Source organism: Capnocytophaga bilenii (assembly GCF_017565765.1).
In the GTDB taxonomy this organism is placed as follows: domain Bacteria; phylum Bacteroidota; class Bacteroidia; order Flavobacteriales; family Flavobacteriaceae; genus Capnocytophaga; species Capnocytophaga bilenii.
On sequence record NZ_JAGDYP010000001.1, the window covers coordinates 28,358 to 86,028 of the forward strand.

Below are 57,671 nucleotides of genomic sequence, written 5' to 3' on the forward strand. Positions count from 1 at the left end.
CAACCCTCTATTTTCTTCAAAATAAACCAAGTATATAAAGATTTTGATAGTAGATACACAGAAATTCATACCTTGCGAAATATCATTGAACGTATCTTAAAAAATGGCTATACTCCTAATGCTGAAAATACTCAAAATTCTATAATTAACGAGCAATACACTACAGTATCTGCACTTGATTTTGCTCTGAAACTAAAGAAAAATAGTGTTTCAGAAAATAGTTTTATAGACTATAATTATCGTGTTAAGCAATTTCAAAAATACTTGATAGATAAAAACTTAGATAAATCTCCTATAAGCAGTTTAACAAAGAGACATATTAATGACTTCTTGAATGAAATACTACTGAGAACAAGCCCTCGTAACCGAAATAATACACTTACAGTCATCAATGCCATATTTGCTACATTAGAAGAAAATGAGATTGTACAACAAAATGTAGTTGCAAAAATTAAGAAGCTGCAAGCTAAACCAGAACGCAATAAAACCTACACACAGAAGCAACAAGACGATATTTTTACTCTTATGACACAAAAGGATAAGGAGTTACTTTTGTTTGTTAAGTTTGTTTCTTATAACTTTTTACGCCCTATAGAGGTATGCAGATTGCAAATTAAAGATATTGATTTTGAAGGTGCTAAAGTAAATGTACGCGCTAAAAATAAACTGGTAAAGATTAAGATAATACCAGAAATACTTCTTAAAGAAATTCAACATTTAAAAGGGGCTAATCCTGATTACTTCTTATTTGCTCCCAATGGTGTTGATGATTGGCAGACAAGCGAGGTAAATAAACGTGATTATTGGACTAAACGCTTTGGAAAATTAAAGAAAGAACTCAATTTAGGAGAAGATTACGGACTTTATTCTTTTAGACATACCTTTATTACTAAGTTATACAGAGAGTTACGTTCTAAATACTCACAATATGAAACCTATGATAGGTTAATGCTTATTACAGGACATTCTACGCTTTCTGCTTTACAGCAATATCTAAGAGATATTGACGCTGAACTTCCTGAAGATTATTCACATTTATTATAACCCTACACAAGGGGGGTGGGGAAAATACACCTACCCTATGCAAGGGGGGTGCGGAAAATACACCTACCCTACGCAAGGGGGGTGCGGAAAATACACCTACCCTACACAAGGGGGGTGCGGAAAATACACCTACCCTATGCAAGGGGGGTGCGGAAAATACACCTACCCTATGCAAGGGGGGAGCGGAAAATACACCTACCCTATCCAAGGGGGGTGCGGAAAATACACCTCCCCTACAAGGGTGCGGGAAAATACACCCCCATGCAAGGGGTTGCGGAAAATACACCTACCCTATGCAAGGGGTGCGGGAAAACACCTACCCTATGCAAGGGGTGCGGAAAATACACCTACCCTACACAAGGGGTGCGGAAAATACACCTACCCTACACAAGGGGGTGCGGAAATACACCTACCCTATGCGGGGTGCGGGAAATACACTACCCTACACAAGGGGGGTGCGGAAAATACACCTACCCTATGCAAGGGGGGTGCGGAAAATACACCTACCCTATGCAAGGGGGGTGCGGAAAATACACCTACCCTTCACAAGGGGGGTGCGGAAAATACACCTACCCTATTTTCAATAATAATTTGATAATCAATCAATTAAAAATAAAATCTAATTTTTAAGCTCTTTTCTTCCTAATTATATATTATTATATATATAAATAAAAATAAGCACACACATTTTTTCTTTCTGCATTTTTACCCAATCTGAGAGTATGATTTACCTTATTTTTACTAACTATTTGTAAATCAGATTTTTGTGGAGCTCTTAAATAATCTCGTTTTTTAGGGGCAAGATGTGCCTTTGTATATACACAGTTTTTGCAAAACGGTATACAAAGGCGCATCTTGCTTTTTAGTCTTCTATCTCAAAAACTTGCCTGCGGCTGCATTTTTGTGAAAGAAAACTAAAAAGGGGAAAAAACTTCGGAACTCGTTTTTTCTTTCTATAGGAAATTTAGTTTTAGTTTTTGAGTTCTTTTGGGAACTCAAAAAAGCAAATAGGCTGATAAAAAACAGAAAAAAGCACTGTACTATATCGTTCAAATTTGTTCAATATAGTACACTACTTGCAAATATGCTTTACTATATCGTTCAAATATGTTCAGTATAATAAACCCCTATTGCACAGCAAAAAAAACCTTTTTTACTTTGCCTCGAAAAACAGATAAAACCTTGAAAGAAAACTACTCTACACATAAGAACAAACATATTATTCTCCGAGTGAGTGAATCCCAAAAACAACACTGGAAAAAACTATGTGCAGAAAGAAAGATTACCCTTACTGATTTGCTAACAAGTGCTGTCGAGGGTAAGATGAGTTCTCAGGAACAACGCGAGGTTTTAAAGTTCATTGAAAAACAGGATAATATCTTTGCTAAGATTGAAAACAACATCAACCAGTTTGCCCATTTGGCTAATGCCAAAAAAGAAGTCTACCGAGATGAACTGATAGCCTTCACAGAACGTTTAGACCAGATTGTTAAACTTAAAGCAGAGCAAAACAAAATCTTTATACAGATTTATAAACTCATAGCTGCCAATGATAGTCAAAATACTAAACTCAGCAAGCAAAGACTTTCACGGGGTGAAGTACAACGACAAGAAGATTAACAACGAAAAGGGCGAGTTGATGCTAATGAAAAACTTTCCGTCTTTCATCAATGCCCAAAGCTCACAAGAGGAGGTTCGTAATTATCTTAAAAGTATTTCACAAAGCAACCGAAGCAAAAAACCTCAGTTTCACGCTGTCATTTCTACTAAATACCAGGAACACTCTAAAGAGCAGCTTACAGCTATAGCCGATGAGTTTATGAAAAATATGGGATATGAAAGTCAGCCTTATATAGTGGTTTTTCACAAGGATACCGAAAATAATCACGTGCATATTGTCTCCTCAAGGGTAGATAAAGAGACGGGTAAAAAGATTAATGATAGCTTTGAGAAACTTAAATCACAGCAAGCATTAACATTAGCTATTGAAAAAGTTTTAGGTCTCAACCGTATTGCTAAACTAGATAAACTACTACAGTATCGCTTTAGCAACTTACAGCAGCTTGATAAATTATTAGAACGACACGGTTTTAAACTTTCACAAAGTGAACAGAATTCTAATCAATTACAAATACTACATAACGGAGTAGTACAAAAAATTTTATTAGCAGACCAACTGCCAATGCAAGATACACCTAAAGCTGATAAGCGAGCTCAACAGATAAAGTCCTTTATTGAAAAGTATCAACAGATGTACAGCAATAAAGTTTTTAAAGTAGTAGATGATAGAGCTGAAAAAGGACTATATCCCAAAGAACATCAAGGAGTACCTAAGATAGAATTTACTAGTGAGCTCCAAGAAAAATTAAAAAACATATTTGGAATAGATATAATATTCCATTATAAAGATGATAAATTACCTTTTGGATATACACTTATTGATAATAAAACACAGCAAGTGTATAAAGGTAGCGAAATTATGAAGCTCAAAGAAGCTTTTGAATTAACCAATAGTAATATTGATAAAAAGAGCTTTGAACGATTAAAAGATTATAATTTAAGTTCTTACAGAGAAAAGCAAATCTTATCACAACATTTGAATAAAAAAGGAGTACAAGCTGAACCTTTTATGCTCTTTGAAAATAAGCGACTTAAAAACAATAAATCCGATTTTCAACAGATTAAAACAGATGTAATCCAACATCTTAAGGCTCTTAAAAACGACAGCTTTGTAGTCTTAGAAAAAGATAAAAATGGTGATTTCTATGCTATTCATCAACGATTTCATCAAATACATAGCTTACAAAGCCTTATAGGCAGTGAAGCCTACCAAAATTTTATAAGTCAACAAGAGAAATCAACCAATGAAGCAAAAGTTATAACTATTAATGATAATACCTCTGGAACAGGAAGCGATACTGACATCAATCACAGAGAAAGTGTAAATGTTTCAGAGGTTTTAAAAGTCGCTTTAAAAAGCACTGAAAATGCTCTTAAAACGCTATTAAGCTCTAGTGCCCCCGTAGGGCGAGATAATACCGAAAACGAACTGAAAAAACGCCGTAAAAAAAGATAATAAAATGATCATCACATTTGCAACCCAAAAAGGAGGGGTGGGAAAAACAACTTTAGCAGTTGCTTTTGCTAACTACCTAACAATAACAAAAAAAGAAAAAGTAAAAGTTTTTGATTTTGATTATCAAAAATCCTTTTACCAAAAATGGGAAGAAGATAAATTCTTACAATTTCCTGAACTCTATGAAGTAGAAATTATAGATGGAGAACAAAATACCATTGACGGACAAGATATTGCCGATATGAAGCAAAGCGAAACATACTATATATTTGACCTCGCAGGTACATTAGACGGAAGATATATGGAGTTACTTATCTATAGCGACTTTATAGTTATCCCTTTTGAATATTCTGATGTATCAACTAAATCTACAATGGTATTTATCAATTTATTAGGAATGATAGAAAGCCAAGCTAATAGAGTGTTTTTACGTTCTAAATACGACAAAGGCTATACATACAAAAACCAACCAGCAATGGACGAAGAAATAAGTCAATACGGATACCTATTACCAACTCCTGTGTATAAACGCAATGATTTACAAAGTATCAATACCCGTAGGCTCTCTTACGAGCAACGCTCAGCCGTAAAGCAAACATTTGAAGAACTAATACAATACATCAATGACAACAACATCTAAAGCTAATAACAAACCTATTAAACTACCTTTTGAAATTCAATTGAATAGAAAGTACAACGAAATAAATGCTGATTATTTTATCAGTGATTGGACAGAACACCAGGACGAAAGAAGAGAGCGAACTATAAGTATGTGTAATGACCTACATATTGAGCTCGGAAAATTTAGCACTTTTGAAATTAAACTTGATGAAATTATAGATTTAGGATTGCGTTACGCACTTTCTAAACGCGAATTTCGTAGTATGATAGCTAAAGTTATCATTTCAAAAGGTAATTGTTTAAATATATAAATCAGAACAAAAATGGTAACACGTTTCTTTATCATAACATTTTTTGTCTATGTAATTTATTACTTGGCAATGTTAATTTATGATGTGTATTTGCGAAAAGAAAAATCAGTGCCTGATGAAGAGGATAAACAAGAGTTTTCTTTGGCAGAAATGGCAGATAATACTATTACTAATGTTGATTTTGACGAAGTAGAACAAATGACTACTAGTTCAAAGGTAGAAGTAAATGAAAATGACATTTTTCCTTCTGCAACTGATAGTGAAAATACAGATGAACCTTCATCTAAAAATTTAGAAGCCTTAAAAAGAAAGTTTGAGGAAGAAGAACACTTAGATGATAATGAGGGAGGGCAAACAGAAGTATTCACTCCTATCAATAAGGAAGAAATCTTAAAAAGAGATAATGAACGTTTTAAAAATTTACTGAGCTTAGCTGAAACTAATGTACAAGTGATATTTAATGAAAGTGAAAATGGAGGGTATAAAACCTTTAAAGCTCAGCCTAAAACTAATGTGTAATTTTAATTTTTTTTCAATATGATTAATATTAATACTAATCGACCGTTAGTAACAAGAAAACGGCTACTACTCTTGTTACTATTAACATTGTTTGTAGCCAACACCGATATGTATGCGCAAGGTGCAAGTGCTATCACACAAGCCACGAATACAATCAAAAGCTATTGGACTCCTTTAAAGACACTTATTTGGATGATTGGTGCCATAGTAGGACTCATAGGTGGTTTACGTATCTACAATAAGTGGACTAATGGAGACCAAGATATCAACAAAGAAATTCTTGGTTGGGGTGGGGCTTGTTTATTCCTCATTTTAGTACCTGTGTTTGTAGGAGCATTCTTTGGTTTATAAACTAATTACCTAACCTATGGAATTTTACCTGTACAAGGGGCTTAAAAAACCCCTTGTCCTTTTTGGACTGAAAGATAAGTATATTTATCAAGCTTTAGCTTGTGCAGCATTTGGTATTATTTGTTTAGCAGCTTTACCAAGCCTTATAGGATGGATAGGTTTTCTAATAGGAGTCGCCATTGCAGGTGGAGGTGTATGGTACATTTTCTATCGTCAAGATAATGTAGGGCTCTATACTAAGCAGAAAAACAATGAGGAATTACATATTTTTCCTAAACGCTTTAAAGTAAAAAGAAATGAAAACAAAAACGTTTAATTTTCCCTTTATTGGTTATGATTACGGGCAAGAACACGGCTGGAAGTTCGATTGCCTTATAGGGCAATATGGCAATCCTGTAATAGGTATTCGCATCAAAAATATTGTAGAACAATATTCTGCCGACCCCGATCGTTACGAGCAGTTTCATACAGTTTTAAACCAAGTCATTGCTATTATAGGTGAGAATCACATCGTACAGAAGACTGATATTTTTGCTAAAAAGATATATGTAGCCGAAAAAGAAAATACCTATCTGCAACAAAAATATTCTGAGCATTTTAGCGGGCGCACTTACAAAACTATTGATACCATTTTGTTATTTACGGACTTGCTTGATGACAAAAAAAGCAAATATAAGTTTTCTGAAAAAAACTATAAAGAGCTTCGTGATAAATGTGAGAAAGTATTTATGCTTTTAGAGCAAAATGAATGTACTCCTGAATGGTTGTTAGAAAAAGATTTTGAGTATTACATCGGGGGAATGCTCACTATGCAATTTTCCTCTATGCCTGTATTTGACAATATTAAGTCTACTAATGAGTATTTACGTATCGGTAACTCTTTTGTAAAGACTATTAGCTTTGTCGATGTAGAGAATATAGAGTTACCTTCTCAAATAGGCACCTATACAGCAATGGGAGGAAATGGTACTGTATCTGATTTAGCTGTAGATAATTTTTCATTCTTAAATGAGTTAGAAAACTATCAAAGTATTGTTTATAACCAAGTTATTGCAATACCACCCCAAGTACAACGCCAACGAGAGCTTGAAAAGAAAAAGAAAAAACACGAGGGGGTAGCTAAAAGTGCTCCTTCTAATGCTATAGTAGCCGAAGAAATAGACACTCTATTACAAAACATAGCTGTAGATGGACAATTGATAGTAGACGCCCATTTTTCTTTAGTAGTAGCTTGTGAAACTTTAGAAAAAATGGAAAAAACACAATCTACTATTGAAAATAAACTGTTTACTAAAGGTATCATTATATCTAAAAATGCCTACAACCAAATGGAACTTTTTCGTGCTGCTATTATAGGTAATGCTGTAGAACTTAAAGATTACGATTTATTCACCACTACTAGCGAAGCAGGCTTGTGTTTTTTTTTTAAAGAGAGTTACCCCGTAAGTGAGAAGTCTAATTTCTATTTGCGTTTTGCAGATCGTCAAGGGGTTCCTTTAAAAGTAGATACTGCTGACTTACCTTATCAAACAGGACGTATCAATAACCGTAATAAGTTTGTTTTAGGTCCCTCTGGAAGTGGTAAATCATTCCTGATGAATAATATTGTAGAACAATATCTCACTTATAATTACGATGTAGTAATTGTTGATACTGGCGACTCCTATTCGGGAACTTGTTCTTACAAAGGAGGACGATACATACAATATACTGAAGAAAAACCAATTACTATGAACCCCTTTGCGGTAAGTAAAGAAGAGTTTAATATTGAAAAAACTGAATTTCTTACCAATCTTATATTCCTAATATGGCAAGGAGCGGATGCGACAGTGTCCCCTACACAAAAATCTGTTTTAGATAATGCCCTCCTTGCCTATTACCAACAACACTTTGAAGGACATACAGACTGGCATAAAGATAAAAATGATGAAGATTTATTGCTTTATCTAAATAAGTATAACATATATGACGAAGATTTAAATTACGATGAAGAACAAACTTATTATGATGTATTAGGGCTTCCTTACAATGCTACTACTGATGAAATAAAAAAACGAGCACGTAAATTAATACAAGAATACCATCCTGATAAAAATCGTAATAAAAAAGATTATAATCCTGAAAACTATTTTAAAATATATGAAGCTTATGATACGCTTGCCGATGAGGAAAGGCGCAAAGCTTATAATGAAAGTGCCGCACTTATTATGGTACGCAACGAAAGAGAAGTAGCTATTATAGAAGAAGACGAATTAGGTAATGGTGATAGCCATAGGAGGCAGATTATTAAACGAATAAAAAAGATTGAAGATGATTTTAATGTACCTGCATTATCCTTTAATTCCTTTTATGAGTTTTGCGAAAAGTTCCTACCCGTGTATCTAAACAATCGACATCATAAAATCACAGAAGAAGAGTTTAATCTTCGTACATTTTTATTTGTGCTAAAAGACTTTTATAAAGGTGGACGTTATGGTACTACACTCAATCAAAATGCTGATAACTCATTGTTTTATGAGCCTTTTATTGTTTTTGAGATTGATAATGTTAAGGATAACCCTAAACTATTTCCTATCGTTACCCTTATTATTATGGATACATTCATTCAGAAAATGAGATTAAGGAGTGATAGGCGTAAAGCACTAATTATTGAGGAAGCCTGGAAAGCAATTGCTTCTAAGCTAATGGGAGGATACATTTTGTATTTGTACAAAACAGTACGTAAGTTTTGGGGCGAAGCGGTAGTAGTTACCCAAGAGTTAGATGATATAATTGGTAATGCCGTAGTTAAAGACTCTATCATCAACAATTCTGATACCTTTATTCTGCTCGACCAAACCAAGTTTAAAGATAATTTTGACCGCATAGCAGCTTTGCTATCTCTTAACAAAGTAGAACAAAATAAGATATTTACTATCAATAATTTAGATAATAAAACAGGCAGAGGGCGCTTCAAAGAGTTTTATCTAAAACGTGGCCCACGAGGCGAAGTTTATGGTAATGAGGTATCAATGGAGCAGTATCTTACTTATACCACCGAAAAACCCGAAAAGTCAGCTATACTACACTATGTAAATGCTTTAGGTTCTTATGATAAAGCCTTAGATGCTTTTGTAGCCGATGTAAAAAAATATAAGGAAAAAACAGACGCTATATACGCACTGGTAAACCTTTATAAAAAACCATTAGACGACAAAGTTGTAAAATTCTTTAAGGACTTTAAAAAAGAAAATCCTAAAGACACTTTGAAGAAATTCGACCTATACGTGAAAGAGCAAAACAAACCTCTTGCGGAAATAATTCCATAAATAAAACCATATACTATGAAAAATAAAATATTACTCTCAACCCTTGCTATATTACCTTTTACAACTATAGCTCAAAATCTTTATTTTGATGCTGCTACATCACTTACACTAAAAAATTACGCTAATAGTATAGAAAAAGGACAAGAAAAAATTGAAAAAGAGCAAAATAAGCTACAAAAAGCCCAAGCTTTTATTGCTACTCAGTTAGCTGCTGCTAACAAAATTCAAGATAAAATATATCACGGGCTCTCTGAAGTATCTGGTACACTCCAAAATGGTATGCAAATTAAGCGAATAATAGAAGAAACAAAAGAATGCTTAGAATACCATAAAGAGGTAAATGATATGATACGTAAACACCCCCAATATGCTCCTTTTGCCCATAAAGCAATAAAAGGGGCTTATGAGCAAGCTTTACAATTAGGAGCTGAAATAGCAAGTGTAAAAACAGGAGGAAAAGAACATTTAGCTACTGCAGGAGATAGGTATATGTTACTAAGTCGTATAGAAAGTAAAGTTATAGGACTAAAACTATGGTTTCTTTCTATAAAATTAGCAATGGAAAATGTAATCAGAATAGGTGTTATCAGAGCATTAAACCCTTTTCAAAGTTATATAGATACTGATAAGGATATTATACAAAATATTTTAGAGAGATATAAAAACTTCTAATTTCAAAACAATGAGAAAATATAGTTATATCATAGGAATTTTTCTTTTAGCTTGTGGTGTCTCTTCATTTGGGGGTAAAAAAAAACCAAAACCTGAAACCCGTTATGTTCAAAAAGAAGGAACTTCTATAAACAATATAAGTCAAGAAGTTAAAGCTACAATGGACGAACACGAGCGGCAAAAGCGAATGAATAATAAACAATCTGCCAATACCACTTCCGAAGCTGTAAATAACAAACAATGGAAAAAACTCAAAGAGACGACTACTAAAATACAAGACCGATTACGAATTGTTGACTTTGCTCTACAAGCTATCCCTACAGGCTATGTAGTGGGGATTAAGTCTAAAGAAATAAAGGAGACCCAACAGCGCATTTTGCAAGAGTTACAAACCACACCTCAAGCTATTAAAAAAGTATTCAGTAACCAAATTCAATTTGCAGACGACCTACAAATGGTTATGCGTTACCTTACAGGGCTTGTAGTGTCTTATGGGATTATTAACCAAATGGAACGTAAAGAACGGCAAATACTGCTCAATTATGCACTTGATGAGGTAAATAGACTAGCTAATGAATCATTTTATACTCTTATGCTTATTCGCGACTACAAAGCACGTTTAGAATACCGAAAAAATATGTTTAAATACTATATAGAACGAGATAAGAACTTAGTAGAAGACTTGATGAAAAATATTAAATCGCTTAACTTATGAGAATATTTGTTTTATTAATTATTTTTCTTTCTGCAGTACAGATAAAGGCACAAGATATCGCTGTAGCTATTAATCCTACATTAATGATAGAATTAGGTAAAAATCAGTACGTAAGGGAGAGTGCAGTGAATAATGTTAAAGATATGTATGAAAAACAAAATGATTGGTATAAAAAAGCTGAAATTAAAATGGCTCAAGTTCTTTTAGTACACGAGCAAATATACCAAGCTCTATATAATGTCAATTCTTTATTTAAAAATGCCAAACAATTGCAGCAAATATCTAGAGATTTGATGATTTGCAAACAAAATACACTTAAAGCTGTAAGCTTAGGAATTAAAAAAACACCGTATTCCGTTTGGATGAAAAAATACTTTTTATATGACTTATCTTTAAGAATTGATGAACTTAGAAAGATATTCAGTGATGCTTTAAATAAAGAACTACTTATGGATGCTTACGATAGGGAGATGTTATTAGATAATGTCAATTTTAAAATACAAATGATTAATATGTCAGCTTTAAATATTATAAGCATTATTAAATACAATGAAAGTCGTGCATATATATACTCTATTCCAATCTTTGGCGACTATATAGAGCAAGATAAAATGATTGTAGAACAAATTATGCAACAATATGATAACCTTTATAAATAAATTTGCTTATGAAACTCTATATACTTTGTTTTTTCATCTTTTTTACTGCTACTACCTTAGCACAAATAAAACGTATTACCATACTCAAGGATGAAGGCTTAAATTATCAAGAAAAACGAATGGTAACAGGCATAGGTTGGGACGCTGACGATTTTAAACCTGATCCTAAATACCCTAAATTATTTGGTTACAAAATAGGGAATACTAATATCAGTGCTGCACACGCTGCTGTGTGGGGTGATATTTTAGGATTGGACTTAGGTACATTGTCCGGCGATATACGAAGAAATCAAAGATATAAAAATGGGCGTGATATTCGCCCCTTAGGTCCCTACGGACAAGAAACACAACGACACGCTAAATTACTTCTTATGAAAAAAGAAGCCGAGTTAGCTAAAAAACATATAGATAGTATTTATAGTCGCAGTATGGCTGATTTAGCTCATTATACCTATCGTACTGCTAAGGCAGACCCTATGTATTTATTGTATTACAAACGTATGCTTACACCATTGGCTAACTTTCCTGATAACCCTCAAAGCTATCAAGATTGGGGCTTTAAAAATCCTAAAGCCTTTGCTAATGCAAAAGCTACAGGGCAAATAAAATCTTTAGAAAAAAAATTATATACGATAAAAACTATATATGAAAAAGCATTAAAGTTAGATATGCCTCGTGGTAAAAGGTTCTTAATGTATCATAAGGCTATGATAGGATGGAAAGAATTTTTAACAATGTTAGAAATTTGTGATAAAAGTAATAATATTTTGATTGAAGGTAATAGAAAACGACAAGAAGCCCAACGTGCTTTAGACGGGTTAAATAAACACTATGACGATGTACAGATAATGCAAGAAATATTACGAGAATATAAAAACAAATATGGTTTATAAAATTAAAATTACAGCTATGAATAAAACACTTTTATTTACACTACTTTTGGCTTTGACCTCTTTATTTAGCTATGGTCAGCTCCCCCCTTATAATCCTGGGAATCCTCCTATGATTGGCCCTCAGTTGCCTCCTCCAAATCTACAACAGGGTGCACAAATGGCTAAATACCAAAAAGGAAATGGAGCATTTGAAGAATGGTTTATGGAGGTATTTGTAAACTTAGAAAAAGATGTTGAAAATATGGCATTTCAGGGGGGGCGCTTAGGTTTGGCTATCGGAGTTCTCGGAGGGCTTATCTATTTTTCTGTAATAGGTTTTAGAATGCTCAGCGGTAGTGCCGAATGGGATGTAGAGCCTATGATTAGACCTACTATTATTCTCATAATACTTACTAATTGGTATCCTTTCACTCAATTGATAGAAGCTCCTTTTAATAAGCTCTCCGAAATGCCCGCAAATTATTTCAAACAAATTGAAAAAGATGCTGAAGACAAAAGAGAATTACGTTATACCAAACAAATGCAGGTATTAGACGCTACTATTAAATACAAAACTCAAAATCAAAATACATTAGTTAAACTCACTAAAAATTTGCCAGGCCCCATAGGTACAATAGCTAGTACCATAGAATTTACAGATATGCTTCTTCCTATCCAAGAAACAATAGAGCGGCTTAACTATAGAGAGCAAAAATTATTTGGCGAAACAATCGAACTTATATCGCTATTTATCCTTAGAGTTTGTGTGTATTTAATTTTCTTTATCCAAAAAATTTGGACTTATATGCTTATCGTACTAGGCCCTGTTGCTGTAGGTATGTCTCTTTTCCCTGGTTTTGAAAGTTCTTTCAATAATTGGATTGCCAAGTTTATAAATATAAACCTATATACTTTTATAGCATATACCATTATTAATTTAGGACAGAAAATCATAATGGCAGGCTATGAAATGGATATAAACCGGCTTTCAGCCATAGTAAACGCTCAAGGAAATGTAATCAATTATGGGCTGTTAGAAAATTATCTTACTTATAGTGGTATGCTCAACTCAGTAATTTTTCCTTGTGTAGGCTATATAGTAACTGGTATAGCTGTACTAATGACACCCACTATTGCCGATGCCATTGTATCTGCTGGAGGAGCGGGTGTAATGACTAAAGGGAAACAAGCCGCTGCCAAAATAGGAGGTGCTGGAAAAGAAGTGGCTACCAAAGTAGCTCCAAAAGTAGCTACTACAGCAGCTTCAGCTGGTGTAGGAGCAGTTTCAACAGCTATTGGAGCAGGTAAATCTGCTATAAACAAACTCGTAAAATAAAGTAAAATAAAGTAATATGATAGTAAAAAACATAGAAAAACGTATCAAAATCAATAAGACTATGGCTATAGCCACTGTTATATTTGCTATGGTTATCGTCATCGTAGGTTTTACTTACTCCTACAAAATAGTGCAAGACTCCCGTCGCTCTATTTATATACTCGATAATGGCATACCTGTATTGGTAAAACAAACAGATGAACTATTAAACCGCCCTGTAGAGTATAAAGCGCAAATAGACCTTTTTCACAAGTTATTCTTTACTCTTATGCCCGATGATGAGTATATAAAAAAGAATGTAGATAAGTCTCTATATCTAATTGATGATACAGCTAAAAGAGAACGTGAGAATCTACTCGAAAAAGGATTTTACAATCAAATAATATCATCAAATGCTACCGTATCTATACAAACGGACTCTATTAACCTCGATCTTAATACTAAAAAGTTTGTCTACTATGGTACCCAAATGATTAACCGTAAAACAAGCCTTATTATACGAAAACTCATTACACAAGGATATTTTAAAGACATAGCGCGTACTCCTAATAATGCACACGGAGTACTACTTGAAAACTGGAATATTGTTGATAATAGTGAGGTAGCCGTAAAACAAAAATTCAATTAATATTAAATATGGAAACAACAAAAAATACAACAGAAGAAACAGTTGTAACAGAAGAAATAGTACAGAATACAGAAGTAGTTGTCCCCCCCGATAACCCCAAAAAAGCTCTCAAAGAGAAACTAAAACAGAGCTTTAAAAACTCTGCTGCAGGCAAGTGGATGTATGCTAACCCTAAGAAGTTCTATTTTTATGCAGCTGCATTTATTCTCCTATCGCTTATTATCAACTCTTTTTTAGCTTATTACAATTATGATAGTAAGTCTAAATCGAATACAAACATACCTGTAATGTATCAAAATAGTGAGCAATACATAAACCAAGACCAAAATAGACGCGAACAATTAGACAATATCCGAAAGGAAATAGAGACTTTTCGGCAAAAGCGAAACGCAGGCATAGCTTTCACACAAGCCGATAGCCTACGCATTGAATACTTGTATAACCAATATCAAACACTCGAAAATGCAAAAAAATAAAGTCAATTTTAAGCAACCTAAGTACATTATACCTCTTATTGCACTACCCTTTGTACTCTTTATGGGATACCAAATAGTGAGTATTTTTGATGATGATGGAAAACAAACACAAGAACAAAAAGATCTCAATACTTCTATGGGTAATATCGAGTCTGATGTACTTTCTAAAAATGATGCCTATGACCAGCTGTTTGAAAGCACCTCCGATAACCGCTCTATGATTCAAAGTTTCGATAAAGAGAACGACAGCCTCTTTAATTATACCGATAACCTCGATGATAAACAAAAACGTTATATAGACTCATTGGAGTATGCCCAACACCAAAACCTTGGTAAAAATGATAATAGAAGTATATATGAACAAAAAAACTATTACAATCCCAATGAAGCTAAACAACAGCAACAAAGGCAACAGCAATTATTGCAACAAGAGCAAGACGATGATAGAGACTATCAGCGCTCTAAAGAAATAATGCGTATGCTCAATGAAACACAACAACCACAGCAAGACACTGCACCCAAACAAAAAGAAGACGATAAAGAGAATTACGATCCAGTAAAAACCTTGCGTCAGCAAATGTTTTTCTTAGACTCACTCGAAAAAGCCAAAGACCCCGAAGCGCAGCGTCAAATGGCAGCCTCCGAACGTATAAGAACTAACAAAGAAAAACGAGAAAAGTTCCTAAATCGCAGCCTACAAGTTACAAAAGCTAATAACCTTGGTAACTTCAATCACATAGCCAAAGAGCAAGAAAACAACACTATTAAAGCCGTGATTGATGAGAATATAAAAGGATTCTTAGGCAGCCGCATACGTATACGCTTGTTAGAAAACATCTATGTAGGTAAAGGAAAAAATAAAAAGCTAGTACCAAAAGGCACCTTCCTATATGCTGAAATAGCAGGCTTTTCGCAGCAGCGCGTCTATTTAGGTATTGTCTCTGTTTTAACTAAAAACGAAATACTACCTATCAACCTATCTATATTCGATACCGATGGAGGTAAAGGTCTCTATGTACCTTCAAGTACCTTCCGTGAAATGACACGCGAATTAGGAGCAAACTCAGTACAGGGTGTAAATGTAGAATCAGGACAAGGCTTCTTTACAAGTTTAGCCTCCAACCTATTCCGCTCCACATCCGAAGCCGTAGCCGCTATTATTCGTAAGAATAAAGTCAAACTAAAATACAACTCATATATCTTTTTAATAAACGAAGAAGAACTAAAAAACAATAACGATGAACAATAAAACCATATCCCAACTAACAGCCGCTTTGCTCACTTGCCTTTCTTTTCTGCAATTACAAGCGCAAACACTTATTCATAAAACCGAAGTAGATGACCTACCCATCATATTTATGGGTAAAGAAGTCAATATACATATTGTGTCACCCGAACCCATCCAGTTTGTCGACCTATCTACCAACGACCTCGTAGGCGACTTGCCAGCCGAAAACATAGCAAGAATAAAAATACAACAAGAAAACCCCGATGAAGAAACTACCGAAACCGACCAAACCAATGCAACCCCAAAAAAAGAGTTGCGTTCAGGAAACGATGTCGGTATTATTACAGTAGTAGGGCAGTCATTCATAGCTCAGTACCGCGTTATCTATCAAGAAGAGCAGCACACTTGGCTTATATCACACTTACACATAAAGCCCGATGATATGCAACCCTTAGAATACCCCAAATATAAGTATTCTAATTATGAACTAAAACGTTTCGCCTTAGATATTCAAGCAAAGAAAATTAAAAAACCTATACGAAATACTAACCCTAATTGGTGGCAAAGAGCATTTGGTAAAGAAGATTTAAAATTACGTATGCAACTCAACAATGTTTATGTAATGGACGATTATATTTTTCTTGACATTAGTATTAATAACCTTACCAATCTCCCTTGCAATATTGATGCTATTAATTTTAGTATTGAAGACAAGAAAATATACAAAGCTACCAATAACCAAAGTATCTTACTCACACCACTATTTAAGCTGAATAATCAAACCAAGATACGAAAAAGCTATCGCAACATCTTTGTATTTGAAAGATTCTCATTCCCCAATAGCAAAGTACTAATGATACGCCTCATCGAAGAACAAATATCAGGACGCGTAATTGATATGAAAGTCAATTACTCCGATGTACTCGAAGCCGATACTTTCTAAATTTACTAATATACTAATTTGCCTATTATGAGTATGCAAGAACAACAAAACCAGATTAAAATATACGACTTCTTCCAAAAAATGGTCTACGGAGTCGTTACATTAGACTGTCTTACGCTTTTCTTTGTCAATGCCAAAGTACCTGTAATATCCAATATACTGCAAAGTTTCTCAAAAATGGGAGTGTTTTATCCCCCTATCAATGCCAAGCTTACTACCTTAGTACTTATTGCCTTGGTAGCCATAGGCACAAAAGCAAAGAAAAAACGAGACCTCAATCCCACCAAAGAAATATTTGTACCCATAGCTATAGGGCTAATAATGATCATTCTTTCATTAGTCTTAGCCACAGGGGCTGCCGATACTTCTTTACCTACACCTATACCCTATTTCAATACCTATCAAATAGGCTATATGATACTTTCCTATGCAGGAGCAATGATTACCCAAAAAGGAGCCGACAGCATATCAAAACTAATGCAAACCAAAATGGATAAAGACCGCTGGAATACCGAAGAAGAAAGCTTTGATCAAAATCGCGAATTGATAGAAACCCCAACTTCTGTTAATATCCCCTACAAGTTTCGTTATAAAAAACAAACACACCAAGGCTGGATGAATATTGATCCTTTTAGAGGTACAATGGTCATTGGTGTCCCTGGTTCGGGTAAAACCTGGGGAGTGATTAACCCAGCTATTCGCCAGTTGATAGGGAAAGGATTTTGCTTGTGTATATACGATTTTAAGTTTCCTAGCTTAGGCGAAATAGCCTATTACCATCACCTACTAAAGAAGAAAAATGACCCTAACTACAAGCACAAGTTTCACGTGGTAAACCTCGACCAAGTAGAATATTCCCGTCGCGTTAATCCATTCAAAAAAGAATACATAAACACCTTGGCGCAAGCACAAGAGATGGCAGAGTCTATGGTAACTGCCTTACAAAAGGGGGGAGGTAGCGGAGGAGGTGGCTCTGAAGCATTCTTTACTCAATCAGCAGTAAACTTCCTTGCCTCTACTATCTATTATTTTGGTACCTATGAGGACGGCAAGTACTCAGACCTCCCACATATACTATCATTTATGAATCGTAGTTACCAAGAGATATTCGATACCCTCTTTACCAATGAAGAGCTTACATCGCTGATGTCGCCTTTTAAGTCTGCTTATGAGAATAAAGCATTCGACCAGCTTGAAGGACAAGTAGGTACTGTTAAAATATTCCTATCACGCTTAGCTACCAAAGAGAGCTTTTGGGTATTTAGTGGTGACGAAGTGCAACTTAAAATATCTGACCGCACCGACCCTTCAATCCTTATCTTAGCATCAAATCCACGTACGCAGGATATTAACTCCGCTTTATATTCAGCCGTACTCAATAGGGTAATAAGCCAAATTAATGACAAAGGGAACCTATACAGCGGACTTATAGCTGATGAGTTCCCTACTATCTACATTCATAAAGTAGATAACCTAGTAGCTACAGCCCGAAGCAACAAAGTAGCCGTAATGCTCGGTCTACAAGAGCAACCACAGCTCCGTCAGTTCTATAAGAAAGAAGTAGCCGATACCATTTCAGCAATTATGGGGAATATCCTATCAGGAGCCGTGCGCGATAAAGGCACCCTCGATTGGCTCGAAAAGATGTTCGGTAAAATCAAACAAAAAAGCTACTCGGAGTCTATCTCCAATCAAGGTAGTAATATGACCATAAGCGAAAGAATGGATGTAATGATACCAGCAGGTAAAATAGCAGGCTTACGCACAGGAGAAATGGCAGGAATGGTAGTACAAGGCAACGACAATGCAACCGAAGAATTTAAAACATCAGCCATTTTCGGCAAAATAAACCTCGATATGAAAGCTATTAAAGAAGAAGAAGATAATTACGTGAAAATGCCTCTGTATTACTCATTCAAAGACAGTGCAGGCAACGACCGCAAAAACGAAATACTAATGGCAAACTTCCGCCGTATCAATAAGGAAGTAGAAATGATGATTAACGAAATAAAAGAAGCTGTAGCCTAATGCAACCTAAAAACACATATACCCTTCCGCTCCTCCTATTGCTTTTTCTTTCTGCAATAAAAACTGCACACGCGCAGTTTAATACACTTACCCAAAAGGTAACCCCCGAAAAAGAGTACCAAAAATTCAGAGTAGTAGAAAACGCACCTACGGTTACCAATGCAGAAAAAAAAGGCAGTGGCGTGTGGTGGCGCAAGCTCTTTCGCAATGAGAAAGCAGCGCTTCGCCGTGAGGTAGACTCCCTAAAAAGCCTTCTTACAAAACAACAAATGCCCACCTCCACCCCCAATACCCTAAAGCAGCTGCAAGACTCTATTATACTTTCCTTAGCTAAAAAAGCTGTATTAGAAAATTATAATACGAAAGTCAAAACCGAAGAACCAAAAAGTAAAACTCAAAATCCAAAATTTACAATGCCTATAAAGGGTCATTTACAAGTTACATCACACTTTGGCGAGCGTTTCCACCCAATTCTAAAGCAAGAGCGTATGCATAACGGCATAGACCTCAGAGCCTATTACCAACCTGTATATGCAGTTTTAGACGGAGTGATTAGCGGGGTAGGTTGGGATACCAAAGGAGGAGGTATATATATCAAAGTCAAACATCAAAACTTTGAAACCACCTACTGCCACCTCTCCGAAGTGTATTATAGACAAGGCGAAGCAGTCAAAGCAGGCTATGCTATCGGAAAAAGCGGAAATACAGGGCTATCCACTGCCCCACACTTGCACTTCTCTGTGAAACAGTATAACCAATACATCAACCCAGTAGCTTTCCTGAACGACCTAACAATCTTAAGTCAATAACTATTGAATTAACAAATTAGCAACGTTTTTACAAAATCATTAAATATTCGTTAGTAATAGCTTAGTCGGATAATACTCGGACACTAGTCGGAGCTATGTCGGAGCTATACAACAAAAAATCAATTATCATATTAGCAATAAAAGCTAAAAAATATTACGAATAATGCAAAAGACTCTAATTTTAGCCGAAAAGCCTTCTCAGCTACGTGAATACGTAAAAGCATTGGGAGGGTTCACCCAAAAGGGTGATTATTACGAAAGCGACCGTTATATTGCCTCATCAGCACTTGGTCACCTCATTGAGCTAGCAGAAGATACCGCTTACCGCCCCGAAGGCAAGTGGGATAAATCTTATCTACCTCTTGTGCCACCGCTCAATAGCTATGTCTATGAACCCAAACGCAACGATGAAGGCAGGCAAGCGCACCTTAAAAAGCTCGCACAGCTCTTCAATAATCCTAATATAGCAATGATATATGTAGCCACCGACTCCGACCGTGAGGGCGAACTCATATTCCGCTACATCTACCATTACTTCAACTGCAAGCTGCCCTACAAGCGCGTATGGCTATCAGCCTTAGATGACAGCGAAATACGACAAGCCTTTGCTGCACCCAAATATACACAAGGCGACCCTTTCTTAGAAAATCTTTCCGAAAGTGCCTACGCTCGTGCCATTACCGACTGGCTTATAGGGGCTAATGCTACCCAAGCAGCTACACTACAGCTTGGAGGAGGGAAACTCCTATCCATAGGGCGCGTACAAACGGCTATTTTGAAGATTGTAGCAGAACGTTATCTAAAGAATAAAAGCCACCAAAAAAGCTATACCTACAAGCTCCTTACCCACCATAGTTATAACGGAGTAGCTTATACAGCCGAGAGCCCTATTTATGAAAGCAAAGCACAAGCCGAACAACTGCTTAGTAGCCTTGCCTCTGCACATAACTTTGTATCATATCAGAAGAAAACAGAACGTAAAAACCCACCACTATTACACACCCTCGATAGCCTTACTATCGTAGCTAATAAACTCTATAAGTACACAGCTGCCGAAGTATTAGCTTCTGCTCAGCGGCTGTATGAAGGAAAACTAACCTCCTACCCACGCACCGAAGACGCTTATATCACCGAAGAAGGCTATAACAAGCTAAAAGGCATCCTGCCTAACCTGGTCAATCAGTGCCTTAATATTACCGATTTTGTCTTTCCTACAAGCCTGCCTGCTTCTGTCAATGGAGCTAAAATAACAGGCTCTCACGATGCCTTGGTACCTACAGGACAGACTAATGGCATAGAAAATCTTAATCAGCAAGACCAACGCATATATGCCCTAATCCTGCATCGTTGTTTAGAGAGCTTTTCAGAGGCTGCTGTATATGAGAAAGGAGTGTATGAGTTCGAAAATCAAGGTACCCCTTTCAAAACATATACAAGCAACCTGGTACAAGAGGGGTGGAAGAAATACAGCCCTAAAGTAAAGGTAGCAACAGCAGACGAAGACGATAGTGAAGAGGATACTAACTTTATACTGCAACTACCTTATAAGCAAGGTGATAAGGTAACTATTGAAAAGAAGAACTTAAAGGAGATAGAAAGCAAGCCGCCAGCCATATATACCCCTGCCTCCCTTACTGCCGACTTGTGCAACCTTAGCAAGTTCCTACAAGAACAATCTCCTGAAGTATATGCTGAATTGCAAAAAGAGTTTGACCTCAAAGGACTTGAAATAGGCACTAAAGGCACTCGACCTGGTATCATTGAAATATTAGTAAATACCCGTAAGTACATCGCTTTCGAGAAGAATAAATATATTCCTACCGAACTCGGTTTGCAGTTCTACAACGCTATCAAAAACCTCGAAGTAGTCAATGTAGCCCAAACCGCACGCCTTGAATATCAGTTAAAGCAAGTTGCTGACGGGAAGGTATCTATAACTGAGTATTACAATCGCCTTAGCGACTATGTTAAGAGCACAGTAACGCAAATTTTCTCTCTGCAATCAGCTATTACTGCCAGCACCCACAAGGGCTTAGGTACTTGTCCCCTATGTAAGAAAGGACAAATCGTAGAGTATCCTAAAAGTTATGGTTGTACCGAATTTAAGAACGGCTGCAAGTACACTATTTGGAAAGAGATAGCCCATAAGAAGCTCACCCCAAAAAATGTAGAAGACTTATTGCAGAAAGGAAAAACCTCACTCATCAAAGGCTTTAAGAGTAAAACAGGCAGCGACTTTGAAGCTCATCTGGTACTCGATAAAGAGCTAAAAATTGTTTTTGAATTTAACAACAAAAAGAAATAATATGAAAAAGAGTATACAAATACAACATACTATCTTATTGATAGTTATAATATCAACGTTTATAATCGTTATAGGAGCTTCATACGTTACAAATAAACAAATGATAACAGAACTATGCAACATTGATGATTCACCACTTATTACCCCCCTCCAAACAGGTGGAGAGCTAATAAAGCTACTTAAAATTAACACAATATTTAACTTAGTAGTAGGTTTTATATTAGGAATTACAATCACACAAACAGCTATTTATTTAAAAGAAGTAGCTAAAAACAATAATAACCATAAAAATAAAGCAAAAACAATCGTATGAATGAAAATTTACCCACATCCGAACTAAAAGAGTACGGTATTATGAGTGATGATAATACTTTCTCTAAGAAATTGTCAGAAAAGGATATAGAAAACTTCCTTAAAGGACACGCTATGATTGCCGATAATGGCAAAGACCGACTTATTTTCCTCCTAACGGACAATAATACACGCCTGAATGTCAATGTCTACCAACGCGACCGCACTATAGACGAGTTGGTAAAGCAAAGTCAAAAAGAAATTGTATATAGCAATCTTACAGAACTTACTAATAGCAAAGCGTTAGATATAGAGAAAAAAGCCTTTATATACGACCAAAAAACAAAGCAAGTTACCGAACTCGACCTGCTCAAAGATACCGAAAAAATAGCGGCTATAGTTGCAGAAAAAAAAGATATACAAGAGAGCAACCGCTTCAAAAATGAGCTGCTAAAACTCAAAGGTTATCTGCAAGACAAGATTGACAAGTTCCCTGAAATTGGCAAAGAGATTACTAATAATCTAAACATCGTTTCAAAAACCATTAGCACCGTAGACGATGCAACCCCCAACGAAAGCCAATCGCAAAAACAACAGCAATCCAAACTCCGCTTAGATGTTAATGATGATGACCTCTACCAAGATGCCAATCGTCACCGCGAAGAACAAGCCCAAGAGCAAGAACAAGAACAACAACGCCATCGAAGCTTCCGTAGGTAAGAGGATAACCGAAAGATTAATAACTTTTAAAACATACAACAATGAGTACAACAGAACAAGAAGTAGCTACTGAAGCTACAATCGAACAGAAATTAAAGGAAATGCCTAAAGAACAGTATCCTTTAGCAAAAGCCTATGCCCTTTCTGAAGGACAAGAATTTGATAATTATAATGCCGATTGGGGAAATAGCAAGTATGACAAGATAAAGGCATACAAGGATTTAAAACAGAACTTCTCAGAAGAGGTTATTAAAGCCGTTGAAAAAATGGTAGATGACAATACTTACACACAAAGTAAGGATGAAAATAAAGTGTATGTAACGAATATTGCAGCTATTATTGACAAGATTGAACAGCAACGAAGTCAAAACAATGATGTAAAAGTAGGTCAAAAATTTCAATTCAAAGAAAATAATTCAGTATTAGAAATTGTTCGAATAAACAAAAATGCCCACCGAGATGGAAGTGATGAACTAACAATGAAACCAGTAGGAGTGAATGTAGGTAACCAAGAGTTCAACTGGAGCAAGTTAGCTTTAGATAGTGCTATCAAAGAGGGTAGAGTAACCAATGTTACTAATGAACAACAACTTTCTGAAAAGCAAATTACACAGCTAAACTACCTCAAAAACCAAGTGAAATATCTCGGTTTAGGCGAAGACCCCAAGTTGCATAAAGACTTAGAAAACGCTATACTATCACCAGTGGATAAAACTACTGTACGTGTTGAGTATAACCACCCCGACAAGCTGATGAAAGGCAATACCGCTACCTTCGACCTCAATATCGCTAAAACCGAACAAGGAGGGGTATTCCTAAACTCTTATCGAGCTAACCTCACCACCAAAAATGGTGAAGAACGTTCTCAGACTTTCAAAGTACAGAAAGAAAATAGCATCACTGCCAAAGAGGCTATCAATCTGCTCGAAGGTCGCTCAGTAAAAATAGAGCACGATATGGTCAATAAGGAAACAGGAGAACTATCACGTACCGAAAGTTTTATCAAGCTCAATTTGAAAGAACCTAAAACTGAGTATGGTAACTACAAATACGAATGGTATAACAAAGGCTATGGTGTAGATGTAGATAATATTATGCAAAAGTCTAACTTGGTATTTGCTGATGATATTCAGCGAGAGCGTACAAAGAAACACTTAGAAAAAGGCAATATCACACAAGCTACCTTTATGCACGAAAACCGCCAAGTGCAAGGCTTTGCTGTACTAAATCCTCAATGGAAAAATCTTAACCTTTACGACAGTTCAATGAATAGACTCACCACGCAAAATCAGTTGATAAAACCAGAAGTAAGAGAGGATATTCAGAAAAACAACGTGCCCCAACAGAGTATTTCACGATAATACCCATTTCTAACACTATGAAAAAAGCCATTTTTCTCTTTTCTGCACTTGTTTTCTTTTCTTGTGGTAAAAAAGAAAAGGTAAAAGTAAAAGCCGAAAAAGGAGGTATTGATATAGTCTCTAATGTCTATTTCAATGCCTCTAAAGGCTTAAATGATGTGAAAACAGTAGTAGTATCTAAATTGAACTACAAGGGTGATACTATTGTAGAGCTTGTTCCTAATATAGATGTTTCAGATTTTATCGACCATATCTATATCATCAAAGACAGTCTTGCCTTTAGCATTAACGAAGAAAATACACAACAAATTATGTTCTCAAATTTACCTAATATGCCCTCTATACCCGTTAATAAAAAAGAACAAGGAGCTATATTTAGGCTAAATTATATACCTCATTTTAATGAAAGATACGACATCAACGATACTATCTTATTTAAAAAAGAATACAAAAGGTTTAGTGTAACTGATAATGAAAATCTTACAATGTATTACGTACACCCTACTGATACCATACTACCTTATTCCATATACCCCTATGCTGGTGATATATATGGAGGAAGAGTTGAAAGAGTAGATATGTACAATCGTAAGAAAGATATATTTATATCCGTACAATTACTTATGCGTAATACGTGGGATAAAGAAGCCCAAGACATCTTTGATTTTAATAATTTCCTTGAAAAACGAAAATAAACCTTACCATTATGGCAAAACAACAATTATTATCCCCACAAGATATTGAAAATATAGTTAATAATACCTCCATAGTCGAGTACTTTCACTACCTTGCCCAAAAAGGACACTTAAAATTTGACCGACAGCGAGGGCACGATTACTATTTTCTTAGTAACAACGAAAAATATTCAGTAAGCGATACCCCTAGAAAAGGTTATTACGACTTTAAAGCGGGGGAAGGCGGACAAATTATTAAAGCAGTAATGAAATTTGAGAACAAGTCTTGGAAAGAAGCAGTAGATTTTCTTAAAGATTTTTCTAACACCTATATTCCTGAAAAACAAAACACTCAAAATAAAATATCTACACCTGTACAAGAAGCCGATTTCACTCCTAAAAACGTTCTTGTTCGTACATCTGTACCCAATAATGACAAACTATTAGCTTATTTTGCTAGTCGTGGTATTTCAAAAGAGATACTACAACAATATGCCCAACAAGTGCAGTATCATAATAAAACATCAGGTAAAGATTATTTCGGTATAGGTATACCTAATCAATCAGGAGGCTATGATGTCAAAAGTCTTCTAGACAAGCCTTATGATAAAGCTAAGGTAGGAGTAAGTGATATATCTATTATTCCTGGTACTCGCAACGAAGCCGTAGTCTTTGAAGGAATGACCGATATGTTTTCTTATTTACAAATGGCTAAAGACAATGGGAAACCTAATGATCGTACATTAGTCGTACTAAACTCTGTAACCAATACAGGCACTTTCATTCAGCAATTTCAGAACTACACAGGTAAAATACATCTTTTTTTAGACGGCGATAAAGCAGGCAATAACGCAACCCAATCTATACTTAACAATCTGAAAAATAGTATAGACCAACGAGGGGCTTATGGTATAGGTAAAGGGGAAGTAAATGACCTTAATGACTTTCATATAAAAGTGTTCAAGCCCTTGCAAAATCAAAATAAAAGTCGTACATTTGCCAATGAAAATAACGTACAAATTAACTCACAAAATGGAAGCTTTACAACTGAATCCAATAGAGTATCCTCACCTAAGTCAGTGGGAGAACAAACACCTGAACCAAACCTTAGAGAAACTATCACAACAAGCCAACCCCAGCAAGACGGAAATAACACAAGCCGACAAGCTATGGGCAGCAACAATGTTGGAAATGGACTTAGCAGCACAAAGCGGAGCGATTTTGGAGGACGAGGAGGAAACTCCGAAATGGGCAGCGATAACGGAACACAACAGGAAGTACTATCAGGAGTTGGAAGTACAAGGAAGGACCCTAATGCCAGCCGAACCCGAAGTGCCGGAGGAAGTACTTCAGGAAGCCCTCAGACAACAAGAGAAGGGAAGGAAAATGAAAGAGATATTCAATCTTCACAAGCAGAAGGACGAAGCGAAACTCAGCAGAATACTTCTCAAGGAGACAGACCCCGAAGTGAAAGAGATAGTAAGACAGCTATTACTGGATTTGAACGATTTACCCTTATAAACAAAGTCGCTTCCCTCTCCAAAATAGCAAAAGGCAACAAAGTCAGCAATGAACAAATAAAAGATTTGGTAAATTTGCTGACTTTTGTCGATAAAGACAATACTATAAAAATCAAGGAGGGGGTAACCATTACTGACAATATCAAAGATATAATCAATCATTACAAAAGTGGGGGTATTACCAAAGATAATCGAGGGGTATTAGACGAGTATTACACTGATAAAAAGTTGGTAAATGCCGTTCACAATCTTATCAAAGATAATTTTAAAGGCAAAACTGCTATCAATATATTAGAACCCAGCGTAGGTATGGGCAATTTCCTACACGCTACCACCGATTTAGGAGTAAAAACGAATGTAACCGCCTTTGAAATCAATGATACTACTGCTAAAATAACCAAACTTCTACATCCTGATACACAAGTAAACCTACGTTCGTTTGAAACAGAATTTGTTACTGATAATGGTACCAAAAAAGATTTTACCCCCCAATATGATTTGGTAGTGGGTAACCCTCCTTATGGTAGCCACAGAGGGCTTTATTTAGGTTTAGGTGAAGAAACAAAACTAACTCGCTATGAAGATTATTTTGTAAAACGTTCCCTCGATGTAATGAATGAAGGAGGTACCTTGGCAATGGTACTCCCTTCTAGTTGGCTTAATAGAGCCGACAAGCTTTCAGGTGCAGAGCTAACAGATGCCTACCGATTGCCAAATGGAGCTTTTAAAGCTACTGATATAGGCACTGATATTATTATTCTTAAAAAGGACAGCCAACGGCAATCACACGATATAACAACCTATTTCCAACAGAACCCCGAAAAGGTATTGGGTGAGACTGTGTTGAAAAAAAATAGATTTGGGCGTGAAGAAGACTATATCAAAGGAAATCTGGACGAAGCCCTCAATCGCTTGCAAGAATTTACTTCACAGAAAACACAACAAGTTCCACAGAAAGCACAACAAGTTTCACAAGGTGTACAACTTGATATGTTTGCAGCGTTTGATAATGCCCCCACGCTTCCAGCGACTAAAGTTTCTATTGCAGAAAAAAAAGAAAAAGTTCCTAATGATGAATACAATACTTTGCTTACAGAAGCTCAAGAAAAAGTAAAACAGACAATTATTGTTTTTCAAAATATTAAATTCAAATCATTAGCTATTCTTACTGAATGGGATAATTATGCTGCTTTATTGAAGAAACTTGAAAGAAAAGGTGCAAAATTTACTAAGGAAGAGCTTACTGATATAACCAAAAAAGCTAATAATATAATAAAGTCATACAGCCCTAAACCTGAGAAGGTAGAAGAAAAATCACAAGATGTTACAATCCCTACTAAAAGTGCCAGGCACAAACAATCTGAAGAAAATACAGGTGAATACAAGGTACAATCAACCCCTGATATTAGTAAAAAAGTACTTAAATACCAATTTGTTAAGAATGATACAGTGGTTGATACGGCTTTACAAAACAATCATAATCTCACTACAGGGCAAGTAAAAGCCTTTGCTGATACTAATTATGATGGTGAGTTAAATAACTACCAAGAGCACCAGCAATATGCAAATTATTATAAGGGTAAATATATACACGACTTTTACTATGCTGAGGGGAATATATACGAAAAATTAGAACGTTTGACTATTGATTTTGCAGGCAGATTAGACAATGAGGAAGTGAAATCACAGTATAACAAGCAAAAGGCTTTACTTGAAAGCGTTTTACCGACTAAAAAACAGTTAGAAGATATTGTTATATCACCTAACCACGAATTTGTGCATAACTTTGGCTTGGAAAAAGTTGAAAAAGAGGTTTATAACCAATATATGAGGCGTTATGATATGGTTAAAGTAGATTATAATTTAGCCGAAAGTTTTAAAGACTTTGTTTCAAAGCTACCTTCACAAGCTCTTGAACCTTCTTCTTCTTGGGAAGTGAAAGAATTTGTAGACAATCAAACTGTAACAGGGAGTGATAAAGAGCGTAATGCCCTAATACGTGAACGCCGTAAAGAGGTAGCCAATAACCTCTTTCAGAAGTTCCTTCGTGAGGAACTCCCAAATGATATTAAAGAACGTTTTGTAAATGAGTTCAACCGTAAGTATAATAACCTCCACATTCCTGACTACTCACAGTTTCCTTTATTTTCTAAGATAAACCAAAACTTTAAAGGCAAACCTTTAGAGTTGACAGAAGTACAGCGTGCAGGTATTGGACGATTGACAACAAAAGGGGTAGGGTTATTAGCTCACGAAGTTGGATTTGGTAAAACCCTATCAGGAATACTTGCTATGCACGAAGCTATGGAGCGGGGCAATGCCAAACGCCCCCTTATAGTTGTACCTAATGACAGCATTTTAAAGCAATGGGTAGAGACTATCTACGAGGCTATTCCTAATGCTAAAGTGAATGTATTAGGTAACCTTGGTAAAGATTATGACCTATCTCATTTTGATAATAAAGACGGTGAAATAACCTTAGTTACTTACGAAGGTTTTCAGAACATTGGTTTTAGAGATGAAATTACGCAAAAATTAGCTGAGAAATTCTCTTATATAAACAAAAAAGATGTGGATAGCTTAGAAAATCCTATTACAGGAGGTGTTTCTGATGAAACAATGCGTGAAATAGAAATAGCCATTGCAAAAGAAAAGAAAATACAAGGAATAATGAAAAGAGGTAAAGTCTATGACTGGGAAGATTTTGGGTTTGACCACCTCACTTTTGACGAAGCACATAATGCCAACCATATTGTAGACAAAGTACGTATCGAAGACAGGCGTTTTAACTCTGATTTTCGCAGCCAAAACCAACGCCCCTCAAAATTAGGACTCAATACGTGGGTAGCCTCGCAATATATACAAGATAAGTACGATGGGCGCAATGTTACTTTACTTTCTGCAACCCCTTTTACTAATAAACCATTGGAGTATTATTCTGTATTATCTCTAATTGCTAATCAGCGATTAGAAAAATCAGGCTATTTCAATGTAAACAATTTCTTTGAAACCTTTATGGAGGCTGACAACGATATGGAGATTGACGCTAAAGGTGATATCAAGTTTAAAACCAATGTACGCAGATTTAAGAATAACGCCCTATTTCAGCAGCTCCTATCCGAGTTTATCGACATCAAAGGCGAAGAGGATAATCCTAAGTTAGTACGCCCTAATCGTATCAATAAAGAATATAAGATAGAGCAGAATAAATTAACTGAAAGTATGTACAACACTCTTAACCTACTTTTAGATGACACTAAAGATGGTGCTATCTTAACTCATATTCTTAATGCCCGCAAAATTGCTATTTCACCCTATCTGTATGAAGAATATGAAGGAGAAAAACCTTCTACTAAAGAATTTGTAGAAAACTCGCCTAAAATTAAACTCACTATGGACTTAATACGGCAGAATAAAGCTGATAAACCCGAAGCAGGACAAATTATTTATTCAGAATTGGGTGTTTCAGAGTTTCCAAGACTCAAAGAATACTTAATAAATGAAGTAGGCTATAAAGCTGATGAAATAGGTATTATTACGGGGGGTATAAGCAAAAATCAACGTTTGGATATACAAGAGAAGTTTAATGCAGGAAAAGTAAAGGTAATCATTGGTTCAGAGGCTATACAAGAGGGTATGAATTTGCAGGAAAAAACCTCTGATATGTATCTTTTAACTGTTCCTTATAACTTCACCTCATTACGGCAAATAGAAGGACGTTATTGGCGACAAGGTAATCAATGGGAAAATGTACGTGTGAACTATATGCTTACTAATGATAGTATAGATGTATTTATGCTACAAAAGCTGCAAGCTAAACAGTCACGCTATATGGAGGCAATGAAAAAAGGGGCTAATGTTATTGATGTATCAGATATAGATACACAAGAGCTTAAAACAGCTATTATTACCGACCCTGAAACACGTGCTAATATTGAAATAGAGTTATTGAAGAAACGCTATGAAAATGAGAAAACCAAACACGCTGCCGATTTAGGTTTTATCTCTCGTAAGTTTGAAGATTATACCAAAGTATATGCTGAATATTTAAAAGAGAAAAAAGACTATGAAAATATGGAAAAATGGGCTGAAAAAGATGATTATTGGAAAAAAAATCTACCTTTTAGAGCGCAGCAAGTAGAAAAGGCTCAAAAATCAGTTGAGCAGGTAATTGAAAAACTGGCAAAGAAAGGTGTTAATATAGCCGATTTTCAGCACCAACAAGAGACTGCAGAAAGAAAAATAGCTGCTTTAGATAAAACTATCGAAGAGGAGCTGCCTATTATCCGAGAAAGGCTCATAACTCAGTACAAACAAGAGAAGCAGGAACGGCTAAACGCTCCGCAGATAGACTATGTACAAGAGCGTGCTGAAGAGAATAAAACGTTTTTTAAAATACGCCCTCCAAAAAATGAAGTATCAAAAGAGGCTGCAAAAACAATTGAAAATACTGCAGAAAAGAAAATACCCCAAGAGCAGGAAAAGCACGTTTATAAAGCGTTTAAACGCTAAAAAAATACCCCTAATAGGCTTGTGCTTATCAGGGGTGCTTTTATTATTTATTGACGAGTAAGGTTATATTTATACTTATATCTTAAAGAGACATTATATTTTAGCTGTAGTGCTGTAATTTTTTCTCCATATTCAACTTGTTTCTCTATACTAAGAGAAGGTAAATTAGGATATTCTTTGTTTAATTTTTCAAGTTCTTTTTCATATTCACTATTATTTCCAATAGCATCACTATCTACTAAGAGATAGAAAAAATCAGTGTTTTCAGCTAATAATTTATTGTTATTTTCAAAAGAATAAGTAGCTAAATTTTGCTTTTTATCCTCATCAGTTATTTTATTTCCATTTACAGCGTATGTTATATCTTGGAAAGTTAATGCTCCATTCTTATCTGTTATTTTTAGCTTTTTCTTACCATCTACATTGCTAAAAACAACTTTAACTGAATAGACTTCGTAATTAGTCTCAGGACTTCCTAAGATTGCAGCATATAGTTGTTTGAAAATTTCATCTACTTTAGCCTTTTTTTCAGGCTTTTCAGCAATAACTTGAACTGTACCTACCCAAGTTCCTAAAAGTTTGTCGTTACTCCCGTTTCCGTTGTCTACAGGAGCGTCTTTGTCTGATTTTGAACAAGCAACAAATGATACAGCAGCGATAGTGAGTAATAAGATTTTCTTTATCATAGCGTTATATGTTTAGTTATTAATTGATTGCAAAAGTATGCATTTTATTGATAAATTCCAAAACATTTGCTTCTGAATATTCATCAAAATATTTGCTACCTTCTATAACACTTTTGAATTCGTGTTCTATAGAAAATTTAGTCGTAGTATTAACTATGTTTTTAAAGGAGTAGTTGTATTCGCTCATATATTCCTCCACTATACAAATAGGTATGTCATCAGAGGTATATGTATCTATTTTTTTTAAGAGGTATACATCTGTATTTTTATAAGATATTTTTTTCTGTTGACCCCCCATACTTTTTTCTCTCTTATAAAAATCATAAGACATTGAGAAAGAATTAATTTTTCTCATCATTTTTGCAGGTAATGAAAAAGAAATAAAAGTTACAATTATAATAATTGCAAACATTATAGGACTATTGAAAAAAATAATAGAAAAATAAAACAAAGTTGTAAAAATGGTTATCATAATTAGGACAATAACAATCACAATTATATTCATTTTATTAACCGTTTTAATACATTCTTCTACATTATAGTCGGTTATTTCTAAATCTTGCTTTAGGAAGCGTGAAATTTCGTCAAATATTTTCATTTTCTGTTTATATTTTTAATTATTTTTTGAGTTTCTAATAACATTGGGATCCTCATTATGTATTCTTTCTTCTATTTCTATACACTGATATCCTATACCACTTATTGCTTCAGAGTTATAATACAAGCAAGGTTCATCAAAACCTATTTCTTTGAGTTCTTTCGCGATGTCGAGCGGGACAAGCCAAGTGGGGTAATTTTCGGTGTTCATTGGTTTGCGGTTTTATAAAGGTCTATCAGTTTAAGGAAAAGGGCTTCACGAGCTTCTTCATAGCAATTAAACTTATCAGTACTATTCTTTTCAGAGCTGTATATGAGTTTGCGATCAATTTTTCTAATCTCAAAAGAAAAAGTTTCACTTACTGAATTAGGATAAGTGTTATCAAAAGTAATGAAACCATATAACCCCCTTTTTCTAAACCAAGTAAATACTTCTGTCCAAACAGGAAGAGAAGTCTGATGAGAAAGTAAGTTTCGATTCTCATATGATAAATTTTCTTCTTCAAAATTAGGTGTTACAACAACAGGTGATGTTGTATTATTCTCATCGTGATAAAACACACAAGGCTCTTCAAAACCTATTTCTTTGAGTTTTTTGCCCACCTCTAATGGTACAAGCCAAGTGGGGTAGTTGTTATTTCTCATCTTTATTCTCTTCTATATTTTTTAAATATCTTAATACTTCTTCTTCTGTCATTGAATCAAAACATTCATCTGCTTCTTCCTCTTTTATATAACCAAAAGAAAAACAGCTTAATATTTCTCCATTAAAGGTAGATACTTTAATTTTGTAACAATCTTCCTCACAATAATCTTTTCGAATAAGAATTTGCTTATCCTCAAGGTCTAATATTTTGCAAAAGGTGTATTTTTTATTTTTCATCTTTGATAAATTTACGGTTAATAATTCTTCCTTTTCTGTCTTTGATTTCGTTGTAGGCGATATTCAGACAATCTGCTAAGGTTGTCCCTTTAAGTAGTTTAGTAAAACCATTGAGATGTTTAACAAAGTAGATCATAGCTTCATAAACAAAGTCCACATTGCCATTATACTTTGGCTTTTGACCCTCAAATTTGAAAAGATCAATGAGCGTACTATTTACTGCTAATGATTGTTTTAAACAAGTATCCTCTATAATAGGTCGTAATGATAATCCATTTAGAAATACATTGTTAAAATTCTCATTCTTAAAATAGCAGTAGTTGATGAGTGTTACCATTACATCGCCTATGGCGTCCTGAATAGCGGGGCGGTCATCGTCATAACAGGCTTTGATAAGTTCGCCGACTTCTTCGTGGGTTTTCAGAAGCTGGTCAAAGGGGGTGAGGTTATCAAATATGCCTCTTTCTTTTGCCCACTGATGAATAAGGGGCACGAGTTCTTGGATTGTTTTATTGCCTAAAAATATATTAGTGGGCACGAGTTCTTGGATTGTTTTATTGCCTAAAAATATATTAGTATTTATTTTTCCCATATCACAGAAATCAATAGTCTTAAATTCTAATTTAAAATTCAAGTTCTTAAACGCTGTCTCTCTTTTCTCAATAAGAGATACAGTTACATCATAAGTTTCTCTAAATTCATACTTTACTCCCTCAAAAACGAAGCAATCTCTTATCAATTTCAAAAATATGTTTAGCCCATCTTCTGTAATAACTCCTATGAGTTTATATGGCATATTATCCTTAGAGCAATAAATAAACGCTCCCTCGATTACCTTTTCTAATTCTTTAATTATTTCTTGTTTATCCATTGTTTAAATAGTGTTTAAAAGGTTATTCTAAATATAGACCTGTGGTTACTTGTTGTGTGTATTTGCCGCCCTCAACTCCGTGAAGGATAGTTCGTCTTTTTATTTCTTCCTCACTAAGGCGACAAGAGCTATTTTGTGATGGGTGATAAATACCTGAACGAATTATGTATAACGAAAAAAAACTTGCTTGCATTTCCTGACGGCGTTTGTTTTTGGTTTTGGTAGTTCGGCAACGATTGACTATTGGCAAGCCGTGTTTGCGCCATTGTTGGTTTAGATGTGCTTTGAAATAGCCGTAGGCACTATCTAATGTTACCCAATCTAAGTAGAGCATCTGTATTGAAAATTCTTTTACGCCACTACCTTTAATACGGTAAACTTTGTAGCTTTTATCCTTAAAGAAATAGTTAATGAGTTGCATAAATAGCCATTGGTCTAAATCAGAGGAGTACTTAAAGTAATACTCTTTTTCTGTGATATTATTAAGCTCTTCTTCTGAAATGTTGTATTTCTCAAGCAGTTTGTTTAGCATTTTCTCGGCTGATTTCTGCTCTCCTGCTACGCCTCGTTTTACGAGTTCATAGACTTTTGCGATTTTTTCCTTTACTTTGTCGTTCATATTGTAATTGCTTTTAGTAATTTACTTGTTTATGCTTCCCATTGCTCTTTGGTGAGTTGCTTGCCGCAGTCTTTGCAGAATATTGCGGTTACTTCTATAGTGCAGTAGTGGGCAAGGGTGCGGCGTTCGGTATGCTTGTGAGAACAAGTGCGAGCCGCACTGGCTATTAATTTGCTAATTTTCTCATTTACTAATTTCCTAACTTTTTTCATAGCGTTGGGTGAGCATTTTCTCAAAAATGTTATTTACATTTGGTGGGGTTTTATTGCGGTTGTCATACATTATTATTATTTAAAAAGTTCTTCGTATTTAGAAGTTGTTACTTCGGTACAATCGTTAGGAATGACTATATCAGTCAAATCATTTTCAATAATAAAACCAAAGTATTCGTTATTATTCTTACAAAAACCAATATGCTCGCTAAATCTTTCTTTCCAACCTATACAGGCATTGAGTTCTGCTTTGCTAATGGTTACGGCTTGGTCAAAGTCGGCTTGTATGGCTTTACCTTGCTTGATGTTGAGTCGGGGCATATATTCACCATATCTGACTTCCTTCCATACTTTGGTGTCTACAGTAGTGCCTTGAGGAAATATTACTGATGATATTCCTCCTGCTGCTACCCAATATTCTTTTCGCCACGAGGTGAAGCCGTATTTTTCGGCTAATGCTTTTTGGTTTTCAAAGCAAACATCTAATTTGTCGGCTATCTTTTGAAACTTTTTACCAGTTTCACTGTTTTTTGGTGTAATAAAATACATAGTCATTTTTTTAATTATTTTTATAGTTTAATCAATAGAAAATTTACCTAAAACTTGTTTTTTTGTTCTCATTTTCTCATTTGTTGATATTTTTAGTGTTAAATTATTTGTTAAAAGGTACATACGCAGCCGTCTTCGTACTCAAATGAGAGGCTTAGCTGATTGGACTGGGCTGCCATACGTACTAAATCGTCAATACTTAAGTGGTTACGAAACATTGTGCCTTGATAGGTGCTTTCTTGTGTTTTACACCAGTCTATAAAGCGGGTACCGTGTTTGATATTCTCAATTAGATTGGTAGTGCTTTTTTTCCAACATAATTCACAATTACCAAGTTTGTTATGTATACCAAGCTTGAAAGGTTGGGCACTCCAAAAAGCATTGAGTTCTTGTTGTCCTATAGGTGCTTCAAAGTCTGTTAGCAAAGGAAATATACGCTTAGTATCAGCTTTTATCTCTGCCCAGCTTATGCGCTTAGGCATATCCTCTTTGCGGTATCCTATCGCTATTTGATAGTTACCCTTTTCAAAGACTTCATCAGCAAACTTCTTACTGGGGAGGCTCTTAAGGTTTTCGGAGCAGTAAGGGGCTTTCATATTAGGCAGCCCGCTGAATATACCTTTGTTTTTGTGAGCTATCATATTAGCAAAGGTTTGAGCCTGCATATCCATTGTTTCAAAATCTACTATCTTATACCCTACCCCTACTCCTTTCTCAGTGGAATACACACCCTCGATAATGGTGAGGGGGATTTGCCAATGTTTTACGACATCTTTAAGAAAGGTAATAGTTTCGGGACGTTCCATACCTGTATTGCAGAAAACAAAAACTTTGTTATAGTCTGCATACTTAGGGTGGATTTGAATATGCCGTGCCATACGTGCCGAACTACGCCCTCCTGATACGGTTACAAGTAGGTTTTTCATTCATTTTCATCTTTAAATATTATTCGTTCGCCTTTTAGTTTTCTGTCATAAGAGCAGAGAATTTTAGCTAATGTAATTTCGGTACCTTCTACCAAATTAGAAAATCTTTCCCCGTGTTCCCCTTTATACCCTTGACACAATATATCTGTTAGCACATCTATTTGTGCGTTATTTAATCCTGATGTTATCTCAAGACTATATATATTATTTCCTTTCTCGATTAACTCAATAGAAAATTTACCTAAAACTTGTTTTTTTGTTCTCATTATGATAGTATTTTTTAATTTTTGCCTTATATTTCAATAGTTCATATATATTAATTGCTCTCAAAAGAATTAAAACCACTATTGTTAATTTAAATATTATAAATAATATAGAATAAAAAATTCCATATTCATCTCCATATTCATCAATGTCACTAAAAATATCTTTCACAAACCTAAAATAATAAAAAACAATCCCTATAAGATGTGATTGAAAGATTATTTCTCTTATTAGAAAGATTTTTGCTTCTTTGTACTTTTTTTCAATTTCTTGAACATTTATTTTATTTATTTCTACAACAAATGCTCTACTTAAAAAATCAATTATTTCTTTTTTATTTATTTCTACAACAAATACTCTACTTAAAAAATCAATTATTTCTTTTCTTTTCTTCATATCTAAATTTTAATCGTTTTGCTATCATTGTTACTATAAGCATTACCCATTACTTATTTTACTTTAAATTTGGTTATTTTTCTCTTTTCCTATAAAACCAATATTTCAGGTAACCAATCCTAAATATTTTGTTCAACTTTTCCTCATCAATAGGCGTTGCTGACTTGTTATCTATGGCTTTTTTGTATATTTTTAGTTGCCAATGGTCAGATAGTTCAGCATTATATTCAGCGACTAACATCCCCGCTTGTTCAGGTACTAAATCTTTTATCTTATCTAAGATATAGTAAGGGACGGCATAATAAAACTGCTTGATATTACCCTCATGATTATGTTTCTTCTTGAAATCGGCTTTAAAATCACTCACTGATATTTTTATTTCAATTTCTCTAAGGAAATAGTTCTTAGTAACCATTAACATATCACACTCGTGGGTAACGATATTTTCACTTCTATATCCTAAACGTTTCGTGTCATCATCGTATCTTACAGCATTAAGTCGTGAGAATTTAGGAACTATTACAAGGGTTGACTTTTCAAAGTACTCATATATCAATAACTCCATTTGCGGGGTGGTTATAGTTTCTTTGTTCATTTTAAGTAAGGTTTCGCGGGCTTTTACACTTTAAAAGGTTATTAAATTAGTAAATTTTGAGGTTGCCATATTGACACTACAACGCTCGGAGAGTATGCCTCCGTGTCGGTTCTTAGATATGATAATCTCTACTTCATTATTGGTATTTTCGTTGTTGTATTCTTTACCCCATTGCTCAATGCCATAGTATTCTGGACGATATAAAAAAATTACCTCATCTGCGTCTTGCTCTATGGCTCCTGAGTCTCGCAAATCAGAGAGCACAGGACGCTTATCATTGCGTTGCTCTACATTACGTGATAACTGTGAAAGAGCTATAATAGGGATATTGAGTTCTTTAGCTAAACCTTTTAAAGAACGTGAAATAAATGATATTTCTTGTTCACGATTACCTGCTTTAGGATGGCTAATAAGCTGGAGGTAATCTATAAATAGAATACCAATATTATGGCGTAGTTTCATTGCTTTAGCTTTGATTTTGAGGTTATCAATAGATAAGCTCGATGTTTCGTCTATGTGTATATTCATCTTTATTAGATTATCTTTGAGGGATAAGTATGTCATTATTTGTTCATCATTAAGTCCTTTACGAAGTATTGCTGAGTTGGGTATATTAGTATAGTTGGTAATGATTTTAGAGGTAATTTGTTCAGCAGACATTTCCAATGAGAATATACCTACTGAATAACCTTGTTTTACCATATCAATGATTTGTTGTACTAAAAAAGTAGTTTTGCCCATACCAGGACGACCTGCCACAATAGTAAGGTTTGAATTTTGCCAGCCTCCTAATACTTTATTAATTATATTCAGGGAGCTTTGCAACCCTGTAGGTTTACCCTTAAGAATGCTTTCAAAATTTTCTTGTACAGCATTAACTAATTCAGGAAATTTACGTGTTTGACGATTATTTTCAATAAATTTATCTATAAATAGGTTATTAAAATAGTCAAAAGCTTTATCACGTATATCAAATATATCATTCTCTATTCCGTGTGCCATATTTAATAAAGTTGTAAATTTCAGCACAAAATCACGCCTTACAGAAGCCTGAACTAATAGCATTATGTGGAACTCTACATTAGCAGATGACACAGCAAAAACGGACAAATCAATACAATACTGTAAAAGCTCAGGTACATTTCTTTTTTCAAGTGCTTTTCCAAGTAAAATTAAGTCCATTGTATTATACTTTTTCCATACTTCTACAATGCTATTATATATTATCTGATGTTCAGGAGCAGTGAACAAATTAGCACTTAGCATATTGTAATACTGGGCTATTACTTGAGGTTCAGAAACAAGATTGCCAAGTACATATTTTTCTATATCTATATCGATTAAACTATTCATCGTAAGTAGCTTTAGGGCGTGTTATATTAGGAATGTTAAATATATTATTGTTCTGTGACTTTAAATAAGGTAAGGTATTTTTTAGGGTTTGCTTCCAATTAGTAATAGGTTTATCATATCCGTTTACCCAACCATTAGAGTACCAAGTGTCGTATTTGTTTTTTATGTGTTCATCAAGTGAAGGATTATATATAGGAATTGTTTTTGCAAATTCCAAAAATTCATCGTAGGTAGGAATATCTTTAACTTTAGATTGTACTGTTTTAGTTTTCTTCTGTATAGAAGTTTTTTCTACCTCATTTTGAGTGTTTATTGGAATATTTTCGGATAAATTCACTTTAGGAATTTCGGGTGCCTTCACTAATACTTCAATATTTGAGACTGATGGGACAAGTTCTTGCTGCACTACTTTTGCAGGTGTTTTTTCTTTTTCTGCAGTAGATGTTACTTCTTTACCTTTACGATTACGAATAACATAATCAGGAATTATTTTATAGACAGTAGGAAATCCCATTGTAACTTGGTAACTAATTAGTCCTAAGTTTCGTAATATCTCTTTATTTATTTTGATAGTTTTTCTATCTATTCTTATTTTTTTTTGAATAAGCTTATCTGGGTATTCAAAGTCAGTTTTACCCGATTTATCCCACCTTTCTAATAAGAGAAAATAAGTAGATATGACAGAGCTATTAATAGGAATTTCATCGGTAAGTTGCCAAAATTTTTCTATTAAATCAAGATAGTCCATTGTCTTTATTATTTTTGTTACTATTATTATTGTTAAACAATTCGAGGGCTTTTTCTTTATCGATAATAATAGTTTTACCTACTTGAAATATAGCCTCATCTAACACACCCGAACTTTTAATTTTACTTGCAGTAGTACGAGAGCATCCAAGCAATTTAGCTAGACCATTAATACCATATTCGTATTTTTTGTTTTTTGCAGCGAACATAAGAGATAACTCTTTTATAAGTTCAGTTTTTTGAAACTCTAAAAATTCTCCAATTGTAAGTTGCCATATAGGGGTATTGTTGTTACATTCCATAATCTATTCATACTTTTATTCCATTGTAGTATCCGTCCCAGTTTTTGGGTGGAAAGATTTGCTTTCGTTTTAGTAACTCTCTTAATACGGCTACTTCTTTTAATAGTTCATCAGGAACTTTTTTCAATTCTTCTTGAGCTTGTTTTAATTCTTGTTCTTGTTTAGTACCTTGTAACATATCAATAAGTACTTGTTTGTCTGTATCTGACAAACCAAACTGCTTAATGGTGTTATATGCTATTTGTACTAAAGGGGTCATTACAAGAATTATTTTTTCAGTTCATTAATCATTATTTGTAGTTCACTACGAAGTTTATTTTTATTAGACAAAGCTCTTTCATATAAGGCTTTAACTATCTCATCATTGTAATTACCATAGTAAAGGACACTTTTCAAGGTGTTTTTATTTAGTCCTTTCTCTTTGGCTATATCTACTATATCACCTTTAACGAGGTTGTTACGAATGAGTTCAAAAAGTTCAGCTTGTAGTTCTTTATTTTTATTGAATGGTAAAGTCTTTGCTTGAGTAGCAATTTTTTCCATTTCAATAAAGTATCTACGGGCTTGTTTTCCTTTTTCGGTTTTCTCTACCATAGAGAGTTCTTTTGCCATATCAAGGGTAAGAATATATTCTATTTTATTGTGTCCTCCTCTACTTGTTTGCTCGCCAAAATTGGCGAGCAAAGAATAGTCTTGGTTTTCTATAAAACCATATTCTTCTATCCTTCCTTTTATCCAATTAGAAAAATCTCTACCTACTTCTAAAAATTGATGTAATTCGCGAGCTAATACGGCTCTTTGTCCATTTTGTTCTGTTATTTTTACTAATTCGCTCATAGGTTATTATTGTTTGTTAAATACATATTCAGCCAATATATTAAGGTTATCTGTATCAAGACTACAGATGAAATTTATCCAGCTAAGTTCATTGTTATTGTACTGTGAATGGTATCTTTGTACTCTATCAGCTAAATGAGCTACTATAATATTAGGTACTTTATTCATATAAATTTCAGCTACAATATTTACATTATTCCTACGCAAGAACTTAATAATCCTAAGTAATTCTTGAGCTTCTTTTTTCATTGTAATTCCTCTGTAAATTCAAACTTTAACTGGTTTGGATCTTCTTGGATAATAGTATTAGTGTTTTTTTCGAAGATTTGCTCTTCAGTAAAACCTTTTTCTTTGTAAAACATAACCGCCTCCCATAAGGTAAGATTACGGCTGTTTCGTCTTGCCAATCCCAACACTGATTGCTGCTGATTTCCGAGCCTCTTAGCAAGCTCTATACTGAATTCGTTGTCGTTCAGTATTTTTTCAATGATAATTTTGCTAACTTTCATTTTAATTTTATATATTTGCAGATTATTTTACATTTGTATTTTAAATATGATTACATATGTATTTTAAATATGAATACATTTACATTTCGGTTGCAAATGTATAGATAAATATCTAAATTACAAAATAAAATTAGAAATATTTCTCAATTATGAAGCAAAGAATTTTACAATTTATTGAGTATAAAGGGATTAGTAAAAATAAATTTTATATTGAAACAGGGTTGTCTAATGGTATTTTAGATAAAAATTCTGGTTTTTCAATGGATACTGTTGAGAAAATATACTATAAATATCCTGAAATAAATCTGGAGTGGTTAGTTACAGGAAAAGGAGAGATGCTAAAGCCTAATATAAAACAAGTACAGAGAGATATTGGAAATAATAATACTTTGAGTAATATTAATGGTAAAGTTGATGGTGATATTACCATATCACACAATGAAATATCTGATTTTATTGAATTGCACAAAGAAATGAACTCTATAATAAAAACCACACAAAACCAATTATCAGAAAGTCAGAAACAAGTAAATATCTTATTAGAAATTTTAAAAAACAGTCAGAAATGAAAAAAATGATTTTATTTTTAGTACTATTTTGTGCTACACTGAGTTATGGACAGACGGATTGTAATGATTTAAAAAAGGAAATTCTATCTGTTAGAGAAGAATTAGTAACTGTAAAAGCAGAAAGTAGCTCTTTAAAAGCTCAGAGAGTAGCTTTAGAAGAGCAAATAGAGTATCTCAAAAAGGTTTTAGAAGTAAATAAACCTGTAAAGGAGGTAGATGTAGATGGTATTAATGCAAAAATAACTAAAATAGAGGGTATTTTAGAAGAAAAAACCATTTATATAACCTTTTTGTTTGAGGCTAAAGTTAATGATAGAAATTTTTATATTAATGATGTAAATATTGTTGATTTAGAGGGAAATACTATTAATAGAAACTATGATAAATCTGAGTCACAAAAAGAACTCACATTTGAAGTGCCAACTAAAATGAAAATGGCTTTCACTTATAATGAGAACTTTGAAAATGGTACTCCTAGTACTATTAAGCTAATACGTATAAATGCTGATAATAGTGATAAAAATTATAAACAATTTAGGAGTGAAATGTTTTTCAGAAACTTAGATGTAAACTGGAGGTAATATTTTAAAAATACAAGCATATAAACTAATAGAACAATAGAATTAAATTAAAAATAAGTACATTATATTTTTTGTTAATATTCTAATAATTTTTGAGTTAATTACGAGTATATAATTGAGTATTTTTATTAGGTTTTACAATATTAGATACTATATAAAAACTATTGTATATATAATATTTTATCTGCAAAGGGAATTCATAACCCAAAGGTCACGGGTTCAAATCCCGTCTTCGCTACAAAATCGGTGTAACTAATTGTTTGGCAATTAATTACGCCGTTTTTATTTTAATGCTGGGGCAAAATTGGGACAATTATACTTACAAGAGATACTAATAAAACTAGAAAACTTCTTACTATTTTTGGTACTCCGAAAATTAAATTATACTTTTGCTGCTATAATTTTCACTTAATTATCAGATAAACGACAGTTAAATATATGGCAAAATACGATGTTCTTATTATTGGTAGTGGTCTCTCTGGATTATTTTCAGCTTTACTCTTGGCAAAAGCAGGAAAAAGAGTGTGTGTATTAGAGAAAAACCAACAATATGGGGGCAATCTACAGACTTTTGAACGCAATCATATTCTCTTTGATACCGGAGTGCATTACATAGGTGGTTTGGCTGAAAAGCAGGTACTTTACGAATATTTCAATAAAGTAGGAATAGCTAACAAACTTTCTTTGGAACGTCTTGATATGAATGGTTACGATCGTATTTGCTTTGCTAATACTCCTTCACTTATGTATCCTCACGCTCAGGGGTATGAAAACTTCATTCAACAACTACTTTTGTATTTTCCTTCCGAAAAGAAAGCTTTAGAACAATATGCAGATACAATGCAATCTGTTTGTGCTCAATTTCCTCTTTATAACCTTAAACAAGGGGATGCTAAATATAATACTGAAACACTTTCTATAAAACTTTTAGATTTTTTGAATAGTATTACTACTGATGAGCGACTAAAAGCAGTACTTTTAGGGTCTAACTTTCTTTATGGTGGCACTACTGAACAGACTCCTTTGTATGTACACGCATTATCAGTCAATTCGTATATTGAAAGTGCGTGGCGACTTACGCAAGGGGGCAGCCAAATCACTGATTTGCTCATTAAACAGCTACAATTACACGGGGCTGACTTATTTAACAATACTGAAGTAACAGCCTTTGAATATGATAGTTATAACACTATCTCTTCTATACGTACTAAACAAGGTAAGACTTTTGAAGCCTCTCATATTATTTCGGCTATTGATATCAAACAACTACTCAATATCACAGGAAAAGTACCTCTTAAACCTTCTTTCTACAAACGTGTGCAGTGCTTAAAACCTACAGCTGCTGCCTTTTCATTGCATTTAGTACTCAAGCCCAACATCTTTAGATATTTACCTTATAACATATATTGGTTTAAGGATAACAATAGCGTGTATCAGGCAGCTAATTACTCTATAAATGATTTTCCGTTATCATATATGATTTCTATGAATCCACCTAAAAATGGAGGTGAATTTACTGATAATATGACAATTCTCACCTATATGAATCCTACGGAATTACATCGCTGGGAAGAGAGTTTCTATACCAATACAGAGGGAAAAAGTAGGGGTGAATTGTACGAGATTTTCAAACGTCAGCGGGCTATGGATTTATTAGATTGTGTTGCACTGCAATTCCCTACTATAAAGAATATTATTACCGACTATTACACCTCTACTCCCCTCACCTATCGCGATTATATAGGTAATTTTACAGGAGCTATGTATGGGTACAAAAAAAACGCTGACCATATAATGGAAAGCGTTTTTATGCCACAAACTCACATCAGGAATCTTTATGTTACAGGGCAAAGTGTTGCAATGCACGGACTTGTAGGGGTTACTATCAGTGCGGTGCTTACTTACCAAATCTTGATGCGATCTTCCGGTTTTTTATAGAGTTTATCTCCTTCTTTTACATCAAAGGCTTTATACCAAGCGTCTACATTTACTAATGGTCCGAAAGAGCGGAAATAACCAGGACTATGAGGGTCTGTTTTTACTTGATTGGTGAGATATTGTTCTTTAGACAATGTACGCCATACAGTACCCCAAGAGATAAAGAAACGTTGTTCTTGGGTAAAGTTGCTAATCTTCTCTACTTGTCCTTTATCTTTTAAATACATTTGTAGTGCATCAAAGGCAATATTTACACCACCAAGGTCGGCGATGTTTTCGCCACTGGTGAAAGTACCATTTACAAATACACCTTTTACAGGTTCGTATTTATCATACTGTGCTGCAAGAGCTTTGGTAGCGTTTTCAAAGTTCTTTTTGTCTTCAGGTGTCCACCAGTTTTGTAGGTTACCTTCGCCGTCAAACTCTGCACCGCTATCATCAAAACCGTGTGTCATTTCGTGTCCTATTACAGCCCCTATACCGCCAAAGTTCACTGCTGGGTCGGCTTCAAAGTTGAAGAAAGGAGGTTGCAAAATAGCTGCTGGGAATACGATTTCGTTATAAAGTGGGTTATAATATGCATTCACTGTTTGTGGTGACATTCCCCATTTAGTTTTATCAACTGGTTTGCCTACCTTCTCTAAACTCTTTTGGTAAGCCCACTCACTCACGCGTTGCAAGTTATTAAAATACACCGTTTTGGCAGCAGGTTCTATAGTCAATTTAGAGTAATCTTCCCATTTGTCTGGATACCCCACTTTTACAGTGAATTTATTGAGTTTCGCCAAAGCTTTTTCTTTGGTAGCATCAGACATCCAAGTAAGGTCTTTGATATGTTGTGCAAAGCTTTTTTTGAGGTAATCTACTAAAGTAACCATTTCTTCTTTAGCTTTAGCAGGGAAATATTTTTCTACATAGAGCTTACCAAAGGCTTCTCCTAAAACACCATTGATAACGCTTAGAGCGCGTTTGTTCATTGGGCGTTGTTCTTGTTGTCCTTGTAATTCTTTATGATAGAAGTTGAAAGAAAGTTCGTCAAGTTCTTTGGTGAGGTTGCTTGCATTATCGGTTATTAATTGGTATTTGAGGTAATCCTTTAGCAGTGGCAAGTTCTTTTCGTTGATAAACTTGTCGTATTGTTTGTACAAACGAATTTCTGAAACAACTACCTTATCAATATTAACTCCTACATTTTTGAGATATTGAGGCAGGTTGATATTTTTCACCAATTTGCTTAGCTCGTTCATTGTTTGAGGGTTGTAGCTAAGGTTAGGATTTCGGTCTTCCTCATTGGTGAGCATTAGTTTGGCTACAGAACGTTCAAAATCTACGATTTGTTTAGCTTTTTCGGCTGCTTTGTCGTCTTTGAGTATTTTGAAGATAGCTTCTACGTAATTTTGGTATTTATTTAAAGCCTCAGTATTTTCTTTGCTATCTTTTTGGTAGTAATCACGTCCCATACCGATACTAAAGTTACCGAGATAGACAGTATTGGTATTAGAGTCTTTCATATCGGCATATACGCCCCAGCCACAGATAGGGTTTTCGCCTTCGGGGGTAACTTCTTCTAAGTATTTTTGAAGGTCGGGGAGGGTTTTGATAGCATCAATTTTGTTTAAATAACCTTCTATAGGTTTGAGCCCTTCGGCATCGCGCTTGTTCCAATCGATGAAAGACTCATATAGGTCTTTTATCTTTTGTCCTTCAGTGCCTTGCTCAAAGTTTTCTTTTAGCAAGTTATCCAAGATAAGCAGACAGTTTTCATCGGTTTTTTCACGAAGGATATGAAAAGAACCCCACGTAGGCTTGTCGGCTGGTATTTGAGCTGTTTTAGCCCAAGTACCGTTTACGTAGTTATAAAAATCATCTTGCGGACGCACAGTAGTGTCCATTTCAGCAAGGGAAAGCCCTTTATCGGCATTCGTGTTCTCAGTCATTGTGTTTTCTGTTTTTTTGTTATTTTCGCAGGCTATCATTAGCCCTATTGATGAAAGTAACAATGCGGTTTTAGCTGTTTTCCTCATCGTATTATTAGTTTTTTTGAATTGATACCACAAAGGTAATAATATTTTCTTAATTTGCAAGGGTATTGTTAATTTTTTTCTATAAATAATAAGGCTATCTGAAAAGTTTTATTTTATGAATGTATATTGCCTTTTATTTCTACAATACTATTGAAAGTTATTGATTATCAGAGTAATTAACTTTTACAAACTCTTAGAGTTTGCCAAAGTGTATGGTGCAATTAAACCTTTTAAAACTTTTCGGACAGCCTTATTGTTAATGATTACTTAATTGTAAAATTAAGCCCTTTGTGCTCTCCTAAGCCGTAATAGTGCTTAAAGTTGTAAATGAGGGGATGCCACTCTAATGGGTTGATTTTGTTTTCTTCGATTACTAAATGGTCTTGTGCGTGCACTTGTACAAACTCCAACTCTATGAGGGCAAAGTTATCGCGGTCATTTACTTGTTTTACTTTGGCTTCGGCTTGTATGGGGCATTCGGCTATGCGAGGTGCTCGTACTTTATCGGAAGGTAGCTTGGTGAAGCCTGCTATGGCAAATTTGTCATCAGTATAGGTGTATTTGCCTTGCTTTTGAGGGGGTACGGGATTTTGTGCTGTATAGGGGGCTATCGCTTCTACTTTCTCCCACATTTCTGCCGAAGGTAGATTGAATACTACTTCAGGCACTTCCATTACATTGTGATAGGCTTTGTTGAGCTTTACAAGGGCTATCACGGCATTTGTACCTAAGGTGAAGGTACAAGAAATAGGTGTTACGTCGGCGTTTCCGTCTTTATCGGTTGTAGTAAGGAGTACTACAGGAAACCCGTAATAAAACATACTCGGTAAAAAAGACTTCATACTATTTATTTTAAGATTTTTGCAAAGGTACGAAATAATGTTTAATTATCAATGTTTAATGGATTATTTTTTTAGTAGGTTTGTCACATACTCGGCTGTGCCGGCTCACTGACTTTCTTTCGGTGCGAGCCGCACTGGCTTCACATACTCCGCTGTGCCAGCTCGGTGCGAGCCGCACTGGCTTTTATCCTTCGCTCAACCTTCGCTTATCCTTCGCTCGAGGTTCGCTTTAAATAGGTCTATTGAAGTGTAGGTATGATAGCAAATTAATTTTGGTAAAGATTATAGCAACAAGGGGGTTAGTGAAAATAACTAAAACTGTATATGGGGGTATTGGGCTTGAATGGTGGCTATTTTTTGTTGTAATTGCTCTTGGAAAGCTTTATGACTCTCGGTGTGAGGGTTAAAGGGGCGATGGGCTAAACTTTTTTGAATATTATCTATTTGTTTCATTGTTTTTTGGGTATCAGTATCTATATAAGTGGCTGTTAATTGCTGCCATATATAGTTGATTGCCAGTTCGGAAGGGTGTACCATATCATCTGTATAAAAACGATAATCACGTAACTCGTCTAATAAGAGTTCGTAGGACGGAAAATAATGGCAGGTTTGCTTACTGATAAGTGGATAGAGTGCAGCAAAGAGGTGTGATTTGCTAACTTGGTTTTCTAAAAAGCCATCTTTGAGATGTCGTACAGGGGAAATGGTGCATATACATTCTATACGGGGATTGAAGGTTTTTACACTGCTAATTATCTGATATATACTTTGTTGTATTTCTTCAACTGAAAGAAGATGTTTTGAGAAGTGTGTTTGTGGCACTTTGTGGCAGTTGGCTACCATTTCACGGGTTGTTTTATGGGTATATACCCAAGCTGTACCAAAGGTGATAAAGAAGAATTGTGCTTCTTTAAGGGCTTGGTACAATTTATTCTGCTGGGTATTGGCAAAAGAGATTGTTTCTTGTAGTTCAGGCTTACTGATATCGGAATGAAGGGAGAAGCTGTGCCATAGTTCGTTATGCAAAAAGAAGTCTTCGGGGGTGTAGGGTTGTTGTGCTAAGGCTCTTTGTATAACTTTTTGGATTGCTATAGGATGAAAAAGAACGCCAAAGGGGTTGGCTGTAATGGGGAACTTGTAATAAGCAAAGCGAGTGGCTATATTTTGAGCAAAACAAGAGCCTATACTTACTATGGGGGTGTAATAAGTAATTTTTTTAGGGGCTGGGGGAAGCTGTAAGGTTGTTCTGAAGTTCAATTTTAGTTCTTTTCTAAGTTCAACAAAAACTCTTTACGGGTGATACCTCCTCCATAGCCTGCTAAACTACCATCGGAGCTGATAACACGATGACAAGGTATGAGGATGGAGATGTGATTTTTACCATTAGCATTGGCTACGGCACGGAAAGATTGTGGTTTGTCTATTGCTTCGGCTTGTTGTTTGTAGGAACGTGTTTCACCATAGGGGATTGTGAGGAGGTAGTTCCAAACCTCTTTTTGGAAAGGTGTACCTGAGAGTACTAAAGGCAAACTGAAGCTTTGTAGTTCTTTGGCAAAATATGCTTTTAGTTGTTCTTCCAATTGTAATAATAATGGTGTATCTTTTTGGTTATCAGTACCATTTAGATATTGCATTACTTGGCTTTTAGAGTGTAGCCAATGATCGTTGTGCATAAATTCGAGCAAACAAATAGCGTTATCGGTTGCCATTGCCAACAATAGTCCTACGGGAGTAATTAGTTTTTTGGTATATAGTTTTTGTTTTTTCATAGCTTATTTGCTGAAATAATCTAACGCTAATTCATAACTTTGTAATCCGAAGCCTACTATGATGCCTTTTACAACTGGAGATAAATAGGAATGATGCCTAAAAGTTTCGCGTGCAAAGGTATTAGAGATATGGACTTCAATCACGGGGGTTGTGATGGCTTTTATAGCATCGGCAAGGGCTATAGAGGTGTGAGTATAAGCTCCTGCATTGAGTATAATCCCGCAATAATCAAACCCTACCTCGTGAAGTTTATCTATTAAATCGCCTTCGTGATTGCTTTGGTAATACTGCAAGTGCAAGTGGTTGTATTTTGATTTCAAGGAGTCAAAATACATTTCAAAAGTTTGAGCACCATAGATTTCGGGCTCTCGTTTGCCTAATAAGTTGAGATTAGGTCCGTTGATAATAATAATCTTTTTCAATATCAAAACTATTAAATGGTTATATTACATAAAATTAGCATTTTTAATAGCTTCATAGGAAAGAATGGAGGTTGCTTTATTGACAATACTATCTACAGTGATAGTTTCTATCGCTTTTTCGTAACCTTTGGGGTACGTTTTTCCATAAACTGAGGTGGGTATTAATGGAAATAGGTTTCTATCGGCTAAAATTGCATTACTTAAAGGTTGTGCATAGGGATAAAATCCTGCGTAGGGGTGTGTAACTCCCCAAATTGTAAGTGTGGGGACGCCATACATAGCCGAAAGGTGTGCATTACCGCTATCCATAGCTATCATTATGTCAAGGCGAGATATTAGCTCCAACTCTTGCTTGAATGAAAGTCTGCCCACCATATTTACGACTCTATCCAATTTTACTTTTTGTATTTGGTCGGCTTCATTTTTTCCACCTCCAAAAAGGTAAATAGTAGCTTTTGGATAACGCTGGCTAAGGGTATTAATTACTTCGCACATTTTACTAAAGGGGTATTGCTTGCCTTGAAAAGAGGCAAAAGGGGCTACACCTATAGCAAGTTCGTTATTTAGTAGCTCTTCTACGGTTTCGCTCAGTTCAAGGGGGGGTAATAGGTAGTCATCGGACAAATCTATGGGGAAACCCAAAGCGGCAAACACATCGGCATAACGTTGATAGGAAGGTTTTAGTTGCTTAAAATTCTTGAATTTATAGCGAGTGAGTGCTTGTTTTTCAATTCGTCCTTTGTCTATTTGGGCAAAGGGTATTTTGGTGGTTTTAAAATAGAGTTTTAGTATATTGGTGCGCAATACGTTATGAATGTCGGCAACGCCGTCAATATCTTTATTAACAAGTTCTTTGAAGAGCCTATAGAGCCCACAAAGTCCTGCGTGCTTTCCTGTAAGTTCGGGTGTAAATACCTCTAAATTAGGTATATGAGAGAACATAGGGGTAAAAAGAGGGCGTGTAAGGTAAGTGATTTTTACCTCAGGATATTGCTCTGCAAAAGCTGTGATTACAGGAACACTGATAGCTACATCGCCCATAGCTGATAGTCTAAAAACAGCGATATGTTTCATTTTGTTTTGGTATTATTTTTTTTATTATTATCTTTGGCACGTCAAAGAGCGTTGATAAATAATAAAGGAGGTTGATATTCAATGCAAATGTACTAATTTTTTTTAATATATCAATATTTTATGAAACATTTATTTTTTTTATTACTATTTGCCCAATGTATTTGGGCACAACCCGATGCCGTATTTGACTTTAGCAAAAGTCTCCGCATTGACTTTAACTTGCTTACGGATGCTTACCAAACGGAAGTGCTTTTTCAGCAGTTGAAGAAAGAACCACATTGGGGAGGAGCACAAACTAATCTTATCGCTCCTAACTTAGGAAACTTGCGTTTGCAGGTGTTTGACGGTGATAAATTGGTTTTTTCAAAGGGGTTTAATTCCCTTTCAAACGAATGGGCTACAATAGAGGAGTCTAAGGGTGAAAAACGTTTGTTTTACCACGCTATTCAAATTCCTTTTCCAAAAAAAGAGCTTACTTTGCACATTGATAGGCGTAATAACGAAATGGTATTTGTAAATATCGCGAAGCGTAAAATAGACCCTGCAGATTATTTTATTAAGGAAGAAAAGCAGGTGGCTTACCCTTTTAAAAAACTATTGTACAACGGCGAGGCTGCTAAAAAGGTGGATATTGCTATCTTGGCTGAAGGTTACACGAAAGATGAAATAGAAAAGTTTTATGCTGATGCACAACGTATGACTGACTATATGTTTACAATCCCTCCTTTTGATGATCTTAAAAAAGATTTTAATGTGTATGCTATTGCAGTGCCTTCGGAAGAAAGTGGAACTGATGTACCAGGCAAGAATATCTACCGAAATACTGCTTTTAATTCTTCGTTCTACACTTTTAACCAAGAGCGTTACCTTACTACAAATAGCCTTAAAGAAATAGCTGATGCGGCAGCTCTTGTGCCTTATGACCAGCTATATGTACTGGTAAATACTCCTATATATGGTGGGGGTGGATTTTATAACAACCTGAACTTGTGTACGGCTGATAATGAACTTTCGGATAAAGTGTATATACACGAATTTGGACACGGATTTGTAGCGCTTGCGGATGAGTATTACTATGAATGGGATACTACTTTTCAGGATACTTATAATCACTCTTTAGAGCCTTGGGAAGAGAATATTACTACTTTGGTAGATTTTGGTAGTAAGTGGAAGGATATGGTTGCTAAAAAGACTCCAATACCTACTCCTCGTACTGATAAATATAAAAATGTAGTGGGAGCTTTCGAAGGTGGTGGCTATGTGAGCAAAGGGGTATATAGCCCAATGCAAGATTGTCGTATGAAATCTAATGAACCTAAAGGTTTTTGCCCTGTGTGTGAGCGTGCCATTAGGAAAGTAGTAAAATCATATACTGATTAACAAATAAATAAGCCGATTTATCTGTAATTGATAAGTCGGCTTATTAACTTCTTAAATGGGTATTATTTTAGTCCGCGTGCTTTGAGTAGTGGTTCAATAGCTGGGGCTTTTCCTCTGAAACTGAGATACATTTTTTCGTAATCCATTGTATTGCCTTTAGAGAGAATCAAATCTCTGAAGCGTTGTCCATTGGCACGGGTAAGTCCTCCGTTTTCTTCAAACCATTGGTAGGCATCGTGGCAGAGCATTTCCGTCCATTGGTAAGAGTAATAGCCAGCACCATAACCACCTCCAAAAATATGAGCAAAGTAAGAAGAACGGTATCTTGGTGGTACTTCTTTCACCCATAAGCCTGTCTTCTCAAGGGCTGTTTTCTCAAAATCATTTACATTACTGATAATAGTATCTGCTGGGATAGTGTGCCATTGTAGGTCTAAATTAGAGGCTGCTAATACTTCGGTAAAAGCATAGCCTTCGTTAAAAGTGCTTGCTTTCTTTATTTTATCAATAAGAGCTTGCGGAATAGGTTGTTTGGTTTGATAGTGTACTGCATAATTCTTAAGAATATCAGGATATAAAGCCCAATGTTCATTAAATTGTGAAGGAAACTCTACAAAATCGCGTGCTACGGCAGTGCCTGATAGGCTTGCGTACTGCTGATTGGCAAAGAATCCGTGTAATGCGTGTCCAAACTCGTGGAAAAGGGTAGTAAGCTCGTCATAAGTAAGCAAAGCGGGTTTGCCATCGGCAGGTTTTACATAGTTGCATACATTGTAAATAACGGGTTTGGTATTCAATAACTTAGATTGATTTACAAAGTTACTCATCCACGCACCACCGCGTTTGCTCTCACGAGCAAAGAAATCGCCGTAGAAAAGCCCTAATGGAGTACCATTCTCTTCAAAAAGTTCATATACTAATACATCAGGGTGATATACAGGTATATCTTTGCGTTCTTTAAAAGTAATACCATAAAGCTTAGTAGCTGCGTAAAACACGCCATTTTCAAGGGCATTTTTCAACTCGAAGTATGGTTTAATCTCATTCTCATCGAGGTCGTATTTAGCTTTGCGTACTTGCTCGGCATAGAAGTTCCAATCATAAGGTTCTAAGCTGAAATTACCTCCTGTTTTAGCAATTTGTGCTTGTATTTCTTTTGCTTCAGCTTTAGCTTTTCCTACTGAAGCTGGTACTAAATCTTTAAAAAACTGGGCAATAGCAGCAGGTGTTTTTGCCATTGTGCGTTGCAAACTCCACTCGGCATAGTTTTTAAAACCTAAAAGTGCTGCTTTTTTAGCGCGAAGTAGGGCAATGCGCTTTAAGATGTCGTTAGTATTATGAGCGCCGCCATCGGTACGATTCCAAGCAGCTTCAAATAGTTGTTTGCGCTGATTGCGGTCAGCTAATTCACTAAGAAGGGGTTGCTGGGTAGTATTTACAATAGCTATTTTTTTACCATTAATAGTTTGCGCTGCTGCCAACGAACCTTCTAAAAGTGTTTGATTGAAATCAGTCTCCAAAGAAGCTAACTCACTATTATACTTTTTAAGTGTTTCTTTATCAGCTGCCGATAAATTCGCTCCTGCTACCTCAAAATCTTCATAGTAATTCTCTAATAATTTAAGCGACTCAGGGTCTAATTGCAAGCTCTCACGTTTATCGTATAAAGCTTTAATACGTGCAAAAAGCTTTTCGTTTAAGTGAATACCATCAGCGTGTTCAGCAAACTTGGGTGAGAGCTCTTTTTGCAATACTTTCAGTGTGTCATTGGTATGTGCTTCTGTTAGAGCGTTGAACACTGCTGAAGCTCGTTCCAATTCCACTCCACTTTTTTCTAACGCAATGATAGTATTTTCAAAAGTAGGCGCTTCATTGCTATTAGCGATAGCAGCTATACGCTCGTTTTGCAATGCCATTCCTTTAAGAAGTGCAGGACGATAATGCTCATCTTTTATCTTTGAGAAGTCTGGAGCTTCATATGGCAAAGTACTTTCTACAAGTAGCGGATTATTATCTATATTCTCTGTCATTTTCTTTTGGTTTTCAGAAGAGTTACAGCCTACTAAAGCAGTAAATAGTAGTGCCGAAAAGAGTTGTTTTTTCATAGTCTGTTTGGTTTTAAAAATAGGGACGAATTTCATCAATCCGCCCCTTTTTTGTTTAACTAAAATTTATTACTTAGCTGTCAAACGCACATCTATACGCCTATTTTTTGCTTTGCATTCATCAGTATCGTTAGCAGGACATATGGGGTGTTCTGCTCCATAACCTTGAGCACTCAACTGTGCTTTGTTAGCACCCAATACTACCAATTTGTTTAACACCGAATTAGCGCGCCTTTCAGAAAGTTTTAAATTACCTTCAGCACTACCTGTATTATCGGTGTAACCTCCTAAACGGATAGCTGCATTAGGATAAACTTTCAATATAGCTACAATGTTTTTTAATTGTTGTTCTGAACCTTCTGTAAGTTCGTCACTACCTGTTTTGAAGTAAGTTCTATCCAAAGTAATCCAATTATCTTTGAATTGTTCTGGAGTAGTAAGGTTTTTATCTTCCAATAATTTTACAAGGTGAGCCTCAGATGAATTTTCACCTACTTCTAACATTGTATTGTCAAGAAGAATCAATTCAAATAAATTACCTACGTTATACTCATAATTACCATCAACATTAAGCATACCTTCTACTACAGGAGTTTCAACTGTTTCTATAGTTTCACTTTGCTGAAGCTCTGCTGCTTCTGGAGGTATAATATTTGCATCAGCGGTATGTCCGCCCAAAATAGGAGCAATAACCAAACCTACCAAGCAAGTTAGTTTAATAAGGATATTCATTGAAGGACCTGAAGTATCTTTGAATGGGTCACCTACAGTATCACCCGTTACAGCTGCTTTATGAGCATCAGAACCTTTGTAAGTCATTTGTCCGTTAATTTCTACTCCTGCTTCAAATGATTTCTTAGCGTTATCCCAAGCACCACCAGCATTATTTTGGAAGATTGCCCATACTACGCCCGATACAGCTACACCAGCCATATAAGCTCCTAAAGCTTCTGCTCCCATTACAAAACCAATAATGATAGGGGTGATAATAGTAATTGCGCCAGGCAACATCATTTCACGCAAAGCAGCTTTAGTAGAAATATCCACACATCTGCCGTACTCTGGTGTACCCTTGCCTTCCATAATACCTGGGATTTCGCGGAACTGACGGCGTACTTCGTTTACCATATCCATAGCCGCTTTTCCTACTGATTGCATTGCCAAGGCTGAGAAAATTACCGGAATCATACCTCCAATAAACAACGCTGCCAATACATCTGCTTTGAAGATATTAATACCATCAATGCCTGTAAAGGTAACATAAGCGGCAAACAATGCTAAGGCAGTAAGAGCTGCAGAAGCAATTGCAAAGCCTTTACCTACAGCAGCAGTAGTATTACCTACTGAGTCTAAAATATCTGTACGTTGGCGTACTTCTTTGGGTAGTTCACTCATTTCAGCCACACCTCCTGCATTGTCAGCAATAGGCCCAAAAGCATCAATAGCCAATTGCATAGCAGTAGTAGCCATCATTGCTGAAGCCGCAATCGCAACCCCGTAAAAACCTGCTAAGGCATAAGAGCCCCAAATTGCTACTGCAAAAAGCAATACAGAACCAAAGGTTGATTTCATACCAGTAGCCAAACCTGCTATAATGTTAGTAGCTGCACCAGTTGAAGAGTTACGCACAATATTCAATACAGGTTTTTTACCCAAAGCAGTAAAGTATTCAGTAATAGTAGAAATAAGTAACCCTACAGCTAAACCTACAATAGTAGCATAGAATACATTAATACTTTGTATTTCCTTTACTCCTTCTCCAAAGAAACTCATCTGAATAGTTTCAGGAAGCATATATTTAATTAGGAAGAAACAAGCTACCAAAGTAAGTCCTAAAGCTACGTAATTACCAGTGTTTAGCGAACTTTGTACTTGTTTTTCTTTAGCTTCATTATTTTTGATACCCACAAAGAAAGTACCGATGATAGAAGCTACAATACCTACCCCTGCAATTACCAAAGGTAAAAGTATAGGCCCCATATTACCAAAGTTGTCTGTAAAGGCACCTCCATTGCTCATTGCCATATCTTTGATTACGTAGTTACCCAATACCATTGAGGCAAGTACGGTAGCCACGTATGAACCAAATAGGTCAGCACCCATACCTGCTACGTCACCTACGTTATCACCTACGTTATCAGCAATAGTAGCAGGGTTACGAGGGTCATCTTCAGGGATACCTGCTTCTACTTTCCCTACAAGGTCAGCCCCTACGTCAGCAGCTTTGGTATAGATACCTCCTCCCACACGAGCAAAAAGCGCAATAGACTCAGCTCCTAATGAGAAACCAGCCAAAGCTTCAAGTACAAGGGTCATTTCATCATAAAAAGGTTTGCCTCCTTCTATGAAGGTGTTTACAAAGAGAATGAAAAACAAGCTCAAGCCCAATACAGCCAAACCTGCTACTCCCAATCCCATTACAGTACCACCTCCAAACGATACTTTTAAGGCTTTTGGCAAACTAGTGCGTGCTGCTTCTGTAGTACGCACATTAGAGTTGGTAGCAATACGCATACCTATGTTTCCCGCTAAGGCAGAGAAGAACGCTCCACACACAAAAGCTACGACAATAAGCCAGTGAGAAGTCTCCACCACACGCGAAACAATAAATAAGGCTATAGCGGCTATCACCACAAAAATACCTAAAATACGGTATTCAGCATTAAGAAACGCCATTGCACCTTCTTTGATACTTTTAGAGATGCTTTGCATTCGTTCGTTGCCTGTGGTTTGCTTGTTCACCCACAAAGCCTTTGTAATCATAAAGATAAGTCCCAGAATAGCAAGGACTAACGGTAGATATAACATCATTTTATCCATACAAATATTAATAATTAATTATTCAGGCGGTAAAATTACAAAAGATTATATTAATAAGAAAATAAAAAGCATTTTTTTTTATTTTTATCCTAAGAAACCTATAAAAGTAGTCAAGATAAAGGCATTAATAAAGTCTATAAAAAAAGCTCCTACCATCGGTACTATCAGAAAAGCTTTATGGGAAGTACCAAAACACTCAGTAACCGACTGCATATTAGCCACTGCCGTAGGGGTAGCCCCTAAGCCAAAACCACAATGCCCTGCGCAGAGTACCGCTGCATCGTAATCAGCCCCCATCAGGCGGAAAGTTACAAAATAAGCATAAGTACACATTACAAAAGTTTGTATCACCAAGATGATAAGCATCGGAACAGCTATATCTAATAATGTCCAGAGTTTTAAGTTTAAAAGAGCAATCCCTAAAAACAAACTTAGTGAAGCATTGCCAAATACATCTATAGCACGGTCAAACATATTCACTTTGAAAGCATTAGTAAGTACATTGCGCAAGAATACCCCAAAGAATAAAGCCCATACAAATTGTGGGATAGTAAATTTTTCGGGTAAATAAGCTGTCACAGTAGGCGAAACCATTATAGCCGAAAACGACAAGCAAGCTGCAAAAAGTGCCATTGTCTCTATCGCCGATTTTGAAGTAATAAGGCGTTGTTTTCCCGAATTTTCAAACACTTCCACCACAGTATCTACCGCATTATCGGTAGCTGTTTTATCTATGATAGGTTTTCTCCCTATTTTGTTCACCAACTTGCGTGCCACAGGCCCTCCTATCAGTCCACCAAGTATCAAGCCAAAGGTAGCCG

General features: G+C 35.4%; 60 protein-coding genes (1 of these 60 cut by a window edge). 31 read left to right on the forward strand and 29 right to left on the reverse strand.

Annotated features, from left to right (window positions below; translation table 11 throughout):
- From J4N46_RS00245 to J4N46_RS00375, 27 genes are all read left to right on the forward strand, one after another.
- The coding region (locus J4N46_RS00245; protein WP_236013464.1) for a tyrosine-type recombinase/integrase at window positions 1-1,044 on the forward strand (1,044 nt) is incomplete at its 5' end.
- A gap of 37 nt (window positions 1,045-1,081) precedes the next feature.
- Window positions 1,082-1,639, forward strand: coding sequence for a hypothetical protein (locus J4N46_RS00250; RefSeq protein ID WP_208057395.1), 558 nt, complete (start codon window positions 1,082-1,084; stop codon window positions 1,637-1,639).
- Window positions 1,640-2,151: 512 nt separating this feature from the next.
- On the forward strand, window positions 2,152-2,664 hold the full coding sequence (locus tag J4N46_RS00255; RefSeq protein WP_236013470.1) for a phospholipase D-like domain-containing protein: 513 nt from the start codon (window positions 2,152-2,154) through the stop codon (window positions 2,662-2,664).
- Complete coding sequence (locus J4N46_RS00260; RefSeq protein ID WP_208057396.1) at window positions 2,594-4,120, forward strand: relaxase/mobilization nuclease domain-containing protein; 1,527 nt, start codon at window positions 2,594-2,596, stop codon at window positions 4,118-4,120. The genes J4N46_RS00255 and J4N46_RS00260 overlap by 71 nt, the downstream gene beginning before the upstream one ends.
- A 4-nt stretch (window positions 4,121-4,124) precedes the next feature.
- Entirely contained in the window at window positions 4,125-4,760 is a 636-nt protein-coding gene (locus tag J4N46_RS00265; protein WP_009751297.1) for a ParA family protein, read from the forward strand.
- Window positions 4,744-5,052: a hypothetical protein gene (locus tag J4N46_RS00270; protein WP_208057397.1), complete on the forward strand. Its 309-nt coding sequence runs from the start codon at window positions 4,744-4,746 to the stop codon at window positions 5,050-5,052. Before J4N46_RS00265 ends, J4N46_RS00270 begins: the two co-directional genes overlap by 17 nt.
- Before the next feature lie 12 nt (window positions 5,053-5,064).
- Window positions 5,065-5,571, forward strand: coding sequence for a hypothetical protein (locus tag J4N46_RS00275; RefSeq protein WP_208057398.1), 507 nt, complete (start codon window positions 5,065-5,067; stop codon window positions 5,569-5,571).
- Window positions 5,572-5,589: 18 nt separating this feature from the next.
- Window positions 5,590-5,922: a DUF4134 domain-containing protein gene (locus J4N46_RS00280; protein WP_009751294.1), complete on the forward strand. Its 333-nt coding sequence runs from the start codon at window positions 5,590-5,592 to the stop codon at window positions 5,920-5,922.
- A gap of 16 nt (window positions 5,923-5,938) precedes the next feature.
- Window positions 5,939-6,238, forward strand: a complete 300-nt coding sequence (locus tag J4N46_RS00285; RefSeq protein ID WP_208057399.1) for a DUF4133 domain-containing protein — start codon at window positions 5,939-5,941, stop codon at window positions 6,236-6,238.
- On the forward strand, window positions 6,219-9,230 hold the full coding sequence (locus J4N46_RS00290) for a TraG family conjugative transposon ATPase (RefSeq protein WP_208057400.1): 3,012 nt from the start codon (window positions 6,219-6,221) through the stop codon (window positions 9,228-9,230). Before J4N46_RS00285 ends, J4N46_RS00290 begins: the two co-directional genes overlap by 20 nt.
- 15 nt (window positions 9,231-9,245) lie before the next feature.
- Window positions 9,246-9,902, forward strand: coding sequence for a hypothetical protein (locus J4N46_RS00295; protein WP_208057401.1), 657 nt, complete (start codon window positions 9,246-9,248; stop codon window positions 9,900-9,902).
- Window positions 9,903-9,912: 10 nt separating this feature from the next.
- Window positions 9,913-10,617, forward strand: coding sequence for a hypothetical protein (locus J4N46_RS00300; RefSeq protein ID WP_208057402.1), 705 nt, complete (start codon window positions 9,913-9,915; stop codon window positions 10,615-10,617).
- Entirely contained in the window at window positions 10,614-11,276 is a 663-nt protein-coding gene (locus tag J4N46_RS00305; protein WP_208057403.1) for a hypothetical protein, read from the forward strand. The genes J4N46_RS00300 and J4N46_RS00305 overlap by 4 nt, the downstream gene beginning before the upstream one ends.
- Window positions 11,277-11,284: 8 nt before the next feature.
- Window positions 11,285-12,169, forward strand: a complete 885-nt coding sequence (locus J4N46_RS00310) for a hypothetical protein (protein WP_208057404.1) — start codon at window positions 11,285-11,287, stop codon at window positions 12,167-12,169.
- Window positions 12,170-12,185: 16 nt separating this feature from the next.
- Window positions 12,186-13,484 carry a hypothetical protein gene (locus tag J4N46_RS00315; RefSeq protein WP_236013472.1) on the forward strand — a complete coding sequence of 433 codons (1,299 nt, stop codon included), beginning with the start codon at window positions 12,186-12,188 and terminating at the stop codon, window positions 13,482-13,484.
- A 16-nt stretch (window positions 13,485-13,500) separates the two neighbouring features.
- A complete protein-coding gene (gene traK, locus J4N46_RS00320) occupies window positions 13,501-14,112 on the forward strand; it encodes a conjugative transposon protein TraK (protein ID WP_208057406.1) in 612 nt (203 codons plus the stop codon).
- Between the two features lie 8 nt (window positions 14,113-14,120).
- On the forward strand, window positions 14,121-14,588 hold the full coding sequence (locus tag J4N46_RS00325) for a hypothetical protein (protein ID WP_009751285.1): 468 nt from the start codon (window positions 14,121-14,123) through the stop codon (window positions 14,586-14,588).
- Window positions 14,575-15,837 carry a conjugative transposon protein TraM gene (gene traM, locus J4N46_RS00330; protein ID WP_208057407.1) on the forward strand — a complete coding sequence of 421 codons (1,263 nt, stop codon included), beginning with the start codon at window positions 14,575-14,577 and terminating at the stop codon, window positions 15,835-15,837. Before J4N46_RS00325 ends, traM begins: the two co-directional genes overlap by 14 nt.
- Entirely contained in the window at window positions 15,827-16,759 is a 933-nt protein-coding gene (locus tag J4N46_RS00335) for a DUF4138 domain-containing protein (protein ID WP_208057408.1), read from the forward strand. The genes traM and J4N46_RS00335 overlap by 11 nt, the downstream gene beginning before the upstream one ends.
- 27 nt (window positions 16,760-16,786) lie before the next feature.
- Window positions 16,787-18,787, forward strand: coding sequence for a type IV secretion system DNA-binding domain-containing protein (locus J4N46_RS00340; protein WP_208057409.1), 2,001 nt, complete (start codon window positions 16,787-16,789; stop codon window positions 18,785-18,787).
- On the forward strand, window positions 18,787-19,596 hold the full coding sequence (locus tag J4N46_RS12895; RefSeq protein WP_208057410.1) for a M23 family metallopeptidase: 810 nt from the start codon (window positions 18,787-18,789) through the stop codon (window positions 19,594-19,596). The genes J4N46_RS00340 and J4N46_RS12895 overlap by 1 nt, the downstream gene beginning before the upstream one ends.
- Window positions 19,597-19,759: 163 nt before the next feature.
- The gene (locus tag J4N46_RS00350) at window positions 19,760-21,901 is read left to right on the forward strand and encodes a type IA DNA topoisomerase (RefSeq protein ID WP_208057411.1); all 2,142 of its coding nucleotides are present in this window, start codon (window positions 19,760-19,762) and stop codon (window positions 21,899-21,901) included.
- A gap of 1 nt (window position 21,902) precedes the next feature.
- Window positions 21,903-22,214 carry a hypothetical protein gene (locus J4N46_RS00355; RefSeq protein WP_062079391.1) on the forward strand — a complete coding sequence of 104 codons (312 nt, stop codon included), beginning with the start codon at window positions 21,903-21,905 and terminating at the stop codon, window positions 22,212-22,214.
- Window positions 22,211-22,912 (forward strand): hypothetical protein, encoded by a 702-nt coding sequence (locus tag J4N46_RS00360; RefSeq protein WP_208057412.1) that lies wholly within the window; start codon window positions 22,211-22,213, stop codon window positions 22,910-22,912. Before J4N46_RS00355 ends, J4N46_RS00360 begins: the two co-directional genes overlap by 4 nt.
- Window positions 22,913-22,953: 41 nt before the next feature.
- A complete protein-coding gene (locus J4N46_RS00365; protein ID WP_208057413.1) occupies window positions 22,954-24,273 on the forward strand; it encodes a hypothetical protein in 1,320 nt (439 codons plus the stop codon).
- A gap of 17 nt (window positions 24,274-24,290) precedes the next feature.
- Window positions 24,291-24,968: a hypothetical protein gene (locus J4N46_RS00370; RefSeq protein WP_208057414.1), complete on the forward strand. Its 678-nt coding sequence runs from the start codon at window positions 24,291-24,293 to the stop codon at window positions 24,966-24,968.
- 11 nt (window positions 24,969-24,979) lie between these two features.
- The gene (locus tag J4N46_RS00375; RefSeq protein WP_208057415.1) at window positions 24,980-30,979 is read left to right on the forward strand and encodes an SNF2-related protein; all 6,000 of its coding nucleotides are present in this window, start codon (window positions 24,980-24,982) and stop codon (window positions 30,977-30,979) included.
- 47 nt (window positions 30,980-31,026) lie between these two features.
- Here J4N46_RS00375 and J4N46_RS00380 read toward each other — a convergent pair whose 3' ends face one another.
- The 20 genes from J4N46_RS00380 to J4N46_RS00475 form a co-directional block, all read right to left on the reverse strand.
- Window positions 31,027-31,665: a hypothetical protein gene (locus tag J4N46_RS00380; RefSeq protein WP_208057416.1), complete on the reverse strand. Its 639-nt coding sequence runs from the start codon at window positions 31,663-31,665 to the stop codon at window positions 31,027-31,029.
- A 19-nt stretch (window positions 31,666-31,684) separates the two neighbouring features.
- Window positions 31,685-32,263: a hypothetical protein gene (locus J4N46_RS00385; protein ID WP_208057417.1), complete on the reverse strand. Its 579-nt coding sequence runs from the start codon at window positions 32,261-32,263 to the stop codon at window positions 31,685-31,687.
- Window positions 32,264-32,278: 15 nt separating this feature from the next.
- Window positions 32,279-32,473 carry a hypothetical protein gene (locus J4N46_RS00390; RefSeq protein WP_208058023.1) on the reverse strand — a complete coding sequence of 65 codons (195 nt, stop codon included), beginning with the start codon at window positions 32,471-32,473 and terminating at the stop codon, window positions 32,279-32,281.
- Entirely contained in the window at window positions 32,470-32,907 is a 438-nt protein-coding gene (locus tag J4N46_RS00395; protein ID WP_208057418.1) for a hypothetical protein, read from the reverse strand. Before J4N46_RS00395 ends, J4N46_RS00390 begins: the two co-directional genes overlap by 4 nt.
- On the reverse strand, window positions 32,897-33,145 hold the full coding sequence (locus tag J4N46_RS00400) for a hypothetical protein (protein ID WP_009751271.1): 249 nt from the start codon (window positions 33,143-33,145) through the stop codon (window positions 32,897-32,899). Before J4N46_RS00400 ends, J4N46_RS00395 begins: the two co-directional genes overlap by 11 nt.
- Window positions 33,135-34,016: a MazG-like family protein gene (locus J4N46_RS12565; RefSeq protein ID WP_236013479.1), complete on the reverse strand. Its 882-nt coding sequence runs from the start codon at window positions 34,014-34,016 to the stop codon at window positions 33,135-33,137. The genes J4N46_RS00400 and J4N46_RS12565 overlap by 11 nt, the downstream gene beginning before the upstream one ends.
- A gap of 22 nt (window positions 34,017-34,038) precedes the next feature.
- Window positions 34,039-34,635 carry a hypothetical protein gene (locus J4N46_RS00410; protein WP_208057419.1) on the reverse strand — a complete coding sequence of 199 codons (597 nt, stop codon included), beginning with the start codon at window positions 34,633-34,635 and terminating at the stop codon, window positions 34,039-34,041.
- Between the two features lie 29 nt (window positions 34,636-34,664).
- Window positions 34,665-34,847: a hypothetical protein gene (locus tag J4N46_RS00415; RefSeq protein WP_208057420.1), complete on the reverse strand. Its 183-nt coding sequence runs from the start codon at window positions 34,845-34,847 to the stop codon at window positions 34,665-34,667.
- Window positions 34,848-34,922: 75 nt separating this feature from the next.
- Window positions 34,923-35,402 (reverse strand): hypothetical protein, encoded by a 480-nt coding sequence (locus J4N46_RS00420; protein ID WP_208057421.1) that lies wholly within the window; start codon window positions 35,400-35,402, stop codon window positions 34,923-34,925.
- 104 nt (window positions 35,403-35,506) lie between these two features.
- Window positions 35,507-36,322 carry a phosphoadenosine phosphosulfate reductase gene (locus tag J4N46_RS00425; RefSeq protein ID WP_208057422.1) on the reverse strand — a complete coding sequence of 272 codons (816 nt, stop codon included), beginning with the start codon at window positions 36,320-36,322 and terminating at the stop codon, window positions 35,507-35,509.
- Window positions 36,319-36,588: a hypothetical protein gene (locus tag J4N46_RS00430; RefSeq protein WP_208057423.1), complete on the reverse strand. Its 270-nt coding sequence runs from the start codon at window positions 36,586-36,588 to the stop codon at window positions 36,319-36,321. Before J4N46_RS00430 ends, J4N46_RS00425 begins: the two co-directional genes overlap by 4 nt.
- Complete coding sequence (locus J4N46_RS00435) at window positions 36,560-36,982, reverse strand: hypothetical protein (protein WP_208057424.1); 423 nt, start codon at window positions 36,980-36,982, stop codon at window positions 36,560-36,562. The genes J4N46_RS00430 and J4N46_RS00435 overlap by 29 nt, the downstream gene beginning before the upstream one ends.
- A 73-nt stretch (window positions 36,983-37,055) precedes the next feature.
- The gene (locus J4N46_RS00440; RefSeq protein WP_208057425.1) at window positions 37,056-37,577 is read right to left on the reverse strand and encodes an MmcB family DNA repair protein; all 522 of its coding nucleotides are present in this window, start codon (window positions 37,575-37,577) and stop codon (window positions 37,056-37,058) included.
- A 30-nt stretch (window positions 37,578-37,607) separates the two neighbouring features.
- Window positions 37,608-38,930: a replicative DNA helicase gene (locus tag J4N46_RS00445; RefSeq protein ID WP_208057426.1), complete on the reverse strand. Its 1,323-nt coding sequence runs from the start codon at window positions 38,928-38,930 to the stop codon at window positions 37,608-37,610.
- Window positions 38,923-39,678: a transcriptional regulator gene (locus J4N46_RS00450; RefSeq protein ID WP_208057427.1), complete on the reverse strand. Its 756-nt coding sequence runs from the start codon at window positions 39,676-39,678 to the stop codon at window positions 38,923-38,925. Before J4N46_RS00450 ends, J4N46_RS00445 begins: the two co-directional genes overlap by 8 nt.
- Entirely contained in the window at window positions 39,665-39,979 is a 315-nt protein-coding gene (locus J4N46_RS00455; protein ID WP_208057428.1) for a DUF3853 family protein, read from the reverse strand. Before J4N46_RS00455 ends, J4N46_RS00450 begins: the two co-directional genes overlap by 14 nt.
- A gap of 7 nt (window positions 39,980-39,986) precedes the next feature.
- On the reverse strand, window positions 39,987-40,238 hold the full coding sequence (locus J4N46_RS00460) for a hypothetical protein (RefSeq protein ID WP_208057429.1): 252 nt from the start codon (window positions 40,236-40,238) through the stop codon (window positions 39,987-39,989).
- A gap of 8 nt (window positions 40,239-40,246) precedes the next feature.
- Entirely contained in the window at window positions 40,247-40,816 is a 570-nt protein-coding gene (locus J4N46_RS00465; protein WP_208057430.1) for an antA/AntB antirepressor family protein, read from the reverse strand.
- Window positions 40,817-40,822: 6 nt separating this feature from the next.
- Window positions 40,823-40,984 (reverse strand): hypothetical protein, encoded by a 162-nt coding sequence (locus tag J4N46_RS00470; protein WP_236013481.1) that lies wholly within the window; start codon window positions 40,982-40,984, stop codon window positions 40,823-40,825.
- Window positions 40,985-41,061: 77 nt separating this feature from the next.
- Entirely contained in the window at window positions 41,062-41,325 is a 264-nt protein-coding gene (locus tag J4N46_RS00475; RefSeq protein WP_208057432.1) for a hypothetical protein, read from the reverse strand.
- 149 nt (window positions 41,326-41,474) lie between these two features.
- Between J4N46_RS00475 and J4N46_RS00480 the strand changes: the two genes are divergently transcribed.
- From J4N46_RS00480 to J4N46_RS00490, 3 genes are all read left to right on the forward strand, one after another.
- Window positions 41,475-41,894, forward strand: coding sequence for a transcriptional regulator (locus tag J4N46_RS00480; RefSeq protein ID WP_208057433.1), 420 nt, complete (start codon window positions 41,475-41,477; stop codon window positions 41,892-41,894).
- Window positions 41,891-42,475 carry a hypothetical protein gene (locus J4N46_RS00485; protein ID WP_208057434.1) on the forward strand — a complete coding sequence of 195 codons (585 nt, stop codon included), beginning with the start codon at window positions 41,891-41,893 and terminating at the stop codon, window positions 42,473-42,475. Before J4N46_RS00480 ends, J4N46_RS00485 begins: the two co-directional genes overlap by 4 nt.
- Window positions 42,476-42,913: 438 nt before the next feature.
- A complete protein-coding gene (locus tag J4N46_RS00490; protein ID WP_208057435.1) occupies window positions 42,914-44,413 on the forward strand; it encodes a phytoene desaturase family protein in 1,500 nt (499 codons plus the stop codon).
- Here J4N46_RS00490 and J4N46_RS00495 read toward each other — a convergent pair.
- The 6 genes from J4N46_RS00495 to J4N46_RS00520 form a co-directional block, all read right to left on the reverse strand.
- Window positions 44,377-46,437 carry a M13 family metallopeptidase gene (locus tag J4N46_RS00495; RefSeq protein WP_208057436.1) on the reverse strand — a complete coding sequence of 687 codons (2,061 nt, stop codon included), beginning with the start codon at window positions 46,435-46,437 and terminating at the stop codon, window positions 44,377-44,379. The two genes, J4N46_RS00490 and J4N46_RS00495, sit on opposite strands and share 37 nt — an antisense overlap.
- Window positions 46,438-46,700: 263 nt before the next feature.
- Window positions 46,701-47,279, reverse strand: a complete 579-nt coding sequence (locus tag J4N46_RS00500) for a flavin reductase family protein (protein WP_208057437.1) — start codon at window positions 47,277-47,279, stop codon at window positions 46,701-46,703.
- Window positions 47,280-47,591: 312 nt separating this feature from the next.
- Window positions 47,592-48,536, reverse strand: coding sequence for a GSCFA domain-containing protein (locus J4N46_RS00505; RefSeq protein WP_208057438.1), 945 nt, complete (start codon window positions 48,534-48,536; stop codon window positions 47,592-47,594).
- Window positions 48,537-48,538: 2 nt separating this feature from the next.
- A complete protein-coding gene (locus J4N46_RS00510) occupies window positions 48,539-49,048 on the reverse strand; it encodes a methylated-DNA--[protein]-cysteine S-methyltransferase (protein ID WP_208057439.1) in 510 nt (169 codons plus the stop codon).
- A 3-nt stretch (window positions 49,049-49,051) separates the two neighbouring features.
- Window positions 49,052-49,471 carry a type II 3-dehydroquinate dehydratase gene (aroQ, locus tag J4N46_RS00515; protein ID WP_208057440.1) on the reverse strand — a complete coding sequence of 140 codons (420 nt, stop codon included), beginning with the start codon at window positions 49,469-49,471 and terminating at the stop codon, window positions 49,052-49,054.
- 24 nt (window positions 49,472-49,495) lie between these two features.
- Window positions 49,496-50,545 (reverse strand): glycosyltransferase family 9 protein, encoded by a 1,050-nt coding sequence (locus J4N46_RS00520; RefSeq protein ID WP_208057441.1) that lies wholly within the window; start codon window positions 50,543-50,545, stop codon window positions 49,496-49,498.
- 120 nt (window positions 50,546-50,665) lie between these two features.
- Between J4N46_RS00520 and J4N46_RS00525 the strand changes: the two genes are divergently transcribed.
- The gene (locus J4N46_RS00525) at window positions 50,666-51,925 is read left to right on the forward strand and encodes a M64 family metallopeptidase (protein ID WP_208057442.1); all 1,260 of its coding nucleotides are present in this window, start codon (window positions 50,666-50,668) and stop codon (window positions 51,923-51,925) included.
- Window positions 51,926-51,987: 62 nt separating this feature from the next.
- Here J4N46_RS00525 and J4N46_RS00530 read toward each other — a convergent pair whose 3' ends face one another.
- The 3 genes from J4N46_RS00530 to gltS all read right to left on the reverse strand — a co-directional run.
- Window positions 51,988-54,030 carry a M3 family metallopeptidase gene (locus J4N46_RS00530; RefSeq protein WP_208057443.1) on the reverse strand — a complete coding sequence of 681 codons (2,043 nt, stop codon included), beginning with the start codon at window positions 54,028-54,030 and terminating at the stop codon, window positions 51,988-51,990.
- 69 nt (window positions 54,031-54,099) lie between these two features.
- Window positions 54,100-56,850, reverse strand: a complete 2,751-nt coding sequence (locus tag J4N46_RS00535; protein ID WP_208057444.1) for a sodium-translocating pyrophosphatase — start codon at window positions 56,848-56,850, stop codon at window positions 54,100-54,102.
- A gap of 84 nt (window positions 56,851-56,934) precedes the next feature.
- Window positions 56,935-57,671, reverse strand: the 3' portion of a protein-coding gene (gltS, locus tag J4N46_RS00540; RefSeq protein ID WP_208057445.1) for a sodium/glutamate symporter. It continues 496 nt past the right edge of the window; the window shows 737 of its 1,233 coding nt (coding positions 497-1,233); its start codon lies off the right edge, out of view — the gene reads right to left on this strand; the stop codon is at window positions 56,935-56,937.

Bases quoted from the DNA above. Each gene is read 5' to 3' on its own strand.
- J4N46_RS00250 (WP_208057395.1), top strand. From the start codon at position 1,082: ATGCAAGGGGGGTGCGGAAAATACACCTACCCTACGCAAGGGGGGTGC.
- J4N46_RS00255 (WP_236013470.1), top strand. From the start codon at position 2,152: ATGTTCAGTATAATAAACCCCTATTGCACAGCAAAAAAAACCTTTTTT.
- J4N46_RS00260 (WP_208057396.1), top strand. From the start codon at position 2,594: ATGATAGTCAAAATACTAAACTCAGCAAGCAAAGACTTTCACGGGGTG.
- J4N46_RS00265 (WP_009751297.1), top strand. From the start codon at position 4,125: ATGATCATCACATTTGCAACCCAAAAAGGAGGGGTGGGAAAAACAACT.
- J4N46_RS00270 (WP_208057397.1), top strand. From the start codon at position 4,744: ATGACAACAACATCTAAAGCTAATAACAAACCTATTAAACTACCTTTT.
- J4N46_RS00275 (WP_208057398.1), top strand. From the start codon at position 5,065: ATGGTAACACGTTTCTTTATCATAACATTTTTTGTCTATGTAATTTAT.
- J4N46_RS00280 (WP_009751294.1), top strand. From the start codon at position 5,590: ATGATTAATATTAATACTAATCGACCGTTAGTAACAAGAAAACGGCTA.
- J4N46_RS00285 (WP_208057399.1), top strand. From the start codon at position 5,939: ATGGAATTTTACCTGTACAAGGGGCTTAAAAAACCCCTTGTCCTTTTT.
- J4N46_RS00290 (WP_208057400.1), top strand. From the start codon at position 6,219: ATGAAAACAAAAACGTTTAATTTTCCCTTTATTGGTTATGATTACGGG.
- J4N46_RS00295 (WP_208057401.1), top strand. From the start codon at position 9,246: ATGAAAAATAAAATATTACTCTCAACCCTTGCTATATTACCTTTTACA.
- J4N46_RS00300 (WP_208057402.1), top strand. From the start codon at position 9,913: ATGAGAAAATATAGTTATATCATAGGAATTTTTCTTTTAGCTTGTGGT.
- J4N46_RS00305 (WP_208057403.1), top strand. From the start codon at position 10,614: ATGAGAATATTTGTTTTATTAATTATTTTTCTTTCTGCAGTACAGATA.
- J4N46_RS00310 (WP_208057404.1), top strand. From the start codon at position 11,285: ATGAAACTCTATATACTTTGTTTTTTCATCTTTTTTACTGCTACTACC.
- J4N46_RS00315 (WP_236013472.1), top strand. From the start codon at position 12,186: ATGAATAAAACACTTTTATTTACACTACTTTTGGCTTTGACCTCTTTA.
- traK (WP_208057406.1), top strand. From the start codon at position 13,501: ATGATAGTAAAAAACATAGAAAAACGTATCAAAATCAATAAGACTATG.
- J4N46_RS00325 (WP_009751285.1), top strand. From the start codon at position 14,121: ATGGAAACAACAAAAAATACAACAGAAGAAACAGTTGTAACAGAAGAA.
- traM (WP_208057407.1), top strand. From the start codon at position 14,575: ATGCAAAAAAATAAAGTCAATTTTAAGCAACCTAAGTACATTATACCT.
- J4N46_RS00335 (WP_208057408.1), top strand. From the start codon at position 15,827: ATGAACAATAAAACCATATCCCAACTAACAGCCGCTTTGCTCACTTGC.
- J4N46_RS00340 (WP_208057409.1), top strand. From the start codon at position 16,787: ATGAGTATGCAAGAACAACAAAACCAGATTAAAATATACGACTTCTTC.
- J4N46_RS12895 (WP_208057410.1), top strand. From the start codon at position 18,787: ATGCAACCTAAAAACACATATACCCTTCCGCTCCTCCTATTGCTTTTT.
- J4N46_RS00350 (WP_208057411.1), top strand. From the start codon at position 19,760: ATGCAAAAGACTCTAATTTTAGCCGAAAAGCCTTCTCAGCTACGTGAA.
- J4N46_RS00355 (WP_062079391.1), top strand. From the start codon at position 21,903: ATGAAAAAGAGTATACAAATACAACATACTATCTTATTGATAGTTATA.
- J4N46_RS00360 (WP_208057412.1), top strand. From the start codon at position 22,211: ATGAATGAAAATTTACCCACATCCGAACTAAAAGAGTACGGTATTATG.
- J4N46_RS00365 (WP_208057413.1), top strand. From the start codon at position 22,954: ATGAGTACAACAGAACAAGAAGTAGCTACTGAAGCTACAATCGAACAG.
- J4N46_RS00370 (WP_208057414.1), top strand. From the start codon at position 24,291: ATGAAAAAAGCCATTTTTCTCTTTTCTGCACTTGTTTTCTTTTCTTGT.
- J4N46_RS00375 (WP_208057415.1), top strand. From the start codon at position 24,980: ATGGCAAAACAACAATTATTATCCCCACAAGATATTGAAAATATAGTT.
- J4N46_RS00380 (WP_208057416.1), bottom strand. From the start codon at position 31,665: ATGATAAAGAAAATCTTATTACTCACTATCGCTGCTGTATCATTTGTT.
- J4N46_RS00385 (WP_208057417.1), bottom strand. From the start codon at position 32,263: ATGAAAATATTTGACGAAATTTCACGCTTCCTAAAGCAAGATTTAGAA.
- J4N46_RS00390 (WP_208058023.1), bottom strand. From the start codon at position 32,473: ATGAACACCGAAAATTACCCCACTTGGCTTGTCCCGCTCGACATCGCG.
- J4N46_RS00395 (WP_208057418.1), bottom strand. From the start codon at position 32,907: ATGAGAAATAACAACTACCCCACTTGGCTTGTACCATTAGAGGTGGGC.
- J4N46_RS00400 (WP_009751271.1), bottom strand. From the start codon at position 33,145: ATGAAAAATAAAAAATACACCTTTTGCAAAATATTAGACCTTGAGGAT.
- J4N46_RS12565 (WP_236013479.1), bottom strand. From the start codon at position 34,016: ATGGATAAACAAGAAATAATTAAAGAATTAGAAAAGGTAATCGAGGGA.
- J4N46_RS00410 (WP_208057419.1), bottom strand. From the start codon at position 34,635: ATGAACGACAAAGTAAAGGAAAAAATCGCAAAAGTCTATGAACTCGTA.
- J4N46_RS00415 (WP_208057420.1), bottom strand. From the start codon at position 34,847: ATGAAAAAAGTTAGGAAATTAGTAAATGAGAAAATTAGCAAATTAATA.
- J4N46_RS00420 (WP_208057421.1), bottom strand. From the start codon at position 35,402: ATGACTATGTATTTTATTACACCAAAAAACAGTGAAACTGGTAAAAAG.
- J4N46_RS00425 (WP_208057422.1), bottom strand. From the start codon at position 36,322: ATGAAAAACCTACTTGTAACCGTATCAGGAGGGCGTAGTTCGGCACGT.
- J4N46_RS00430 (WP_208057423.1), bottom strand. From the start codon at position 36,588: ATGAGAACAAAAAAACAAGTTTTAGGTAAATTTTCTATTGAGTTAATC.
- J4N46_RS00435 (WP_208057424.1), bottom strand. From the start codon at position 36,982: ATGAAGAAAAGAAAAGAAATAATTGATTTTTTAAGTAGAGTATTTGTT.
- J4N46_RS00440 (WP_208057425.1), bottom strand. From the start codon at position 37,577: ATGAACAAAGAAACTATAACCACCCCGCAAATGGAGTTATTGATATAT.
- J4N46_RS00445 (WP_208057426.1), bottom strand. From the start codon at position 38,930: ATGAATAGTTTAATCGATATAGATATAGAAAAATATGTACTTGGCAAT.
- J4N46_RS00450 (WP_208057427.1), bottom strand. From the start codon at position 39,678: ATGGACTATCTTGATTTAATAGAAAAATTTTGGCAACTTACCGATGAA.
- J4N46_RS00455 (WP_208057428.1), bottom strand. From the start codon at position 39,979: ATGGAATGTAACAACAATACCCCTATATGGCAACTTACAATTGGAGAA.
- J4N46_RS00460 (WP_208057429.1), bottom strand. From the start codon at position 40,238: ATGACCCCTTTAGTACAAATAGCATATAACACCATTAAGCAGTTTGGT.
- J4N46_RS00465 (WP_208057430.1), bottom strand. From the start codon at position 40,816: ATGAGCGAATTAGTAAAAATAACAGAACAAAATGGACAAAGAGCCGTA.
- J4N46_RS00470 (WP_236013481.1), bottom strand. From the start codon at position 40,984: ATGAATAAAGTACCTAATATTATAGTAGCTCATTTAGCTGATAGAGTA.
- J4N46_RS00475 (WP_208057432.1), bottom strand. From the start codon at position 41,325: ATGAAAGTTAGCAAAATTATCATTGAAAAAATACTGAACGACAACGAA.
- J4N46_RS00480 (WP_208057433.1), top strand. From the start codon at position 41,475: ATGAAGCAAAGAATTTTACAATTTATTGAGTATAAAGGGATTAGTAAA.
- J4N46_RS00485 (WP_208057434.1), top strand. From the start codon at position 41,891: ATGAAAAAAATGATTTTATTTTTAGTACTATTTTGTGCTACACTGAGT.
- J4N46_RS00490 (WP_208057435.1), top strand. From the start codon at position 42,914: ATGGCAAAATACGATGTTCTTATTATTGGTAGTGGTCTCTCTGGATTA.
- J4N46_RS00495 (WP_208057436.1), bottom strand. From the start codon at position 46,437: ATGAGGAAAACAGCTAAAACCGCATTGTTACTTTCATCAATAGGGCTA.
- J4N46_RS00500 (WP_208057437.1), bottom strand. From the start codon at position 47,279: ATGAAGTCTTTTTTACCGAGTATGTTTTATTACGGGTTTCCTGTAGTA.
- J4N46_RS00510 (WP_208057439.1), bottom strand. From the start codon at position 49,048: ATGAAAAAACAAAAACTATATACCAAAAAACTAATTACTCCCGTAGGA.
- J4N46_RS00520 (WP_208057441.1), bottom strand. From the start codon at position 50,545: ATGAAACATATCGCTGTTTTTAGACTATCAGCTATGGGCGATGTAGCT.
- J4N46_RS00525 (WP_208057442.1), top strand. From the start codon at position 50,666: ATGAAACATTTATTTTTTTTATTACTATTTGCCCAATGTATTTGGGCA.
- J4N46_RS00530 (WP_208057443.1), bottom strand. From the start codon at position 54,030: ATGAAAAAACAACTCTTTTCGGCACTACTATTTACTGCTTTAGTAGGC.
- J4N46_RS00535 (WP_208057444.1), bottom strand. From the start codon at position 56,850: ATGGATAAAATGATGTTATATCTACCGTTAGTCCTTGCTATTCTGGGA.